Consider the following 53871-nt stretch of genomic DNA (forward strand, 5'->3'; position numbering starts at 1 on the left):
CATAGGCTTTGAAATCGCCGAAGTATTTCGTGATCGCAGCCGTCAACGTCGTCTTGCCGTGGTCAACGTGACCAATGGTGCCGATGTTTACGTGCGGTTTTGAGCGGTCAAACTTTGCCTTAGCCATATTTCAGGGCGCCTTGTCAGTTGGGGGGCCCATCGGCCCGGTTATCTACTCCGCGCGCCGTTTATTGGGTTGCGCGGGGAAAATCAAGCCCGACTTCGCCACCGAAGGCCCGGCCGGTCATCGCCTGAATGCTACTCGGCGGCAGCCAGTGATTTGCCGTCACTTGTCTCGGCTCCAGGCACCTCTTGCGCCGCGGCCGCGTCGGCCTCGGCAGGGGCAACCGGCGCGGGGCGGCTCTTGCCCTTGGCCGGCTTGCCGTCATCCTCAAACCAGCCTTTGTCGTTGTTCTGATTCTGAAGCCAGTTCTGAATCTGCTTGGCGGCATTCCGGCTCAGGTTGAGCATCTGCCTTTCCTTGCTCTGGGTCAGGCCCGAGCCAAGAAAGGTATTGCCGGAAATGCTTTCGACAACGGTCACCGTATGGGGCTTGGTGTTGAGCTTTTTGCCCGCCGCGTCATCCCAGGCCGTGACATTCAGGATCAGCGCGGATTTCGGCGAGGCCACGATCGGCACCCCCGGAATCGCCAGGACATAGCCCTCGACACTGACCCCGATATGGTAAAGCTTGCCGCCGTCATAGCGCCCGAAGCGATCCGACATCGCGGTGGTCATTGCCTCGATCCATTCCTCTTTGCTGGCCTCACGCGACGCGGGCCCCTTGGTCAGGTTCGGCGCGACCACCACGTTATGGCCAAGATGGAAATTCCCCAGATAGGCCGGCGCCTCATCCAGGTCATTGGCATTGGTGCAGGCGGTGATCAGAACAAGCCCCAGAAGGGCAAAAAGACGAGTCATCGGGCAATCCCCTGAAAATGGTGTTGCCGGTGGATACAGCAGCCGCCCGCCCTTCGCAATCATTTGCCCCAACGCCCCCCTGCCCCTATATCATGGGGACAAGCAGAAAGGTGCCCGATGCAACCCGCAGCCCCCTCGCCCGCGACCAACGGCCACGCTCACGCACCGCCTGTTAAGGTGCCGCTGGTGACCGAACCGATGAACATTTTCGCCAGCCTCAAGGCGGCGCGCGCTAATGTCTTGTCGATCATTCCCGCCATCGCCACCCGTCAGCCGATGGTATCGGGGCGCACCGGCAAACGCTGGCACATGGTGATGGACCCGGATGCGATCCGCAGCATGCTGTTGGAAAACCTTGAAAATTACCCAAAGTCGCTGGTCACCAAGAACCTGCTGCGCCCGGCCATCGGCGAATCGCTTTTCATCGCCGAGGGCGCGCATTGGCGCTGGCAGAGGCGCACGGCGGCGCCGGTGTTTTCGCATCGCAACGTGATGGCGCTCGCCCCGACCATGACGGCGGCCGCCGAGCGATCCTGTGCGCGCATCACCGAGGCCGGGCCGCGCGCGGTGGACATGGCCGCCGACATGGTGCGCACCACATTCGACATCATTGCCGATGTCACCTTTTCCGACGATGGCACCTTTGACGCTGATGTCGTGCATCGCGGGATCGACGCCTATATCTCGGATGCCGGCAAAATATCGCTGTTCGATATTCTCGGCCTGCCCGATTGGGTGCCGCGCCCGGGGCGGATCATGTCGGGGGGCAGTGTGTCGGCGATGAAGCGTGTCGCCGATGAGGCCGTCGAGGCGCGCCGCGCCCGTGGGCCAGAGGGCGTGCCCGACCTGCTCGACTTGTTGATCGCCGGCGAAGACCCCGAGACCAACCGCAAGATGGACACGGCCGAGCTGCGCGACAACCTGTTGACCTTTATCGTCGCGGGCCATGAAACCACCGCTTTGACGCTGGCCTGGTCGCTTTATCTTTGCGCCTATGATCAAGGCGTTCAGGACCGCGCCCGCGCCGAAGCGCAAAGCGTTTTGCAGGGTCGCGCCGCCACCGGCGAGGATGTGAGCAAGCTGCCTTATATCCGCCAGATCATCGACGAGGCCCTGCGGCTTTATCCGCCGGCCGGGATGATTTCACGCACCGCGCAGGTCGCCGATACCCTTTGTGGGCGCGAGGTGCGCCCCGGTGATACGGTGATCATCCCGATCTATGCGCTGCACCGCAATCACCTGCTCTGGGAGGACCCGGACAGCTTTCGCCCGGACCGTTTTGCCGATCGCAAGGCGGTGCCGCGCTATGCCTACCTGCCGTTCGGCGACGGGCCACGGATTTGCATCGGGGCAAGTTTTGCCCTGCAGGAGGCGGTGATCATTCTGGCGACGCTGTTGTCGCGCTTTCGGTTCACGCCGGTGGCCGGGCGCGACCCGGAGCCGGTGATGATCCTGACGCTGCGTCCCGAAGGCGGTGTCTGGCTTGAGGCCGAGCCGGTTTGACGCGCTCCGCGCGGGGAGTATTTATGGAACGATGAAAGCCAGCGGGGGCGCTAGCGTGTCGGCACCGGGGTTTCGCCGCGATAGTCATAAAAGCCGCGCCCGGTCTTGCGCCCAAGCCAGCCGGCCTCGACATATTTGGTGAGCAAGGGACAGGGCCGGTATTTGGTATCGGCGAGCCCGTCGTGCAGCACGTTCATGATCGCAAGGCAGGTGTCCAGACCGATGAAATCGGCCAGCTCCAGCGGGCCCATCGGATGGTTGGCGCCAAGCTTGAGCGACTCGTCGATGGATTTGACGTTTCCGACGCCTTCATAGAGCGTATAGACCGCCTCGTTGATCATCGGCATCAGGATGCGGTTGACGATAAAGGCCGGGAAATCCTCGGCCGAGGCGGCGGTTTTGCCAAGCTTTTCAACCACCGCAAGGCAGGAATCGTAGGTTTCGCGATCGGTGGCAATGCCGCGAATAAGCTCGACCAGTTGCATCACCGGGACCGGGTTCATGAAGTGGAAGCCCATGAATTTCTCGGGGCGGTCGGTGCGGCTTGCCAGCCGGGTGATCGAGATCGACGAGGTGTTCGAGGTCAGGATGGTATGGGGTTGAAGGTGGGGCAGCAACTCATCGAAAATCGCCTGCTTGACCGGCTCGCGTTCGGTCGCGGCCTCGATCACAAGATCGGTTGCCCCAAGATCGGTCAGCGTCTGGGTGGTGGTGATCCGGGCCATGGCCGCTTCCATGTCGTCCTGGCTGATCTTTTCGCGGCTGACCTGGCGCTCGAGGTTCTTGCGAACCAGTGCGACGGCGCTTTGCAAAGCCTCGCCGCTGATGTCGTTGAGCAGCACATCATAGCCCGCAAGCGCCATCACATGGGCGATGCCATTGCCCATCTGCCCCGCGCCAACCACGCCGATTTTCGCAATATCCATCTGCCTGCCCCTGCCGTTGTTCGCCCCTAGCATAGGCCCCGTCCGGGGCAGGCTGCAAGAGCCGGAAACCGCTAAAAACAGGGGTTAATTTTAGCTTTAGGGATTTCTCAACGGAAATGCGCGAATCCTGTTCCCGGGTGAGTTAAAAATGGGGGGCGTTATGGCCTTTGAACGGATGGGGCGGCAGCCCCTTGACTATATGCCTGTGCGCTATGGGACATCAAAACTGCTGTTTCGTGGGCCGCAACAGGTCTTGAGCGCCGAATACGTGGCCTGTCTTGGCGGCACGGAAACCTACGGCAAATTCATTGATCGGCCCTATCCCGATCTGCTGGAACGGCAATTGGGCATGGCCTGTGTCAACTTCGGCTGGGCCAATGCCGGGGTCGATGCGTTTTTAAAGGATGACGGGCTTATCGACCTGGCGCGGGATGCAGAGGCCGTGGTGCTTCAAATCCCCTGCGCAATGAACCTGACCAATCCGTTTTACCGGGTACATCCGCGCCGCAATGACCGGTTTTTACAGGCAACGGATCGCATGCGGCGGCTTTATCCCGAGGTGGATTTTACCGAATTCCACTTTACCCGCCACATGATGGCGCGGCTGAACCAGATTGCGCCGGAACGCTTTGCGGTGCTGCGCGAAGCGCTGCAAGACACCTGGGTCGAGCGCATGGAGCAGTTGTTGGAACGCATTGAGCGACCCGCTGTGTTGCTCTGGTTCTCTGGTCACAAACCCGGGCGTGGCGATGGCCCCGCCGATATCGCCAATGATCCGGCCTTTGTCAGCCGTGCCATGCTCAACAAGGTTGCCAAGCACGCCGCGCGTCTGGTTGAGGTGGTCATAAGTCGCGCCGCCCGCGAACAGGGCACGCGTGGCATGCGCTTTGCCGCGATGGAAGAAACCGTCGCCGCAGAGCTACCGGGTCTGCTGGCCCATGCCCAGGTCTCCAAGGCGCTTTTGCCGGTGCTGACCGAGGTTTTGACCGCCTAGGCGCAGACAGAAAAAAGGCCCGCGCACGACATTTGCGCGGGCCGTTCCAATTCAAACGGCGAGACCTCGATCAGAGCTTTTCAACAAGCTCCGGGACGGCAGTGAAGAGATCGGCGACAAGCCCGAAATCGGCAACCTGAAAGATCGGCGCCTCTTCGTCCTTGTTGATCGCAACGATGATCTTGCTGTCTTTCATGCCCGCCAGGTGCTGGATCGCGCCGGAGATGCCGACCGCGACATAGAGGTTCGGCGCGACGACCTTGCCGGTCTGACCAACCTGCCAATCGTTCGGCGCATAGCCCGAATCGACCGCGGCGCGGCTTGCGCCGACAGCGGCACCAAGCTTGTCCGCGAGGCTTTCGATCAGCGCGAAGTCGTCCTTGGAGCCGACACCACGACCGCCCGAAACCACGACACCCGCCGAGGTAAGCTCGGGGCGATCGGAGGCCGCGACCTTGTCCTCGACCCATTCCGAGAGGCCCGGATTGGCAGCCGCCGAAATGGTCTCGATCGGGGCAGCGCCCTGTTCGCCGGCGGCGTCAAAGGTCGATGTGCGAAACGAGATGACCTTCTTGGCATCGCGCGACTTCACGGTCTGGATGGCGTTACCGGCGTAAATCGGCCGCTCGAAGGTGTCGGCATCGACAACGCCAGAGGCATCCGAAATCACCATCACATCCAAAAGCGCCGCCACGCGCGGCAGCACGTTCTTGGCGTCGGTCGTGGCCGGGGCAACGATGTGGCTGTAATCGCCAGCAAGGCTGACGATAAGCGCCGCGGTGGGTTCCGCCAAACGGTGCCCAAGCGAGGCATCCTCGGCAACCAAAACCTTGGAAACGCCCGCGATTTTCGCCGCGCCTTCACCAGCAGCCGCAGCGGATGCACCGCAGCACAACACGGTGACATCGCCCAATTTCGCGGCCGCCGTCACGGCCTTGGCGGTGGCGTCGATCGACAGTTCACCATCGGTGACTTCTGCGAGAAGTAGAACAGACATTACACAGCCCCCGCTTCTTTGAGTTTGGCAACAAGCTCGTCCACCGAGCCGACGATGATCCCCGCCGCGCGGCTTTCGGGCTCTGACGTGCCGGTGATTTCAAGGCGCGGCGTGACATCGACGCCGTAATCGGCGGCGGTTTTCTCGTCCAGCGGCTTTTTCTTGGCCTTCATGATGTTGGGAAGGCTCGCATAGCGCGGCTCGTTGAGGCGCAGATCGACCGACACGATGGTCGGCATGGTGACCTTGATGGTCTGAAGACCGCCGTCAACTTCGCGGGTCACAACGGCGCTGTCACCGTCGATATCAAGCTTGGAGGCAAAGGTTGCCTGGCTCCAGCCCAGAAGCGCCGAGAGCATCTGGCCGGTGGCGTTCATGTCGTTATCGATCGCCTGCTTGCCGCAGAGCACGACGCCGGGCTGTTCCTCGTCGATCACCGCCTTGAGGATCTTGGCCACGGCCAAAGGCTCGATATCGGTGTGAACGTCATCCGCCGCAATCACCAGAATGGCGCGATCCGCGCCCATCGCCAGGGCGGTGCGCAGCGTTTCCTGGGCCTGCTTGACACCGATCGAAACGGCGATCACCTCATCGGCCTTGCCGGCCTCTTTCAGGCGGATGGCCTCTTCAACGGCGATCTCGTCAAACGGGTTCATCGACATTTTGACATTGGCTAGATCGACACCGCTGCCGTCCGCCTTGACGCGGACCTTAACGTTATAATCGATCACGCGTTTGACAGGTACGAGCACCTTCATTGGCATGGTCTCCCTCAGAATGATGAAGAGCCGACGACTCTTCGGTAAAGCTATCTTGCGCGTTGATACCGAGTCTGGCGCAGGTGAAACAGGGCAAAATCGTCACGTTAGCGTCTCGCGACGTCGCGTTTCCGGTTTTGAGCGCAAGAATCTTGCGAGAGTGTTTCAGAGCGCTGCCTTGGCGTGTTTATCGGTTCGCGCCCGGAATCCACAAAACATCGTCTTTGCCGCCGTCATTGGCCATGCGCGAGGCGACAAAGAACCAGTCGCTCAGGCGGTTGAGGTATTTCACCGCCGCCTCATTCACCTGTTCGATTGTGGCCAATTCCACCGTCAGACGCTCGGCCCGGCGCGACACGGTGCGACAGAGATGCAAATGCGCCGCAAGCGCCGATCCGCCCGGCAGAATGAAGCTGCGCAGCGGTTCAAGATGCTTGTTCATCGCGTCGATTTCGGCCTCAAGCCGGTCCACCTGGCTCGCCGCCATGCGCAGCGGCGGGTATTCTGATTCTGCGTCCTTTTCCATATCCGGGCGGCACAGATCGGCGCCGAGATCGAAAAGGTCGTTCTGAATGCGCGCAAGCGCCTCATCGGTCTCGCCCTCGGCGGCAAGCCGGGCAAGGCCCACGGTCGCGTTGACCTCATCCACAGTGCCATAGGCGGTGACGCGCGCCGAATGCTTGGCCACCCGCGAGCCATTGCCAAGCGCGGTTTCCCCGGCATCGCCGGTGCGCGTGTAAATTTTATTCAATACGACCATTAGGTTAGCCCCCCTGCCTGCGGAAATAGACGAAAATCAGGATAAGTACGATGGCAACGGCCTGCGCGATAAGGCGCCATTGCATGAATTTATTCGACCGTTTGGCGTTCTCGACCCCCTCTTTGCCAAAGGTGCTTATACCGCGGATCAGGATCACCGCGACGGCAATACAGGCAACAGCCACGAGGATAAAAAGCGGGTCTTGCAGCATGAGATCGTCCTTTCCGAGTCGGCCCTAAGGGCCACATGTAGGCGGGCCGGGGCAAAAAGCGAAAGGGAAAACATGACGCAGCCCCAATGCGCGACCGGCACGCAAGAGCCGGACAAGCCCCTAGCCCTTGCTTGTGACCCAATCAAGCGTCCGCGCGGACAGGATGCGACGCAGCGTGCCCATCAAATACGTCGGGGTGGTCACATAATAGCGCGGCTTCGGGCGCCGGGCCTCAAGCGCACGCACAAGCACCTTGGTCACCGCCGAGGCGGGCCATTGCGGCCCCTTGCTGCTGCCCTTGTAAAGCTGGTCCAGAAGGGTGGCGCGATATTCCTCGACCCTCGCGGAATTCTCCCAATCCACCCATTTCTCGAATTGCTTGATCGCATTGGCGCGAAACGGCGTGTCGATCGGGCCGGGATCAATGATCGAGACATGAATGCCCGTCCCCTGAAGCTCCATGCGCATCGCATCGCTCATCCCCTCAAGGGCAAACTTGGTCGCCACATAGGCCCCGCGCCATTTCATCGCCACAAGCCCCAGAACCGACGAGCATTGCACAATCCGCCCCGCCCCTTGGGCGCGCATCACCGGGATCACCCGACGTGTCAGATCATGCCAGCCGATGAAATTGGCCTGAAAGATCGCGCGCATCGCCGCAGTCGGGATATCCTCAACCGGTCCGGCAATCGCATAGGCACCGTTGTTGAACAGCGCATCAAGCCGCCCGCCGGTCGCCTCAAGCACCTCTGCAAGGCCCGCCTCGATGCTCGCCTCGTCCTCATAGTCGATCCTCGGGCTGTCGAATCCCTCATCGCGCAGGCGTGCGCAATCGGCCTCTTTGCGGCAAGAGGCAAACACCCGCCAGCCAAGCGCCCGAAGCGCGTGGGCCGCGTCATATCCGATGCCCGTCGAGCAGCCAGTGATCAAAATGGTTTTTTCAGTCATGGCGCCGTTCTGACCTGCGCCGCCAGTCGATGCAAGCCTAGTTTGCCGCCGTCAAAAGCCGATCCGCCATCCAGCCGATCCGCCCGGTCTCCGGCACCTTGAGCTTGATCCAGCCATCGCCGGAATCGCGCAACACGATCACCTCGGTGCCGCGTGTCAACTGTCCGACCCGGCCATAATTGGTGCCGGGGCCAGTGCGCATGTTCACCTTGGTTCCGGCCACTTCGCGGATATCGCGGCTTTGCGCCAGGCTGTCCTGCGCGGTCTCGACCTGCTCTGCAGCAGCGTCAAGCTCGGGGGTTTCCGGCACTGCGGCAGGCGCGGCCTTGACCGTCGGCACGTTGATCACGGCGGCGACCTGCGCCGTCGGCATGGCCTCGGCAGAGGCCAGCGTGACGGCGACGCGTTTGCCGACCGTCAGGCCAAGATCACTCAATGAGGTGATGGTTCGCGTCACGGATGTATCGGGCGCAACGGCACCATCTTGCGCCAGCTCGATCACATTGACGCGCAACGGGCGCGGCTTGGGCCGCTGATTGTCAAGAACCGCGCGCGCCTGAATAGAATTGGCGCTCGGGCGGTAATCACTCCCGCCGCTCAGCACGTAAAAAGACCAGCCGAGAAAAGCAAAACTCACAACAATTAGGCGCCACATCGCGCATCCCCCACATAACCCACAAAATTTATCTAAATGCTTGGCAGCTACGGATCATAATATACGATTCGCGCCTGCCGTTCAGGGGGAAATCCGAAAACTTTCGCGCGCTGTGGTTTCTATGTGCTTTACGCGGATTTGCACGGCGGTTATCACCGCATCTATGAGTGATTTAGTCGATGACCCCAAGATGCTGCCCGAGGCCGTGCCAGAGACGCTGCGCCGCGCAATTGGCGAGCGCTATCTGACCTATGCGCTCTCGACGATCATGCACCGCGCCCTTCCCGACGCGCGCGACGGTCTCAAGCCGGTGCACCGGCGCATCCTTTTCGCGATGCGCGAGCTTCGGCTAAGCTCGACCGGGGGCTTTCGCAAATCCGCCAAGATCAGCGGCGACGTGATGGGCAACTATCACCCGCATGGCGACGCCGCGATCTATGATGCCATGGCCCGCCTCGCCCAGGATTTCGCGGTGCGCTATCCGCTGGTCGATGGTCAGGGCAATTTCGGCAATATCGACGGCGATAACCCCGCCGCCAGCCGCTATACCGAGGCCCGGATGACCGCCGTCGCCGAGGCGCTTCTGGACGGGCTGAACGAAAACGCGGTTGATTTTCGCGACAATTACGACGGCACCCTGGCCGAGCCGGTCGTGCTTCCGGCGAGTTTCCCGAACCTTCTGGCCAATGGCTCAAGCGGGATCGCGGTGGGCATGGCCACCAACATCCCGCCCCATAACATCGCCGAGCTGGTCGATGCCTGCCTGCATCTGATCAAGACGCCGGATGCGCGCGACGACACGCTTCTCAACTATATCCCCGGCCCCGATTTCCCCACCGGCGGGGTGATTGTCGAGCCGCCGGAAAACATCGCTCAGGCCTATCGCACCGGGCGCGGCTCGTTCCGGCTGCGCTGTAAATACGAGGTCGAGGATCTTGGCCGCGGCCAATGGCAGATCGTGGTTACCGAGATCCCCTATCAGGTCCAGAAATCCAAGCTGATCGAAAAGATCGCCGAGCTGATCCAGACCCGCAAGGTGCCGATCCTCGCCGATGTGCGCGACGAAAGCGCCGATGATATCCGCCTTGTGCTTGAACCGCGCTCCAAGAATGTCGAGCCCGAGGTTCTGATGGGGATGATGTATCGCAACTCTGATCTAGAGCTGCGGTTTTCGCTCAACATGAACGTGCTGATCGACGGGGTCACGCCCAAGGTCTGTAGCCTCAAGGAGGTGCTGCGCGCCTTCCTCGATTTCCGCCAAGAGGTTCTGATCCGGCGGTCGCATCACCGGATGGAAAAGATCGACCACCGGCTTGAGGTGCTTGAAGGGCTGATCGTCGCCTTTCTCAATCTCGACCGGGTGATCGACATCATCCGCTATGACGATGATCCCAAGGCCGCCCTCAAGCGCGAGGATTGGGGCCGGACGTTCGTGCGCGCCACGTCCGAGGCCGATTATGTCTCGCCTCCCATGGGCGGCGAAGACGGGCTCACTGAAATTCAGACCGAAGCGATCCTCAACATGCGCCTGCGCAGCCTGCGTCGGCTCGAAGAGATGGAACTCAAGCGCGAGCGTGACGCGCTGATGGCCGAGCGCGCCGGGCTTGAAGACCTGCTTGACGACGCGGCCCTGCAATGGGCGGCGATTTCAGACCAGCTTCGCGAGGCCAAGAAAACCTTTGGCAAGGATCACGTCTGGGGCGCGCGCCGCACCCGCTTTGCCGAGGTCGGCGAAGTCGAAGAGGTGCCGCTTGAGGCGATGATCGACCGCGAGCCGATCACCGTGGTCTGTAGCGAAATGGGCTGGATCCGCGCGCTGACCGGCCATATCGACCTCAACCGCGAGCTCAAGTTCAAGGATGGCGACGCGCCGCGTTTCATGTTCCACGCCGAAACCACCGACCGGCTTTTGGTGTTCGGCTCGAACGGGCGGTTTTACACGCTGAGCGCCTCTAACCTGCCCGGCGGGCGCGGCATGGGCGAACCGCTTCGCCTGATCGTCGACCTGCCCAACGAGGCGGCGATTGTCGATCTGTTCATCCATAAACCGGGGCGCAAGATGCTTGTCGCGTCAAGCGCCGGCGATGGGTTTATCGTGCCCGAAGACGATGTCCTGGCCCAGACCCGCAGCGGCAAACAGGTGCTCAACGTGCGCGGCGATATCCGCGCGCAGGTCTGTCATCCCGTGACAGGTGATCACGTGGCCTGTGTTGGCGAAAACCGCAAGGTGCTGGTCTTTGCGCTTGATGAATTGCCCGAACTTGGCCGCGGCAAGGGCGTGCGCTTGCAGAAATACAAGGATGGCGGGCTTAGCGATGCCACCACCTTTACGCTGGCCGATGGGCTAAGCTGGCTTGATCCGGCCGGGCGCACCCGCACCGAAACCGATCTGACCGAATGGATGGGCAAGCGCGCCGGGTCTGGCCGCATGGCGCCGCGTGGCTTTCCGCGCGACAACCGCTTTACCTAAATCGAACGGGGCGCGGGTTTAGTCGCCCAGCGACAGGGTATGCTCGCGCAGCCATTCCATGAAACCGCGCGGATCGCTTTCAAGCATCTTCATGCGCTCATCGCTGATCGGGGCGCCGACAACCGGCTTTTGCGGCCGGTTACAGCTATGCACCACCTCATGCAGCAACAGCCCCTGGCGCAGGGTTGACGAAATCTGGTTCGCCATCTGATACCAGCGCGAGTTCGAGCCGGGAAAGAAGATCGGCACCACGGTCGCCCCCGACCGGCGGATCATCTGCGCGGTGAAAACGTTCCATTCCCGCTCGACGGCAGGGCCGAACATCGTGTCGCTAGAGGCCACGACGCCCGAAGGAAAGACGCTGATCAGCCCGCCCTCTTTCAGGTGGGCCATGGAATTGGCACGCATCTCGACCGATTTGCGCTGTGCGTCGGGTTCATGCGGGAAGGGCACCGAGATCATGTAAGAGGCCGCAACCTCGTCAATCCCGGTCAAGAGCGCGCGCGTCAGGATCTTGTAATCGCTGCGCCGCCGCCCGATCAGATCGGCCAGGATCATCCCGTCGACAAGACCATGCGGATGGTTTGCCACCACCACGACCGGCCCCTCAAGCGGGATATGCGCAATCTCTTCATCGGGGGTCAAAAGCGGGATGCCCATGGTATCCAGCGCCGCGCGCCAGAATGCCTGGCCGGTGGGCGCACCGCGCTTTTCGAATTTGCGGATCATGCCGACAATCGCCAGCTTGCCCGTCACCCACTCCATCGTGCGGATGATGGCAGAGGTCACCTTGCTGTCAAAACTATTGGCATAGGTCAGACTACGACGGTCATATTTGGTGAATAGGACCGTTTCGCCGGACTGATCGCCGGGCTCGTTCTGCGCCTTGATGCTCAAATGCTCCGTCCCTGTTTCGCTTCTGTCACCGGCATGGGTGTCCGCGCCGTCACATATCCTCGCCAAAGCGGTCTGCCACCAGTGCCGCCACCGCATCCGCAAGCGGCTCGGCATCCGGGCCCGCGATTTCGACGTCAATAGTGCTTCCTTTGGCTGCTGCCAACATCAAAAGCCCCATGATGCTATCGCCAGAGGCGGATTGACCGTTGTTCGAGACCTCTGCAACCGCATCAAACCCTTCAACCACCTCAACCAGCTTGGCCGCCGCGCGGGCATGAAGCCCCTTCTCGTTCACGATCTTAAGCTGCCGGGTTACCTTGTCTGTCATAATATTACTTTCTCAGTCAGCCGACACATTGTGGCTATCTATATACTTGCGCCCCGCTTCAAGCGCCGCGCGCACCGCGTCGGGTACACTCATCTGACGGCTTTTGGCCAGCTTGATCAACATTGGAAGATTGGCCCCGTAAAGAATACGGCGATTGTCCGGCTGGCACGCCCGAAGCGACAAATTCGACGGCGAGCCGCCAAAGATGTCGGTCACGATGACCACCCCGTCACCGCTATCGACCGCATCCGCCGCCGCACAGATTTCATCCTGTTTCAGCGCGCGGTCATGATCCCCCTCGATCATGATGGCCACAATACCGGTTTGGGCGCCCACCACGTGTTCGACCGCCTTGAGATATTCACGGGCAAGCCCGCCATGTGCCACGATCACGATGCCGATCAAGACAGCCCTACTCCTTCGATTGCCCGCCGGACTCGCCGGGAAGACCGCGACGTTCAAGCTCGCGATGCCTTATTGACACTTGCCAGCCGTCCTCTGCAAGGCTTTGCGCAAAAGTTTCTGCCATGCACACGCTTCGATGCTGTCCGCCGGTACAGCCAAACCCGATCGACAGATAGGCCTTGCCCTCGGCCTCATAGGCCGGAAGCAAGAGGTGCACCAGATCCCCTGTCCGGGCGCAAAACGCTTCAAACCGCTCGTCCTTGCGCACATATTCGGCCACCTTGTTCGAGCGGCCGTCAAGCCCGCGCAAGGTCGGCTCCCAATACGGGTTTTGCAAAAACCGGCAGTCAAGCACCATGTCAAGACCGCGCGGCAGGCCGCGTTTATAGGAAAACGAATGCACCGAAACCGCAAGCCGCGCCGCGCCCTTCGGGGCAAACCAGCGTTCAAGGTCGGCGCGCAGATCATGCGGTGACATCTCGGATGTATCGATCAGAATATCCGCCCGCGCCCGCACCGGCCCCAACAGGTCGAACTCGCGCGCGATTCCCATTCCGGGGCTCTCGGCTGGCGCAAGCGGATGGCGGCGCCGGGTCTCTGAAAACCTCCGGAACAGAACATCCGCGCTGCAATCAAGGTAGAGCACCCGCAAGGGCACGCCCGCGCGCCAGTCGCTTCGGTCAATCACCTCGATCAGGGCCGCCGTCGAGAAATCGCGATTGCGCACATCGACTCCAAGCGCCATCGGCTTTTCGGGCGCGCGCCCGTCAAGCAAGCGTGGCAAAAGCGACAGCGGCAGGTTATCAATCGCCTCATATCCCATATCTTCCAGCACACGGATCGCCGTCGTGCGCCCCGCGCCCGACGGGCCGGTGACCAGCACAAGCCGGTTGGCCGACATATCGGGAGTCGCAAGATCGGGCTCAATTGCGCCGCCGGGCATTCGCGTCTCCTTCAGGCCAAGTTACCGTGTTTCAGATAGAGAAGTAGTGCTGCGGGAAAGTGAGGAAAAGCGGATTTTCGCACAATGGGAATATCCAGACCCAAAATCACCTCCTGCCGCAGGGGCGGCAGTCGCTCGGCCTCATCGTGGTCCATGTCAACGATCACCGCCAGCGGCTGCGCCGTGACCGACGGCAGATGCAAGATACCCATGCCACGCGCCTCGATCTGGCCGACTATGGTTTCTGGTGAGGCGGCCAGAACCTGCGCGCCCTCGCGCCAAAGGCGGGTTTGGTCATCCGCGACAAGATCTGCGCCAAGCGCCAGAAGCTGCAGCGCAAGCCCGGATTTACCCCGTCCCGCCGCCCCCCGGATAAGGACCGCGCGGCCTGAATGGACCACGCAGGTGGCATGCACGATGATCTCGGAGGGGTCTGTCGTGTCGCTCACCGGATCAGACCGGCAAACCCACGACGAAACGTGCGCCAAGCGGCTCGGATGTGGCATCGGCATGGGTCGGGCGGATATTCTCGGCCCAGATCACACCATCATGCGCCTCGACGATCTGCTTGGAAATCGCAAGGCCGAGGCCGGAATTATTGCCGAAATCACCCTCGGGGCGTTCCGAATAGAACCTCTGAAACACCTTCTCAAGCGCCTGATCGGGGATGCCGGGGCCGGTGTCTTCAACCACCACAAGCACCCGGTTGGCCCGGCGCCGCGCCCAAAGCCGGATCGCATCGCCCTCTTCACAAAAGCTGATCGCGTTGGTGATCAGGTTGACAAAGACCTGTGCCAGACGCGCCTCAAGCCCGGTGATGACGATTGGCTGATTTGGGAAATCCGCTATGAACTCGATGCCCTTCTTGTCGGCCTCTTCGCCAAGATACTGGCCAAGATTTCGCAGCATATGCAGCAGATCGAAGGATTCCTGCTCTTCTTTCACCAGTTCGCTATCAAGCCGCGAGGCGTTGGAAATGTCGCTGACAAGGCGGTCAAGGCGGCGCACGTCATGTTCGATCACCTCCAAAAGGCGCTCGCGCTGATCGTCACGCTTGGCGATCCGCATCGTGCCCACGGCCGAGCGCAGGCTGGCCAGCGGGTTCTTGATCTCATGCGCCACATCGGCTGCGAATTGCTCGTTCCCGTCAATCCGGTGATAGAGCGCAGACACCATGCCGCGCAAAGCCCCGGACAGCCGCCCGATTTCATCCGGGCGGGCGGTCAGATCGGGGATGCGAATGCGCCCTTTGGGGCCATTGCCGCGGTTACGTTCGCGCCCGATTTCCGCCGCCATCGCCAGGTCGGCAAGCGGATTGGAAATGGTAGAGGCAAGGATAAGGCTAAGCCCGACCGACACCAGCGTCGCGATCAGGAACATCTGCAGCACGCGCTCGCGCTCGGCGCGCGCCAGTTTGTCAATCTCTCCGGTGGCATTGGCAAGCGCCACAACCGCAACCGGCTCCCCCAACTGCATCACGGGGGCCGCAACCGACAAGACCGTGCCAAGCACCGTCTCACCAGTTTGCACCTGCACGCCGCCATTCACCGCCAGATCGACCATGTCGCGCGCCAAATCTTCAACCGAGCGCTGACGACCGTCGCGCTCTGCGCCGGAAAACGGCGCCGAAAGACGATCCCAGACCCGGCTCAGAAAGTCGGTCATCGGCGTCGCGGGCAGATCGCGCGCCGCCCCGAGCCGCGCCGATGTACCAACCTTGTGACCCGCCAAAACGCCCGTGCGGTCAAAAATGTACACCTCGGTACCCGCATGAATGCTGAGCCGCGACAGCGTGTCTTCGATATCAAGACCGTCACCGCTCATCAGGCTCACAGGCGCACCGGCAGGCAGGCGCGCCTCGACCACATCGGCGATAAGGGCGGTCTGCCCGATCAGGCTATCGGCGCGTTGCAGCGCCAGATTGTCATGCGAAGAATTGAGATAGAGAATCCCGACCACCAGCACATTGAGGGCGATCAGGTTGAATGTGATAATCTTGCGCGTCAGCGAAGATTCACGAAACGAGAACCACCCCCGCTGCGCACGGCGCGCAGTGAGTTCGGTTTCGTCCACCCGATCGGGTGCAACGAAATCATCCCCAAGGACAACGTCGTTATCCTGACGCCGCGCCATATTGCGCATCTCTATCCCTTCGGCGAGAGCCATTATTCTTCGTTGTACCTGTACCCGATACCATAAAGCGTTTCGATCGCAGAGAATTCAGGATCGGCCATCCGCAATTTCTTGCGCAGACGCTTGATGTGGCTGTCGATGGTGCGGTCATCCACGTAGACCTGATCGTCATAGGCCACATCCATCAGCTGATCGCGGCTTTTGACAAAACCGGGGCGCTGCGCGAGCGCCTGCAACAGCAAGAATTCGGTCACGGTCAGCGACACGTCCTGGCCTTTCCAGCTGACCGAGTGGCGCAGCGGATCCATCCGCAGCTCGCCACGCTCGATCACCTTGGTTTCTTCGGTATCGGCAACCACGTCGCCATTGTTGGCATCCTGACGACGCAACAGCGCGCGAATGCGCTCGACCAAAAGACGCTGCGAGAACGGCTTTTTGACATAATCGTCCGCCCCCATGCGCAGTCCGAGCACCTCGTCGATTTCATCGTCTTTCGAGGTGAGAAAGATCACCGGCATCTGCGATTTCTGGCGCAGACGCTGCAACAGGTCCATGCCATCCATGCGCGGCATCTTGATGTCCAGCACCGCCATATCCGGCAATTTCTTGCTGAAGGCATCAAACGCCTGCTGGCCATCGTTATAGGTTTCAACCTCAAAGCCTTCGGCCTCGAGCGTCATTGATACGGATGTCAGAATATTCCTGTCATCGTCCACAAGGGCGATTTTCGACATAGATTTGTTCCTTATACTGCTCAGATTACCTGCTTTTTTCGGCTACTATGCTCTGGTTTGGCGCATCCAATCAATCCAAATCTGCGAATCAGCCCCTAAGCGACGCCCCATTGACGCAAATAAATCTTAGGAATGGCTAAATTGACTCACTTTTCCCGCTCACCGCGATTACCGTTTTCGCTAACAGCCGCTTGGTTGCGCTAACTTGCGCTTGGTTGCGCTAACTGCGCCAAAGCGTCCTGTTATTTTACAGAAGCGTCATGTTAAGAGGCGCTTAGCCGGGCACAGTGCCCGACCGGCGCCGCCAGCCGGCGCCCCAAAAGAGCCCGCATCGCGCGGACATGGCTAAACAGGAGCTTGGCAACATGACATTCGGACGGGTAAACCCGCAATTCCAGCTTGAAGATCAAGGGATCACAGGCTTGGGAAATGTCTACTACAACCTGATTGAACCCGCGCTGATCGAGGCCGCCCTGAAAAAGGGTGAGGGCACTTTGGGCAAGGGTGGCGCATTTTTGGTCACAACCGGAAAATTCACCGGCCGCTCGCCGAAAGACAAACACATCGTCAAAACCGATAGCGTTGCCGACACCATCTGGTGGGAAAACAACGCCGAAATGTCGCCCGAGGGCTTTGACGCCCTCTATACCGACATGCTGGCCTATATGAAGGGTGGCGATTACTACGTTCAGGATCTGGTTGGTGGCGCCGATCCGGCCCATGCGATCAACGTGCGCATGATCAGCGAGCTGGCCTGGCACAGCCTGTTCAACCGCACCATGCTGCGCCGCCCCGAGCGCGACATGCTGGATCATTTCACCGCTGATTTCACCCTGATCAACTGCCCCGGCTTCAAGGCAGAACCGGCCAAGCATGGCTGTCGGTCGGACACCGTGATCGCGATGAACTTCGATCGCAAGCTGATCCTGGTCGGCAATACTGAATATGCCGGTGAGAACAAGAAATCGATCTTCTCGCTGCTCAACTACCTGCTGCCGGAAAAAGGCATCATGCCGATGCATTGCTCGGCCAACCACGCCGAGGGCAACCCGGTCGACACGGCCGTATTCTTTGGCCTCTCGGGCACCGGCAAGACCACGCTTTCGGCCGATCCGGCGCGCACGCTTATCGGCGATGACGAGCATGGCTGGTCCGATCGCGGCACCTTCAACTTCGAGGGCGGGTGCTATGCCAAGACCATCAACCTCAACCCCGATGCAGAGCCGGAAATCTACGCGACGACCACCAAGTTCGGCACCGTCATCGAGAACATGGTGTTTGATCCGCAAACGCTTGATCTCGATTTCGAAGACGATTCCCTGACGGCGAACATGCGCTGCGCCTATCCGCTGCACTATATCTCGAACGCCTCCGAGACCGCGCTTGGCGGCCATCCCAAGAACATCATCATGCTGACCTGTGACGCCTTTGGCGTGCTGCCGCCGATCTCGCGGCTGACACCGGCGCAGGCGATGTATCACTTCCTGTCGGGCTTTACCTCGAAGGTGGCCGGAACCGAGCGCGGCGTGACCGAGCCGGAGCCGACCTTTTCGACCTGCTTTGGTGCGCCCTTCATGCCGCGCCGCCCCGAGGCCTATGGCAACCTGCTGAAAGCCAAGATCGCCAAGCATGGCGCGACCTGCTGGCTGGTCAACACCGGCTGGACCGGCGGCGCCTATGGCACCGGATCGCGGATGCCGATCAAGGCAACCCGCGCGCTTTTGACCGCCGCCCTCGATGGCTCGCTGAACGAGGTTGAATTCCGCAAGGATGAGAACTTTGGCTTTGACGTGCCCGTGGCCGTGCCAGGCGTCGCCGAGGTCCTGCTTGATCCGCGCCGCACCTGGTGCGACCCCGAGGCCTACGATGCGCAGGCGGCCAAGCTTGTCGAGATGTTCGCCGACAATTTCGCGCAGTACCTGCCCTACATCGACGACGACGTCAAAGCCGCCGCAATCGGCTAACCCGCGTCACGGGCGTGGGTTTCACCCACCCTACGCACCCAACAAGCGCCCCGGCCCGACGGCTGGGGCGTTTTGCGTTCTCGCGCCGCTAGAGGATCATGATGCCGCGCCGGATCAGGTTGAGTCCGGCGATCAAGAGCACCCAAAGCGTCATCCGGCGAAACGCCACCTGATCGAACCGATCCTGAAGCCGAAAGCCGATCCAGATCCCCAAAAGCGCCGGCGGCATCATCCCAAGCGACAGCGGCAGTGTCTCGGCCCGAAGCACACCCGAGCCGATATGTGCCCCCACAAGCGCCAGGGCGCCAAGGCCATAGATCACCCCCTGCACGCGCATCTGTTCGGTCTTTTCCGTGCCCCGCGCTGTCAGCATCGCAACCGTCGGCGGCCCCCACATGCCGGAAATGCCGCCAAACACCCCGGCGAGTGCGCCCATCGCCGCCTCGCCCTTTGGCCCCTGATCAGGCGAGACCCGCAATCCCCTGCCAAACAGCGTCGAGAGCGCATAAAGCGTGATCAGCGGTCCGATGAACAACAGCATGCCCGCCGGTGGCAAGACCGGCACCAGCTGCGCCGCCAGCACCATCACCACGCCGCCCACCATTAGGAACACCCGGAACCGGCGCACCGAGGCCAGGGCGGCGCGCGCGCCCTGGCGCAGGGCCTGCCAGAGATTGGTGGCCAGCGTCGGCAGGATCAGCGCCGCCAGCGCCAGATCAGGCGCCATGACCGAGCTAAGCCCGGCCATCATCACCGTCGGCATGGCAAAGCCGACCACGCCCTTGACCATGCCCGCACAGATCACCACGCCAAAGGCAAAGGCCCAGACCCAAAGCGGCCCGATATCAAAGAATGCTTCCATGACCCCCTCTTAACATGCCCGTTAGTGCGGCACTGCAGAAAATCAATGCGCAACTTTCAATCAAAAACATCATCCTTTTCGTAAAATAGTTGCGCTGCACCTGCGAAGTAGATAAAACAAGCCGCAACCACGAAAGGACGCGTTAAATGGCACATGACGGACAGGATATTGCAATGGCGAAACCAATCATTTTGGGCGACCTTCTGGCCCTGACAGGCGCGTCGATTGCCCCGGTTGAAACCCTCTTCGAGGCGGCAAAAGCCAATATTCGCCAAATGGTTAGCGTTGATGGCCGCGTGTCTGGCGCCGCGATCGAGGCGAACCAGAGCGCGGCCCATGGTCTGGCCTGGCTCGCGACCTATACGGAATCTTTGCGGCAGATGCAGCATTGGGCGACCCGGCTGAACGATTCCGGCACTTTTGGCGAGGTCGAACAGCTTTTGCTGCAGATCGGCTTTGGCGAATATCTTGGCCAGATTCAAGGCGGCATCCTGATGAATCAGGGCGAGATCATCCGCCCGCATGACATGGGCCTAAACGCCGCCGATATCGGCGCGCTTGTCACGCCTGCGGTCGCCACCCTGATCGCCGAAGGCAACAGTCAAGCCGCGCGCACCCGTCTTGTCGAGCTGATGCAGGAACGCTCTGCCGAGATCACCGTCGGGCGCACCGGGCTTGATGACGAACTTGAAATGATCCGCGAGCAATTCCGCCGCTTCTCGGTCGACAAGGTCGAACCCCACGCCCACGAATGGCACCTCAAGGACGAGCTTATCCCGATGGAGATCATCGAGGAACTCGCCGAAATGGGTGTCTTTGGCTTGACCATCCCCGAAGAATTCGGCGGCTTTGGCCTGTCCAAGGCCTCGATGGTGGTGGTCTCCGAGGAACTCAGCCGTGGCTATATCGGCGTCGGCAGCCTCGGCACCCGCTCCGAGATCGCCGCAGAGCTGATCCTGTGCGGCGGCACCGAGGCGCAAAAGGCGCAGTGGTTGCCGAAACTGGCCAGCGCCGAAATCCTGCCGACGGCGGTGTTTACCGAACCCAATACCGGCTCTGATCTTGGGTCGTTGCGCACCCGCGCCGTCAAGGACGAGAACGGCGACTGGAAGGTGACCGGCAACAAGACCTGGATCACCCACGCCGCGCGCACCCATGTGATGACCCTTTTGGCGCGCACCAAGCCCGACACCACCGATCACCGCGGCTTGTCGATGTTCCTGGCCGAGAAAACGCCCGGTACCGACGAGGCCCCCTTCCCCACGACAGGCATGAGTGGCGGCGAGATCGAGGTGCTCGGCTATCGCGGCATGAAGGAATACGAGCTTGGCTTTGACAACTTCCATGTGAAGGGTGAAAACCTTTTGGGGGGCGAAGAGGGCAAAGGCTTTAAACAGCTGATGGAAACCTTTGAATCGGCCCGCATCCAAACCGCCGCCCGCGCCATCGGCGTGGCGCAGTCGGCGCTTGATGTGGCGATGAAATACGCCATCGACCGCAAGCAGTTCGGCAAGAGCCTGATCGACTTTCCGCGCGTCTCGGGCAAGCTTGCGATGATGGCGGTCGAGATCATGATCGCCCGCCAGCTGACCTATTTCAGCGCCTGGGAAAAAGACAACGACCGGCGCTGTGATCTTGAGGCGGGCATGGCCAAACTGCTTGGCGCGCGCGTCGCCTGGGCGGCGGCCGACAACGGGCTTCAGATCCACGGCGGCAACGGCTTTGCCCTTGAATACACCATTAGCCGTATCCTCTGTGACGCGCGTATTCTCAACATCTTCGAAGGGGCCGCGGAAATTCAGGCCCAGGTCATCACCCGCCGCCTGCTCGATTAATCAGGCACGAAAACCTCGTTGTTTCGCATCGCTTTTGCGGTGCGGAACAGCAACCCCAGTATGATCACACAAAGCACCGCCAACAGGCCAAGCCCGATGATGCGATGCCCCGCCGATCCGGTGGCCTCTGCGTAGGTAAAGCTTGCGATCGTCACCCCCGCCATCGGAAAGCTGAGCGCCCAGAACGCCAGCGAAAACGACAGCCTCAGCAGCCTTGGCAATTGCACCGCCACGATCAGCGTGAACAAGTAAGCCACGTTCAAGAGCACATGGGCAAAGGGATCAATCCCGCCCACAAGCGCAACCCAGGCCAGAAACCCAACCGAGGGCGGCGCGATCAGGATGACCAGCGTCGGCTGAAGCCGCTGCGGCAAGGGATCGTGAAAAATAAGCCGGTTCATCACCAGAACCAGGAAAACGATCCAGAAAACAAGCCCGACCGAAGTGAAAAACCAACTGATCTCAAGATAGCCCAAAGGCACACCGGCAATCGCCACGATCACATTGCCCACCGCCGGAATGAACCAGGCCGGCGTCAGATGGCCATGCTGAAACGACCGCGCACTGATCCAGCCGCTGACCACCGAGATCGTCAGAACAAGCTGCATCGGCACCGCCACAAGCCACATGGCCCGCGCCAATCCCGGCGCCGGATCGAGCATCACCACCGACATCAGCACAAGCGCGATCGAGATCGCGGGAAAGAACGCAAGCTTGACCGGGTGCTGCCATTCGCCCACCACCGCGCCCGGATGGCGCAGGCCCTTGGCGATATACAAAACCGACACCGCCGCAAACACCAGCATGCTCAGAACATGCGCCGCGCCGGATGCGAAATGCCCTAGCCCAAGCGCCGCCTCGCCCGCCCGAAGCGCGAGCGTAAAGCCGCAAAGCCCCATCACGACGGTGAAAAGCGTGACCGGCACATGCGCAAGCCAGCCGCCCGGCTCAGGTTGCTTTCCATCTGACATGCCGCGCGCCTACTCGGGTGCGCCGATGTTCAGAAAAAGGTCGCTCAGCCCTTCGATCTGACCGTGCAGATCGCTGCCGGGTTTGACCGGCCCGACACCCGCCGGGGTGCCGGTATAAATAAGGTCGCCCGGCATCAGGTGATAGAATTGCGACAGATGCGCGATCACTTCGGGCACCGACCAGACCATATCGCTTAGCTGCGCCTCTTGCGCGACGACGCCGTCGAGCGTGAGGCGGATCGCTTGATCGGCGATCTCGCCAAACTCTGCTGCCGGGGTCAGCGGCGCGATGATCGCCGAGTCCTCAAAGTCCTTGCCCAAATCCCATGGCCGACGCTTGTCCTTGGCCTGCGTCTGTAGATCGCGGCGCGTCAGGTCGATGCCGCAGGCATAGCCGTAAACCGCCTGCATCGCATTAGCCTTGGTCGCCCGAAAGGCGGGCGCGCCGATCCCGACGACAAACTCCATCTCGTAATGACAATCCTGCGTGCCAAGCGGATAGGCGATGCTTGCCCCGCTGTAACAGATCGCATGCGCGGATTTGGTGAAATAGAACGGCGCCTCGCGATCAACCTCATTGCCCATCTCGGCGGCATGGGCGGCATAATTGCGCCCGACGCAGAAAATCCGGCGGACAGGAAAGGTGCCGCTCTGCCCCAGAACAGGAACTTGCGGCGCGGCGGGCACGTCAAAAAGCGGTGGTGTCATAAGGGGCTCCGAGGCTGACGGGTGTCTTTGTCGTCTGTTATGCGCCCGCCCCCCGGCCTTGTCAAAGCCTCGCGGCGCGTCCGGCATTGGCGCGGACCATGCCCTGTGTCATGAAGGTGCGACCCGATCCTGACAGATCATGACACGACCAAAAGGCCCAGGCATGGTTTTCAAAAGATACGCCGTTTACGTCACCCCAGAGCCCGGGCCGCTTGCCGATTTCGGCGCGGCCTGGCTTGGCTGGAATTGCTTGGCAGGCCGCAACGTCGATCACCCAGAGGTGCCGGGCCTACCGATGCCCTTGGCCGAGATCACCGAAACCCCGCGCAAATACGGCCTGCATGCGACGATGAAGCCGCCCTTTCGTCTGTGCGACGGCGCAAGCGAAGCCACATTGCTCGCCGCCTTTGAAGGCTTCTGCCGCACCGCAACGCCGGTATCGCTCGACGGGCTGACCCTCGCCCGCCTCGGCCGGTTTTTGGCACTTGTGCCGGAGGGCGATGACACCGCTCTTCGCGTCCTTGCCGCCAACACCCTACGCGCCTTCGAACCTTTTCGCGCGCCGCTCACCGAGGTCGAACTTGCCCGTCGCCGCGCCGGGGGGCTCAGCCCCGAACAAGACGCGCTTTTGTTGCAATGGGGCTACCCTCACGTGATGCAAGCGTTTCGCTTTCACATGACCCTGACTGGCAAACTTCCCCGAAAGCAGGCGATTGCGACGCAAACGGCACTCGCCCCGATAATAGACCCGCTCGTGCCACGCCCGTTTTTCATCACCTCGCTGTCCTTGATGGGTGAGGACGCCCTTGGCCGATTTCACCTGATTGAGCAGCGCGCCCTGTCCGGATAGACGAATCGCGAGGCGCTGAATGGCAGCCTGGGAAAAGAGTTTTTATGCCTTCGGCGAGGATATTTAGAGCAAGAAGAAACAGAAAGCGCCTGCTTTCACCGTTCCAGAAATACTCATAAATGCCGCCCACTCAACGGGTTCTACCCCATTCGTGCTGCGACGAAGCGTGACAGAAGGGCATCTTGCGGCACTGCAGCATGAAGCGTATGCCTGAGGGATGAACACACAACGCCGCCCTCGACTGACTCGTACCGACTGGCTTGTGGCCGGTCTCTCTGCGCTTTGCGAACAGGGGCCGGGGGCGCTTGGGGCCGAACCTCTGGCACGCCGTGTCGGAGCGACCAAGGGATCGTTCTATTGGCATTTCACCGACGTTCCGGCCTATAATCTTGCCCTTTTAGGCCTTTGGGAAAGCGCGGCGCGCCAGGCACTTGCGGCCTCCGCAGAGGCGGATGCGACCAATGCCACACGCCTGCGCACAACGGCCCAGATGATTGCCGCGACATCAACCAGCGACACCCCCGCCTTGCGCGCCGAGCCCGCGATCCGCGCATGGGCGCGCGACGACAGCAATTGCGCCAGCGTGGTGGCCGAGGTTGACGAGGCTCGGTTGCAACAGTTGCGCGGGCTTTTGTCGGCCTGTGGCATCGACAACGGGGAAATGGCGCGCATTCTTTACGCCAGTGCCATCGGCATGGAAGATTTGCACGACCGTGACGCGGCGCAAAATTCAGACGCGATCGGCTCTCTGGTCGATCTGGTTCTGGCGCTCCGGTAACCCGGATGCGGCTTGCTGTTCTCCTCTCGGTGCTCTCGCTGTTTGGCGCCTGCAAGGACGAAACCGTAACGGGCTATGGTGGGGATGCCGCAACCTGGACCTTGCAAAGTATCGACGGGCGACCTTTTGGCGCCCGTGCCACGCTGATCCTACCCGAAGAAGGCCAGATCGCCGGGCAAGCGCCCTGCAATAGCTATTCGGGCCAACAGACCGCGCCCTATCCGTGGTTTGCCCCCACCGCCATCGTGGCCACCAAACGCGCCTGTGGCGAACTTGACGCCGAAACCCGCTTTTTTCGCGCCTTGGCGGACATGACATTGGTGGAAGTGGTCGGGGATATCCTGATCCTGAGCAATGACGCCGGGCGCGAGATGATCTTTTCCGCCGCAAGGTAAACGCCGCCCACCCGCGAGGCAGCCTGTCAGGGCCGATGAGTGCGCTGCGCAAACCGATCAATAAACCTTTGACGCGCATCGGGCAGTGGCTTGTTGCCAAGCTCGGGGGCGAGATGATTGCGCAGGAAATGCCCCGTCAGATCGAACCCCTGCAAGATCTCGGCATCGGGCGCGGGCCCCTGACCGAGCATGCAGGGCGGCAGGGGCAACAACCGATCGGCCCATTCCCCCGCCCCCGCGCGCGACACGGCACGCCCGCTGCGCGGCGAGACGAACGACAGGTCGTTGGCCTCCGGCCCCATCACCGCACAGGCGCGCAGATCAAGGCCAAAGCCCATCTCTTCCAGCAAGGCCAATTCCCAGTTGAGATAGGCCAGCGGCCAAATTTCCGGCTGATCCAGCAGGTCAAGCAATGTCTCGGTGCGCCGGTAAAGCGACAGGCAGGCTTCGCGTTCAGGCAGGCAAAAGAGCAAGAGCGACGTCACCGCGTTCAGCCCCGCCAGCGCCAGCCTGTCGCCCATGGCCGTGCCAGCGCGTGAGCGCATCGGCTCGACCCGAAAGGTGCCGATGTGATCCTCAAGCCGCGCGCGCCATTCAAGATCAAGCTGAGCGCCAGGTTGCAGGATCGGGGAAAGCTTGCGCGATGCGCCACCGCGCACCACACCGGCATGACGCCCGCGCTCGGGCGTCAGAACCTCGATGATCGCGGCATTTTCGCCGTGCCTGCGGCTTGCCAGCAATATCCCCTGATCGCGCCAGTCCATCAGTTGTTCCCTAACCCTGTCCGCGCCATTGCACACCAGACGGCGCGCCCTGCCAAGCCCCTTGGCGTTTCAGTCGGACAGACCCGGCTCATCAAGCAGGTGGCGCCCGGCGCGATCTTCGACCTCGATCACCCAGACATCCGGGTCAAACCCGCGCTGGCGGGTGATAGCCGCGTCAACCTCGGCCTCGGCCCCCTCGGCCAGAACCACCCAGGCCCGCGCGCCAGTCATCAAATCAAACGACCGCTGATAGGCGTGCGCCTGACCGTCGAGCGTGTTGAGTTTGACCAGAACCGCGCCGCCGGTGTCATCGCCATGGGCCACGACAAAGGCGGGAATATCCGCAAGCCGAAGCCGCGCAAGATAGGCCTGCACCCAGAACGAGGCGGTCAGGCGCGCCATCAGGCGGGGGTGCCTGTCGCGCGCGCGGGCACCTCCGGCGGGAGTATTTTTGCCAAGAAGAAGCCCAAGAGCATGACCCTAGTTGCCGTCCTTGAAATTAAGCCCCATTTCTGAATAGCGCTCGGATTCCTCAAGCCAGTTGGGGCGCACCTTGACCTGAAGGAACAGGTGAATGCGCCGGTCGAGGAATTCCTCAAGCTCTTCGCGGGCCGCCTTGGAGACGGATTTGATCGTCTCGCCACGATTGCCGAGGATGATGCCCTTATGGCCATCGCGCATGACATAGACGACCTGATCAATCTTGGCGGAGCCGTCCTTGCGCTCTTCCCAGTTCTCGGTCTCGACCGTGAGTTGGTAGGGCAGTTCCTGATGCAGGCGCAGCGTCAGCTTTTCGCGGGTGATCTCGGAGGCGATCATCCGCATCGGCAAATCGGCGATCTGATCTTCGGGATAAAGCCAGGGGCCTTCGGGCATTTGTTCGGCCAGCCAGGCGCGCAGATGATCGACGCCGTGGCCTTTTTCAGCCGAGATCATGAAGGTCTCGACGAAGGGAAAGCGGGCGTTCATCTTTTGGGTCAGCGCCAGAAGAACCGGCGAATGCACCCGGTCGATCTTGTTGATGGCAAGCGCCACCTTGCGGCCCTTGGCAATATCGCCGAGGCCCTCAAGAATGCGCTCGACGCCTTCTGTGACGCCGCGATGCGCCTCGACCAAAAGAACTACCACATCGGCATCCGCCGCCCCGCCCCAGGCCGCCGCGACCATCGCGCGATCAAGGCGGCGGCGGGGTTTGAACAGGCCTGGCGTGTCGACAAAGACCAGCTGGCTTTCGCCCTCCATCGCCACGCCGCGAATGCGCGCCCGCGTGGTTTGCACCTTGTGGGTGACGATGCTGACCTTGGCCCCGACCATGCGGTTCAAGAGCGTGGATTTGCCTGCATTGGGTTCGCCAATCAAGGCGATGAATCCGGCGCGGGTCATGTGTTTTTATCCAATCTGTCCAAAAGGGCGCGGGCCGCCGCCTGTTCGGCGTGGCGCTTTGATCCGGCGGTCGCATCGGCGGTTTCGCCGGTTTTAAGCGTGGCTTTGATCGTGAATTGCGGGGCGTGATCGGGACCCGAGCGGTCCGTTTCGATATATTCGGGCGGTGGGAGGCCACGTGCCTGCGCCCATTCCTGAAGCGACGTCTTGGCATCACGCGCATCTTCCTTGACCGCGCCAACCCGCGCGCCCCAGAGCCGCAGCACCAGATCGCGCGCGCCCTCAAAGCCCGCATCGAGGTAAACGGCGGCAATCACCGCCTCCATCGCGTCGCCAAGCAGCGCCTCTTTGCGCCGCCCGCCCGACATCATCTCGGAGCGACCCAATTTCAAGACCACCCCAAGATCGACCTCGCGCGCCACATCGGCGCAGGCCTCTTTGCGCACCAGAGCGTTGAAGCGCGGCGCAAGCTGGCCCTCAGTCGCCCCAGGATCATGCGCCAAAAGTGCCTCGGCCATCACCAGCCCCAAGACCCGGTCTCCGAGAAATTCAAGCCGTTGGTTGTCGTCGCGCGTCGGTGATGACATCGAGGAATGCGTCAAAGCCCGCACCAGAAGTGCGGGCTTGGAAAACTGATAGCCCAGTCGCGCCTCTAGCGCTTTCATGTCGCTTGAAAGCTTCAATCGAGCCTCGTGAAAAAGCGGTCGCTGCGCCATGTCCAGAAGGCCAGCATCGACGAGCCCGCCGAGGAAAAGATCACCCGGTTGGCGCGGCCGATCAGGTTCTCGAAGGGCACATAGCCAACCCCGCCCACCGCCGCCGGAAACCGCGAGTCGGTCGAGTTGTCGCGATTGTCGCCCATGAAAAAGTAATGCCCCTCGGGCACGGTAAAGACGCCGGTGTGATCGGCGCGCTGATCACCGATATTTATAATGCTGTGCGACCGGCCATTCGGCAGGGTCTCGATCTGGCGCGACTTGATGCAAGCGCCGCCCTCACCGACAACGCCATTTTCACAGCGCGGGCGAATGCCCATCGGGCCCTGGCGGCTGAATTCCTCGACGAAATCCGGCGCGGGCTCAAGCTTGACGGCGACATCATTGATGTGCAGCACACCATCCTTCATCTGGATGCGATCGCCCGGCAGGCCGATCACCCGCTTGATGAAATCGGTGCCATCGGTGGGCTGGCGGAACACGATGATATCCCCGCGCTCAGGCTCGGAGCCGAAAATGCGGGTGTTGTCGCCATCCAGAAAGCCACAGATATCCTTGGCATCAATATCAAGCCCGGCAAAGCGGATCGACGGGCAGGACGCATAGGAATAGCCATAGGCCATCTTGTTGACGAAGAGGAAATCGCCGATCAGAAGCGTGTCTTTCATCGAGCCGGACGGGATCCAGAACGGTTGAAACAGCAGGGTGCGAAACAGCCCCGCGATCACAAGCGCCCAGAACACCGTCTTGATCGTCTCGACGATCGAATTTCCTTCTTTGGCCTCAGATGCCATAGGGCGTCTCCGGAATTAGCTGCAAAAAGTGGTCCCCGGCTACATGCGGCGCGCGCGGCGGGGTGTCAAGCCGGGGGGGTGGGCAATCGGGCGGGCCTCGATCACCACAAAGGCCTGTGCCCAGGGGTGATCATCGGTCAATGTCACATGAATGATCGCGGTATGATCCGGCGGTGTCATCTCGGCCAGACGTTCGGCGGCCCAACCGGTGACCTCCATCACGGGCTGGCCGGTTTCGAGGTTGCTGACGGCCATATCGCGCCAAGCGATGCCCATCCGCAACCCGGTGCCAAGCGCCTTGGAGCAGGCCTCTTTCGCGGCCCAGCGTTTGGCATAGGTGCCGACAACATCGCGGCGCCGCTCGGCCTTGGCCTGTTCGACGTCTGTAAAAACGCGGTTGCGAAACCGGTCGCCAAAACGCTCAAGCGTGCGCGCAATCCGCTCGATATTGGCAAGATCGGTGCCGATGCCAAGGATCATCGCGACGCCGCAATCACGGCTAAGGCGAGAGCGGCAGAGAAAAAGCCGATCCCGTCAACCATCGCGCGCTTCGTCCATCAACCGGCGCATTTCGCCGATCGCCGGGCCGAGGCCGCGAAAGATTGCCTCGCCAATGATGAAATGCCCGATATTAAGCTCGGCCACCTCGGGAAAGGCCGCGATCGGCTTGACCGTTTCATAGTTGAGACCGTGCCCGGCATGCACCTCAAGGCCTAGCGAATGGGCATAGGCTGACATCTCGCGCAGCGCGTCAAGCTCGGTATCGCGCTCTTTGAAGCGGCCCTCGGCATGGGCATCGCAATACGCCCCCGTATGCAGCTCGATCACCTGCGCGCCGATGCGCGCGGCGGCCTCGATCTGACGGCTGTCGGCGGCGATGAAGATCGACACCCGGCTGCCGGCCTCGATCAGCGGAGCGATGAAATGGGCAAGGCGGTTTTCCTCGCGCGCCACTTCAAGACCGCCCTCGGTGGTGCGCTCTTCGCGCTTTTCGGGCACGATGCAGACCGCATGCGGCTTGTGGCGCAGGGCAATCGCCTGCATCTCGGCGGTGGCCGCCATCTCAAAGTTGAGCGGCACGCCGAGGCCCGCCATCAGCCCGTCGATATCGGCATCCGAAATATGGCGGCGATCCTCGCGCAGATGCGCAGTGATGCCATCAGCGCCGGCCGCTTCGGCCACCTTGGCCGCGCGCAGCGGATCGGGATAGGCCCCGCCGCGGGCATTTCGCACCGTGGCAACATGGTCGATATTCACGCCAAGGCGCAGTTTGCCCTCAAACGACATCGGCTTTTCCTTTGTTGTAACGCGACTCGAGACGAACCTAGTCCTGTTTTGGCTTGGCGTCAGCCTTGAGCGCCTTCTTTTCCTTCAGCGCCGCCCATTTTGCCTTGAGCGCGCCCTTGCGGCGGTTCTGATAGGCCTGAATGACCGGCAGGCTGAGGTAATAGCAAATCAGCGCCGTGATGATGCCCGGAATGATCCCGCCGATCATGTAGGGGAAAAACACCTCATCATAAAACACATGCAGGCTGTGCCAGTCGGCCTCGCGCTCGGAAAACATTGCAATAAAATTGTTGCGCAGATCGTCACCCGCATCAATGAATTTACCGCCCAGCGAGCGGCGCACTTCGTCCTCGCCCGGGCCGGTGCCCCCCAAGAGAAAATGCCCGGTCTGCAACGAGACCACGCCAATCGGCACATAGGTGAGCGGATTGCCAAAGAACGTGCCCAAAAGCGCCGCCGGGATACTGCCGCGCAGCACCCATGCCAGAAACGCCGCCACCACGAAATGCAGCCCGTAAAATGGGGTGAAGGTGGTGAAAACACCGGCAAAAATCCCCCGCGCAATCCGATGCGGCGGATCCGGCAGGCGATGCAGACGGTGCTTGATATAGGTAAACGCCCGCGCCCAGCCACCACGGGGCCACAGAAAGTCAGAGATGACTTTCCAGAAGGGGCGTTTGTCTCGGCGTTTGAAAACCAACAGTCGGGCTCCTAGGGTTCATGGCTCTGCATAGCCCCGGACCGGGACGGATCACGATAGCGTTCAACAGCGGCAACGTCGGTTTCGGCATCAAGCGCGGACAACACACCATGCAGGTGTTCGGCGTCGCGCAATTCAACATCTATAAGCAATCTGTAAAAATCTGGTTTCCGGTCTACAAAGGTCAAGTCCGAGATATTGGCCTTCTGCTCTCCGATCAAGGTGCAAATCCGCCCCATCACGCCCGCGTCATTGCCAATCGTGACATCAAGCGTCACCGCATAAGCCGCAGGGTGTGTTCCGTTGTGCCAATGCAAGTCAAGCCAGCGCTGCGGCTGATCGTCATAGGCCGACAGGGCTTCGCAATCAATCGCGTGAATGACCACCCCACGCCCGCGATAGGTGATGCCGACGATGCGCTCGCCCGGCAGCGGCTGGCAACAGCGCGCGCGCTCAAAGCTCTGATCCGCCTCAAGGCCGATCACCGCAAGATCACGCGCTACCTCGTTGCCCGCATCGGGCACCAGATCGGGGTAAACCGCGTTCAGAACCTGATGCGCAGTCAACTCGGCACTGCCAAGGCGCGCGCGCACTTCCTCTGCGTTCTTGAGCCGCAGCGTACGCGCCGCCGCCTCAAGCGCCTTGTCGGTAGCCTTTTTGCCAACATGCTCGAACGCCGAGCGCGCCAATTCACGCCCCAGCTTGATAAAGCGGTCGCGATCAAGCTCGCGCAGGGCACGGCGAATGGCGGCGCGGGCCTTGCCGGTGGTGGCAATATCAAGCCATGTCGCCTGCGGCGTCTGGCCCTCGGCGGTGATCACCTCGACCGATTGTCCGTTCTTGATCCGGGTCCAGAGCGGCACCCGCATGCCGTCAATCTTGGCGCCGACGCACACATGCCCGATCCGGGTGTGAATGGCGTAGGCGAAATCAATCGGCGTCGCGCCGCGCGGAAGCTTGATCACATCGCCCTTGGGCGTGAAACAGAACACCTGGTCAGCGTACATCTCGAGCTTGACCGCTTCCATGAATTCGGTGTGGTCTTCTTCGGCGTCAAACTGTTCGGTGACCGACGAAATCCAGCGCGCGGGATCGACCGCAAAAGGGTTTTCGCTGCGCACCCCGTCACGATACGACCAATGCGCCGCAACCCCGGTTTCGGCGACGTCATGCATCTGGCGGGTTCTGATCTGAACCTCGACGCGCTTGCCATCGCGGCCCGACACGGTGGTGTGGATCGAGCGATAGCCGTTCGATTTCGGCTGGCTGATGTAATCCTTGAACCGCCCCGGCACCGCGCGCCAGCGTTGGTGGATCGCTCCGAGTGCCGCGTAGCAGTCATTCTCGCTCTGGGTCACGACGCGAAACCCGTAGATGTCAGAGAGGCGGGAAAAGCCCATCTCCTTTTCCTGCATCTTGCGCCAGATCGAATAGGGCTTTTTCGCGCGGCCGAACACCTCGGCGGTGATCCCGGCCTTGTCAAGCTCGTGACACATGTCATTTGTGATCCGCTCGATCACATCGCCAGTTTCTTTTTGCAGGGTGATAAAGCGGCGGATGATGCTGGCGCGGGCCTCTGGATTGAGCACGCGAAACGCCAGATCCTCAAGCTCTTCGCGCATCCACTGCATGCCCATGCGACCGGCCAGCGGCGCAAAGATGTCCATGGTCTCGCGCGCCTTTTGGGCCTGCTTGTCGGGGCGCATCGCCTTGATCGTGCGCATGTTGTGCAACCGGTCCGCCAGCTTGACCAGAATAACCCGCAGATCCTTGGACATCGCCATGAACAGCTTGCGAAAGTTTTCCGCCTGTTTGGTCTCGGAGCTGCTGAGTTGCAGATTGGTCAGCTTGGTGACCCCATCCACAAGATCGGCGACCTCGCGCCCGAACAGCTCTTCGACGGTCTGATACGAGGCTTTGGTATCCTCGATCGTGTCATGCAAAAGCGCGGTGATGATCGTGGCATCATCCAGCCGCTGTTCGGTCAGAATGGCGGCAACGGCAACGGGATGCGTGAAATACGGCTCGCCGGAATGGCGAAACTGGCCTTCGTGCATCGCACGGCCATAATCATAGGCCGTGCGAATCAACGCTTCGTTGGTTTTTGGATTATAGTGCCGAACAAGCGTGATCAGGTCGTCAACGGCGATCATCTGATCTGCGCCCCTGGCTTTGGGTGGGGCTAAGACCTAGCCCTGACCCTGTGCTTCCATAAGTGCCCGCAGAAGCTTTTCTTCGGACATGTCATCGGCCTCGGGCTTGTCTGCCTCGCCACCCATCAACAGAGCCATCGAATCTTCTTCGGGCTCGTCAACTTCGATCTGGCTCTGATTCGATTCGATCAGACGCTCGCGCAGATCATCCGCCGACTGGGTTTCTTCGGCGATCTCACGCAGGGCCACGACCGGGTTCTTGTCGTTGTCACGATCCACGGTCAGCGATGCGCCAGCGGCAATTTCACGCGCGCGATGCGCGGCAAGCATCACCAGATCAAACCGGTTCGGGACCTTATCAACGCAATCTTCTGTGGTAACGCGGGCCATTTGACCTCCGGATATTAGGGGCAGGTTTGCAAGAAGCCCTGTATTTAGGCTGTCAATACAGGATTTACAAGCAGAGAATCAGAGCGCGACAACGGCATTTCTATCGGCCTGCGGCAGGGCCTCAAGCATCTCCTGCACGGATTTGCCCAGCACCGGATGCACCCAGCCCGGCGCCACCTCTGCCAGAGGCACCAGCACAAAGGCGCGGTCCTGCATTCTGGGGTGCGGCAGGATAAGCTGATCGGGCGCGCGCAAGGTCTGCGCATCAGGCGCCAGATCACGCCAGGCCTCAAAACCGGCAACATCGGGCAAGACCTGAGCGCCGAGTGCAATCAGGTCAAGATCAAGCGTGCGTTGCCCCCAGCGGCGCACCCTTTCCCGCCCAAAGGCCGCCTCGACCCGGTGCAAAAGTGCCAAAATCTCTTGCGCGCCCCCGTCAAAGCGAAGCACCGCCGCGCCATTGACGTAATCCGGCCCCGCCCCGGCCGGAAAACAGGGCGTGCTGTAAAGCCCGCTTGACGCGACGAGATCTGCGCCCTCGTGACGCAGCATGTCCATCGCCGCGCGCAGCGTTTCAGCAGGCCCGCCAAGGCCGGACGGCATATTTCCACCCATAGCGATCAAGCATTGTTGATTGAATGTCATGAACGTCCTATCCTTTTGGGATGCATGATGCTCTTGTGTGTCGCGTACAAGACCTCTAATTTATTTATCTACGTCTGTCCTGCCTCACCACTCACACACGAACACCCCGGGCAAGACACTATACTTCGGAAGGACATTTGAAATGTTTTATAAGGATGAACGACTGGCTTTGTTCATCGATGGATCAAACCTCTATGCCGCCGGCAAGGCGCTTGGGTTTGATATCGACTACAAGCTATTGCGTACCGAGTTCATGCGTCGCGGCAAGTTGCTGCGTGCATTCTATTACACCGCCCTGCTTGAAAATGACGAGTATTCGCCAATCCGGCCTCTGGTCGATTGGCTGCATTACAACGGGTATTCGATGGTCACCAAACCGGCAAAAGAATACACCGACAGCCAGGGCCGTCGCAAGGTCAAGGGCAACATGGATATCGAGTTGACTGTGGATGCAATGGAACTTGCGCCGCATGTCGATCATATCGTTCTGTTCTCGGGCGACGGCGATTTCCGCCCTCTGGTGGAAAGCCTGCAACGTCAGGGCGTGCGTGTCTCGGTGGTTTCGACCATCCGAAGCCAGCCGCCGATGATCTCGGACGAGCTGCGCCGTCAGGCCGACAACTTTATCGAGTTGCAGGACCTCAAGGACGTGATCGGCCGCCCTCCGCGCGAGGTCAGCCCAGAGCGTGAAGAGGCCTACGCAGATCACGAGTGATCCGACCCTGCGCCGCACCAAAGTCAACGCCCGGACCCGTCGCCAATGATTGGCGCGGATCTGGGCGTTTTCGCGCAATTGGGCGGATTGTTTCTGGCGGCCTTCGGGGCCGCCACGATTTTCCCGTTTCAATCAGAGATCGTCTTTGTCGGCCTGCAACTGGGCGGCGCGGCGCCGCTTATGTGGCTGATCATCTTTGCCAGCATCGGCAACACCCTCGGGGCGGTGGTCAACTATGTGCTCGGCGTCTGGATCGAGAAGTTTCGCGACCGCCGCTGGTTTCCGTTCAATGCCGGGCAAATGGCGCGCGCCGAGGGCTGGTATTCCAAGTGGGGAGTCTGGACGCTGCTGCTAAGCTGGGCACCACTTGGCGACGCCTTTACGGTGATCGCGGGCGTGATGCGCACCCCGCCCTGGCTTTTCCTTGTGCTGGTCACCATCGCCAAGACCGGGCGTTATATCGTGCTGGCCTGGCTGACGGCGCAAACAACGGCCTGAGACGACCGTCAAGACTGGACGGCGCGCATCGCAGGCCTTACCTCTAGCCCTGACAGGAGGCGCGCATGACAAAACCACCCCTTACTCTTTACCTCGCGGCCCCGCGCGGGTTTTGCGCCGGCGTGGACCGCGCCATCAAGATCGTCGAAATGGCGCTCGGGAAATGGGGCGCGCCGGTCTATGTGCGCCACGAGATCGTGCACAACAAATACGTGGTCGATGATCTGCGCGCCAAGGGGGCGGTGTTTGTCGAGGAACTTGACGATTGCCCCGATGACCGCCCCGTGATCTTTTCCGCCCATGGCGTGCCTAAATCCGTGCCCGCAGAGGCGAGCGCGCGCCAGATGCTATACGTCGATGCCACCTGCCCGCTTGTCAGCAAGGTCCATATCGAGGCCGAACGCCACGCCGAGGCCGGATTGCAGATCATCATGATCGGCCACGCGGGCCACCCCGAAACCGTCGGCACCATGGGTCAGCTGCCCGAGGGCGAGGTTCTGCTTGTGGAAACCCCCGCCGATGTGCCCGGTCTTGTGGTGCGTGATGCGCAAAAGCTTGCCTTCGTGACCCAGACCACTCTCTCGGTCGATGACACCGCCGATATCGTCGCCGCCCTTCAGGCACAATTCCCCGCCATCAAGGGCCCGCACAAGGAAGACATCTGTTACGCCACCACCAACCGCCAGGAGGCGGTCAAGGCGATGGCGCAAAAGGCCGAGGCGATGCTTGTCGTCGGCGCGCCGAACTCGTCCAACTCGCGCCGTTTGGTCGAGGTGGGCGCGCGTGCGGGCTGTGGCTATGCCCAGCTTGTGCAACGTGCGACAGACATCGACTGGCGCGCGATCGAGGGCATCAAGAGCATCGGCATCACCGCCGGCGCCTCGGCCCCCGAGGTGCTTGTGAACGAGGTGATCACGGCGCTTGAGGCGCGCTATGATGTGACAATCGAAGAGGTGGAAACCGCCACCGAGAACGTCGAATTCAAAGTGCCCCGCGTGCTGCGCACCCCGGCCTAAGGTCGCGCGCGGGCGTCAATCCCCGCTTTGAGGTTTCGCCGGGCCATGCGACACTCCCTGTACCAAAGGGGAAAACCGCACCATGGCCACAACCCAGCAAGACTATTTCGGCACCGAGGCCCAGATCTCCGTTCTGCGGCGCGGTCGCGCGCTTTTCGATCTCACCGATACCGATCCGCGGATGACCTATTATGGCCGCAGCGTCGGATTGGCCGACGCCGATGCGCAGGCGATGGACCGGTTGGCGGCGCTGATTGCCCTGCAAGGCAATAGCGCGCTCGGTGCCGTCGAGGATGGCGATATCAGCCACTGGCAAGCCGAGGCCCAGCGCCGCAACCTCACGATAACGCATTACGCCCGCTGGCTTGGAACGCAGGAGGCCACCCAAACCGCCCGGACCCTGCTTGATCTCCATCCATTGCCGCAGGACCTGACGGTTATCCGGGTCGACAGGGACGCCCCCGCCGAGGCCATGGCGCAACTCGCAGATGTCTCGCTGGCCTGCGGCGTTCTCCCGCCGTCCGGCGCCGTCCTGCGCGGTGTCCGTAAACCCGGCATTGGCCTTGTGGCCCTTGATCAGACCGGCAAGGGCGTCGCCTGTGCCGGGGCGGCCAGCTATTGGCACCCGGACCACCCCAAGGGACAACGGCAATGTTGGTGGGGCATGCTTGCCACCCTGCCCGAGCGGCGCGGCCAGCGCCTTGCCCTGATCCTTGGCGCCATGGCCGTGATCGAGATGCAGGAGCGCTATGGTTTCACCGAAGTCTTTACCGGCGTCACACCGGGAAATGCCGCCTCCGAGGCGGTCTGCGCCCGGCTTGGCCTGCGCGCCGAAGGCACCAACGTGCTGGCCTTTACCGATCCGCACCAACTGCCCGGCGGACGGATGACAAAGTAGGCTTTCGCGCGCCTCGCGCTCTTGCCAAGTACGGATCACAAACTATGGTGCCGCCCATGCAAACGATCCCCCGCGCCCCGCTTCTCCTTGGCCTTGCCGGCCTTTTGCCCTTTCTCTGGGGGGCGGTGACCGTGGTCTTGCCCGATCTCGGGTTATGGACGGCCCAGACCATCGGCCCGCGCTTTGCCGGGCCCTACGTCATGCTGTTTTACGGCGCGGTGATCCTGTCGTTCATGTCCGGTGTCCTTTGGGGCTTTGCCGCGCAACTCAGCGGCGCGCGCGCCACCAGCGGTTATGTCCTCTCGGTGCTACCGGCGCTTTGGGCGTTCTTCATGACCGGCGGCGGGCCGACCAGCGCGGGCATCTCCCTGATCACCGGATTTGTCGGATTGCTTGGTCTCGACTGGCTTTTTTGGCATCACGGTGCCACCCCGCCATGGTGGATGCGCCTGCGCCTTCTGCTCACCACCGTGGTGGTGACCTGCCTTGCGATCGGAGTATTTGCGTGACCCCCGACAGCGAAACCCTGCGCGTTTATGATGCGATGGCGGATCAATATGCCACAGTTACCGCCGACGCGGCGTCGGACCCATTGCTTGCGGGTTTCATCGGCGCCCTGCCGCGCGGCGCGCAGGTGCTTGATCTCGGATGTGGCCCCGGCATCATCGCGGCGCACATGGCGCGCGCCGGCCTATCGGTGACCGCAACCGACGCCTCACGTGAAATGGTGGCGCTTACGGGCGGCTTTTCGGGCGTGACCGCCCGCCTCGCCACATTCGACGAGATCGCAGGCGAGGATATCTATGACGGCATCTGGGCCAACTTCTCGCTTTTGCACGCCGCGCGCGCCGACATGCCGCGCCACCTCAACGCACTTCATGTGGCCCTCAAACCCGGTGGGATCTTGCACATCGCGCTCAAATCCGGCACCGGTGCGAGTCGTGACAGCCTCGGTCGCCTTTACACTTATTACACCGCCGTCGAGCTTGAGACGCTCCTGATCGCCGCCGGTTTCACCCCGTTTTCCTCTGCCACCGGTCGCGACACCGGGCTGAGCGGGGAAATGGCCGATTGGATTGCGATTTCCGCCCATGGCTAAGCTTTATGCCTATACCGACGGCGCCTGTTCGGGCAATCCCGGCCCCGGCGGCTGGGGCGCATTGTTGCGCGCGACCGAGGGCGACAAGATCGTCAAGGAACGCGAATTGTCCGGCGGCGAGGCCCTGACCACCAACAACCGGATGGAACTTTTGGCCGCGATCCACGCGCTTGAAACGCTCGCCAAGCCGAGCCAGATCACCATCATAACCGATAGCGCCTATGTCAAAAACGGTGTCACCGGCTGGATCCATGGCTGGAAGCGCAACGGCTGGAAAACCGCCGCCCGCAAACCGGTCAAGAATGTCGAACTCTGGCAGCGCCTGGACGAGGCCCAGGCCCGCCACGACGTCACCTGGGAATGGGTCAAAGGCCACGCCGGGCACCCCGAGAACGAGCGCGCCGATGAATTGGCCCGCGCCGGAATGGAGCCGTTCAAACCCGGCAAACCCCGCGCATGAGCCCGATGATCCTGCTCGATTATGCCTCGGTGCTGATCTTTGCGCTGACCGGGGCCTTGATGGCCAGCCGCCAGCAACTCGATATCGTCGGCTTTGCCTTTATCGCCTGTCTGACGGCAGTGGGTGGCGGCACGCTGCGCGATGTGCTGCTGGATCGCAACCCGGTGTTCTGGCTTGGCAATCCCAACTATATCCTGATCGCCTGCGGCGCGGCGCTTGTGGTGTTTTTCACCGCCCATCTGGTCGAAAGCCGCTATCGTCTGCTGCTCTGGCTCGACAGCTTTGCGCTTGCGGTCGCCGTGCCCGCCGGGGTGGCGGCCGCGATGAGCATGCTGCAACCCGGCGCGATCGTGGTGATCATGGGCGTGGTCACCGGCTGTATGGGCGGGCTGTTGCGCGATGTGGTCTGCAACGAGGTGCCGCTCGTGCTCAAGCAAGGCGAGCTTTACGTGAGCGCCGCCTTCGGGGGGGCCCTTACCGCCGTCACGCTAAGCCAGTTTAGCGGCGAGGTGCTCGTTATCCTTGGCGGCTGCGCCCTTGTCACATGGGCCCTGCGTGCAGGCTCTCTTACCTTTGGCTGGCGCCTGCCCGTCTATCGCAGCCGTCCGCCGCGCGTGTGAAGCTGCCGTCGACATCTGCTCGCGGTTCTCAGGGCCATTAACTTGTCAATCTTGAGCGTCATGTCGCAAGATCACTGACAAGTCGAAAACCCACGGAAGGGCCGATCCGCACCAGACCTGAACTTTTGGCTTCAATTGGGCCCGTTGTCGTATCGTGCCCACACGCAAACCAAAAAATGCTGTGGGGTCGCCTTTTGTGCGGGCATGGATTCTGGTACCGCAGTCCGGGCAGAAGCTCAGGTGACGTATACGCCCGCTCTCTGCCATTTTCTCGTATTCTTTGAGCGTCCCGGTCATAAGTCGAAACTGCCCGTCAGTTACGCTCGCGACCACCCCATAGGCAGAGCCCGAATTAACCTGGCAGTCGGCACAATGACAGAGTGCCACTCTATCGGGGTCGATTTCCGCCTCGTATGTGACCTGCCCACAAAGACAAGCGCCATCAACCTTCATTCTGAACCTCGCAGGACCACGCATTGGGCGAAGAGTTTTCACTCTTACACCGATGCAAAAAACCAGGCAATCCAATGGGCCAATCCGGGCTCAGTCACACCGCCCAGCCAGAGCCCCAAAACCCTCAGATGAGCCCCTACTTCCGCCCCAGATAGGTCTGATAAAGCCAGATCAGCAACATCGCGCCAAGCACCGCCCCGATCAAACCGCCCAGCAAGCCTGTCACCGTCAGCAGCACCCGGATCACAAGCCCGCCGATAAGCGCGCCCGCGATCCCAATCAGAACGGTCGGCACGATGCCGGCCTCGACCTTCATCATCCTTGTCGCCAGAAACCCCGCCGCGGCCCCGATGATAATGAGATAGATAACCCCCATGTCGCCCTACTTTCTGCCACGCCAATGCGTCGGCACGATGATCAGCGCGCCGATCGAGGAAATGATCGCATCAACCCCCGGCGCGCCAAAACGGAACCCGAACATGATCCGCATGAAATAGAACAAGAACGCCCCGCCGACGCAAATGATGATCGACGGCAAATACCCATTGCGCGTAAAGCCGCTTTTCTCGGACACATAGCCAACGATGCCCGCGATCACCACCGTGCCGAAAAGTTGCAGAAACATCTATGCCCCCTAGCCCAGCACCGTGCCGACAGGCAGGGCCATTCCACGCAAAAACTCGCCCCTATCCTGCGCGCCCTTGCCCGCCCGTTGCAAGCGCAAAAGCCGCACTGCACCCGTGCCACAGGCCACCGTAAGCTCGCTATCCAGCACTTCACCGGGCGCGCCCTGTCCCGTCGCCAGCACCGAGCCGAGCAGTTTCACCCGCACGCCGTTCACCTCGATCCAGGCGCCGGGAAAGGGCGAAAGCCCCCGGATAAGCCGGTCAACCTCCGGCGCGGGGCGGCTCCAATCGACCTGCGCCTCGGCCTTGTCGATCTTGGCGGCATAGGTAACGCCCGTCTCGGGTTGCGGCTCGGGCACCAGCGCATCAAGCCGCTTTAGCGCCTCGACAATCAGCCGCGCGCTCATGGCGGAAAGACGATCGTGCAATGCGCCGGTGGTCTCCTGCGTGCCGATCCCTGTCGCCTCGCACAGCAGCACCGGCCCGGTATCAAGCCCGGCCTCCATCTGCATGATGCAGACACCGGTCTGCGCATCACCAGCCATGATCGCGCGATGAATGGGCGCCGCCCCGCGCCAGCGTGGCAAAAGGCTGGCGTGAATGTTGAGACATCCGCGCGCGGGCGCAGCCAAAATCGCTTGCGGCAAGATAAGACCATAGGCCACAACCACCGCCACATCGGCATTGAGCGCCGCAAACGCCTCTGCCTCGCTCTTGAGGCTCACAGGATGGCGCACCTCAAGCCCAAGCGCCTCCGCGCGCGCCTGCACCGGCGAGGGGCGCTCTTTCTTGCCGCGACCGGCAGGGCGGGGCGGCTGGCAATAAACCGCGACAACCTCATGCCCCGCCGCCACCAATGCCTCTAGCACCGGCACCGAAAACTCGGGCGTTCCCATGAAGATCACACGCATTCCCGCCCCTTTCATCGTTCAAAAAGTACTCAAACACCAAGAAAATTCGCCGAATTTTCTTGGTCCGCCCCAGCTGCACGCGGCGTGGCTAGCCCTGCTTCCGCGCCTTGCGCAAAAGCATGTCACGTTTGACCTTGCTCAGCCGATCGAAATACATCCGCCCCGCCAGATGGTCGATCTGATGCTGCACGCTGGTCGCCCAAAGCCCGACAAAATCGCGCTCTTCAATCTCGCCTGCCTCGTTAAGAAACTCCACGGTCACCGCACGGGGCCGCGCGATCAGGGCCGATTGCCCCGGCAGGTTCGGGCTTGCCTCAGCATGCGGGCGCAACTGCACGCTGGCGTGAAGCGCCTTGGGGTTGGCCATGCGCACCGCCTTGCCGCGGCTTTCGCTGGCATCGACAACGGCAAGGGCACGCATTACGCCGATCTGCACCGCCGCAAGACCGACGCCTGGCATCGCCTCCATCGTGTCGATCATATCGGCCCAAATCGCGCGCACCTCGTCGTCGATCACCTCGACCGGCGTCGCGACACTGCGCAAGCGCTTGTCGGGCCAAGGCAGACAGGGGCGCACCGCCACCGCGCTAGCCCCGCGCCATTTCGCGTTTCAACTTTTGCATCCGGCGGGTGATCATCTGACGCTTCATCGCGCCGAGGTAATCAATGAACAACTTGCCATCGAGGTGGTCGATCTCATGCTGCACGCAGGTCGCCCAGAGCCCGTCAAAGCCCTCTTTGTGTTCTTTGCCGTTAATATCCACCCAGCGCACCTCGACCTCTTTGGGCCGTGTCACCTCGGCATATTGATCCGGAATCGACAAACAGCCCTCTTCATAGACATTGGTCTCGTCCGACACGGCGACAACCTCGGGGTTGATCATCACCATCGGGCGCGGGGTTTCATTCTCGCCCTTGACACAATCCAGCACGATCACCCGCTCAAGCACGCCAACCTGCGGCGCGGCCAGACCGATGCCCGGCGCGTCATACATCGTCTCAAGCATGTCTCGTGACAGCTCACGCAACGCGTCCGTCACATTGGCAACGGGCGTGCATACCTTTTTAAGGCGCGGGTCGGGGTGGATCAGGATCGGCCGTTTCATATGGGTCATTTAGGATATGAAGACCGGTTCTGCAACGCCTCTTGCGCCCAACGCCATTTCGGCTAGCTTGCCGTCGCAGCCTATAGGAGAGCACCAATGAATTTCGACGAGATCATCGACCGGCGCGGCCACCTGTCCAGCAAATGGGACATGATGGAGAACATTTATGGCGTTCCGGCCGATGACGGGCTGGCGATGTGGGTGGCCGACATGGACTTTCGCTCGCCCGATTGCGTGCAAGACGCGGTGCGCGCCAAGCTTGAGCATGGCATTTACGGCTATCTCGGCGACTACACCCCTTACACCTCGGCCATTCAATGGTGGATGAAGACCCGCCACGGCTGGGAGATCGAGCACGACTGGATCATGACCACCACCGGGCTTTGCAACGGCGTCGGCATTGCTGTCGACACGCTGACCAATCCGGGCGACGCGGTGGTGCTGTTCACGCCGGTCTATCACGCCTTTGCGCGGGTCATCCGGTCGGCCAACCGCACTGTGCTCGAATGCCCGCTGGTCAACACTGCCGGGCGCTACGAGATGGATTTCGACAGGTACGAAACCATGATGACCGGCAAGGAAACGATGCTGATCCTCTGCTCGCCGCACAATCCCGGCGGTCGGGTCTGGAGCAAGGACGAATTGCGCGCCGTCGCTGATTTCGCCCGCCGCCACGATCTGTTGATCATTTCGGACGAAGTGCATCACGATCTGGTCTTTCCCGGTCATAAACACACGGCCATGCCGCTGGCCGATCCGGGCATCGCCGACCGGCTGATCATGCTCACTGCGCCGTCGAAAACCTTCAACATTGCAGGTACGCATTGCGGCCAGATGATCGTGCCGAGCGATACGCTGCGCGGCCAGCTCAAGGCGCGCATGTCGGCCCTGTCCTTGGCCAGCCACGATTTCGGCGTGGCGATGACCACCGGCGCCTATAGCCCCGAGGGCGCCGCCTGGGTGGACGAGCTCGTCACCTATCTCGACGGCAATCGCAAAATCTTTGACGACGGCCTTAACGCCATTCCCGGCATTTCCTCGATGGCGCTTGAATCCACCTACCTGTCGTGGGTCGATTTCTCGGGCACCGGCATGACCCGCGAGGAATACAAGAAGCGCGTCAACAAGGATGCCCGCATCGCGGTCAACTATGGCTCGACCTTCGGCACCGGCGGCGAAACCTTCCTGCGCTTCAACATCGGCATGCCCCGCTCCCAGATTGTCGAGGCCGTCGAACGTCTGCAAGCCGCCTTCGGCGATCTGCAATAGGGCCGCGAATGACACCTCCCGGCGTGTTCACCGGGCTCTCGGCCTTTCCGCTGACCCCGGCGACTGCTTCGGGCGAGGTTGAGACCGATGCGCTTCGCGCGCTCGTCGCGCGCGGCGTTGCGGCGGGGGTTGATGCGATCTGTGTGCTGGGCAGCACCGGCATCTATGCCTATCTGAGCCGTGCCGAGCGCCGCCGTGCGATTGACGCGCCGTTTCCGTGGCGGGTTCAACCCCCATTCTGGCCGGTATCGGCGCTCTGCGCACAGATGAGGCCATCGCCCTTGCCCGCGACGCACAAGAGGCCGGGGCCGATGGGCTGTTGCTGGCGGCGATGTCCTATACGCCCCTCACCCAGGATGAGGCCTTTGAACATTTCCAGAGCGTCGCGGCGGCCACCAACCTGCCGCTTTGCATCTACAACAACCCCTCTACGACGCATTTCCAATTTTCCCTGCCCTTGCTGGCGCGCTTGGCGGATATCCCCATGATCGTCGCGCTGAAGAACCCCGAACCGGCGCAAGGCACCCTCGCCGAGGAACTGACCGTGCTGCGTGCAAACCTCGCGGCGCCTTTCACGCTTGGTTATAGCGGCGACTGGTGTGCGGCACGCGCGCTTTTGGCCGGGGCCGATAGCTGGTTCAGCGTTGTCGCGGGTCTGTTTCCGGTTCCGGCACTGGCTATGGCCCGCGCGGCGCAAGCCGGTGAGACCGAAAAGGCGATGCAGATCGACGCCGCCTTCGCGCCGCTTTGGGCGCTGTTCAAGGAGTTCGGAAGCATCCGGGTGACCTATGCCGCCGCCAACCTTCTGGCGCTCACAGACGCGCAGCCACCGCGCCCGATCCTGCCCCTGCCCGAGGCCGATATCGCGCGCCTCAAGGCCGCGATTGCGCCGCTTGCCGACTGGCCAAGCACCTAAAAAACCGCGTGATCGCCGCGCTCGACCTCGGCCCTGCCGCCGATCACCTCGGCGTAATAGTCAAACAGCCGGTCCTGCCCGGTTTCGGGCGTCGCCTCGGCATCGTACTGGCCGCTTGAGGCATCCAGCACCAACATCGACTCGGTCGCGTAATACCGCCCGATCCGCGCCAGCTCTGCTTTGTCGCGCAAGCCCGGCGACAGCCGCCCCAAGGTGCCAAGCACCGCGATGATCGCATCCATCATACCCGCCGGAACCCTGCGGAATTTCGGCGCCCGCCCCAACAGGCGAAAGACCTCTTCGCCCTGCTCGCGCGGGGTGATCGCCGGGCTCGGCCCGCCAATCGGCAAAATCCGGTTGTGGGGGCTTGCATCGCTTGGACAACCGGCAAAATAGGCCCCGAGAACGGCGTCACTTATCGGCTTGCAGGCGGTCAGGCGACCATCGCCAAACAAGAGATAAGGCTTGCCCTGCTGCACACGCGCGATCTGGCTCGAGAGGGATTTGAAAAACGCCGTGGGGCGCAGGATGGAGTAGGTCATGCCCGAGGCCTGCAACGCCGCCTCGAAGGCAAGCCTGGCGTGCTGAAACCCCAAACGCGGCTTTTGAACACAGATCGCGGACAAGAGCACGAATTGCCCCACGCCCGCCACCTTTGCCGCCGCGAGCACGCCCATATGCGCGCCGTGATCCACTGCCCAGGCATCCTTGGGCGTGCCGGTGCGCGAGGCCATGCAAGACACCCCCGCATCAAACCGACCGGCGCCAAAAATCCGGGCAAGCGCGCCCGGATCGCTGACATCAGCGATTTCAGACGTCGCCTCGGAAGGAAGGTCCCCGATCACCGCCCTTGCGCAACAGGCACACCACCGCGTGCCCGTGCGCCAACAGCGCCGCCAGCGTGGCGCGGCCAATCGTGGCGGTTGCTCCTAAAAGCAGAACGCGTTTGGGGGCCGAGAGATTGCTTGGGCTGGGGCCAACATCTTGCATGCCCCCAACCCTAGAGCGCGAACCCGCGCCTTAGAAGCCGAATAATCCTGCGCGCGTTACGCCGATACCTTGGCGCTCGCCTTGGGGCGCAGAACATGCGGCACCGCCGGGTCATAAAGCGCGCTTTCGGTGAAATCGCTGATCTCGCCCAACACCTTGCCGACCATGATCAAGGCCGTGCGGGTGATCTTTTCGGCCCGCACCTTGGCATGGATATCCGCCAGCGTGCCGCGAATGAACATCTGATCCGGCCAGCCGACGCGATAGGCGACAACCACCGGGCAATCCTCGCCATAGTACGGCGCCAGAACCCGGTGAATTTCGCGCAGGTTGCGCACCCCAAGATGGATCGCCAGCGTCGCGCCGGTGCGTGCGAAATTCTCAAGCGTTTCACCCTCGGGCATCGAGGTGGATTTCATCGACACCCGCGTCAGCACGATGGATTGCGCCACTTCCGGCACAGTGAGTTCCTGGCCCAAAGCCGCCGCCGCCGCCGCATAGGCGGGCACGCCGGGAATGATCTGATAGTCGATGCCGTCGGCGCGCAAGCGGCGGATCTGTTCGGCAATCGCGCCGTAAAGCGAGGGATCACCCGAATGCACCCGCGCCACATCCTGCCCCTTGGCATGGGCCTCCTTGATCACGCCGTGGGTGTCATCAAGCGTCATTGGCGCCGTGTCCATCACCAGCGCGCCCTCGGGCGCACACTCAACCACCTGCGGCGGCACCAGGCTTCCGGCATAAAGACAGACCGGGCACGCGCCGATCACCCGCGCGGCCTTGAGGGTCAGAAGTTCCGGATCACCCGGCCCTGCGCCAATAAAATAAACCGTCATCTTTATGCGTTCCCTGTGTTTTCGACCGCGCGTGCCTGCGCCAGATCGCCGTCAATCTTGCGGGCATAGCCGCGCGGCGTGAACATGCGCGGGCCCTCGCCCAACTGTGCCAGACGCGAATTGCTCGACCCGATCAGAACCACGGTCAGCATGTCAACCTCGTCAACCTCAAGCTCGTCAAGGCGGCGATAGCGGATGTATTCCTCGGGCCGCCCGAGCGAACTTGCCAGCATCACCGGCGTATCCGCCGGGCGATGCTCAAGCAGGATATCGCGCGCTTCGGCCAGAAGGGTGCGGCGGGTTTTCGACACCGGGTTGTAAAAGGCGATCACGAAATCGCCCTCGGCAGCGGCATGAAGACGGCGGATGATATCGTCCCGCGGCGTCAGAAGGTCACTGAGGCTAATGGTGCAGAAATCATGCCCCAAAGGCGCCCCGGCCCGCGCCGCCGCACCCTGAAGCGCCGAGACACCGGGCGAACAGACCACCTCGATACGCCGCGCCGCGTCGCTGACGCCATGCTCGTCCGGGCCACGATCCAACAGCTCGAACACAAGCGCGCCCATGGCGTAAATCCCGGCATCCCCGGAACAGACGAGCGCCACGTTCTTGCCAAGCGCCGCCTGCTCAAGCGCATAGCGACAGCGCGCCTCTTCCCCGCCAAGCGGAAAATCCGAGCGCGCCTTGCCGGCCGCAAGCGGGCCCAGCAGGTCGATATAAAGGCCATAGCCCACAAGCTCTTCGGCCTCGGCCACAAGGCGGCTAACCTCGGGCGTGCGCCAGGTCGCCTGACCGGGGCCGATGCCCACAACCGAAAGCCGCCCGCGCGCCCGCCCGGGCATCTCGGTGATCGGTTCCGCGCTTCGGGTCAGGGCGCAGGTGGCATTGGCGGTCTTGCGCTTGGGCACGATCAAATCGCCGCCAACGGCCAGGGCCGCACCTTCACAAACCCCGTGACAGCCGACCTCGGCAAAGACCACCTCGGACGGGTTAGCCAACTGCGCCGCCTGTTCTTCAAGCTCGGCAGCGGTGAACAGGCGAAACGGCACACCGAGGCGGCGCGCCACCTCGTTCATCGCGCCTTCATCGGCCTTGAGGTCAATCGAAGCGACGCAGGCGACAGCACCGGGCGCGATACCGGCCTCTGCGAGCGTGTCAGAGACAAGCGCCCACATTTCCTCGATGTCACAGCCCCGCGCACAGCCAAGCCCAAGCGCAAAGCGCTGCGGATGATAAACCAGCCGCTCTTCGCCCCCTTGCTGGGGCGCCTCGCTTACGATTACCTCGACCGCGCCGCCGGTATTCTCGACGTCAAAAATCGCCTCGCCCGTCAGGCGAAGCCCCTTGCCCGCCAGCATCAGCGCCATCGCCGGTTTGGCATCCTCAGGATTGGCCAGCCGATACCCCAAGGGCGGCGCATCAAGCGCCACGCCCATGGCCACATCGCCCGCCGTCGTGACCGCCGCCACCGCGCCAAGACCTGTCGCGATCTCGGCCGCAAGGCGGTTGGCCCCGCGGTGCCCGCCCAGAAGCGGCACCACGACCGAGCCATCGTCAGAGACCGACAGCACCGGCGGCTCGGCCCGTTTATCCGACAACATCGGCGCCACCGCACGGATGAGGATGCCACTGGCGCAAACCCCCACAACCGGCACCCCGGCGGCAAAGAGATCGCGCGCATGGTCAAGAGCATTGGCAAAGAACGCATCGGCCCGCGCCACGCGCCCCTCGCGGCCATGCACCTGCGCGCCGATCATTTCGGCCACGCGATGCGCGGTGTCCTCGCCCGACCGGCTCAGCGCCAAGACAACAGGTTTCACAGCCATGGATCGGCCCCTTTCGTGAGCAGTATCATTGAAAAATAAGGTGCCGTTTCCGGCGCCTCCGCGAGTGGGCAGACCACCTCCTGAGGCAGACTTGCGCGTTCCACGTAAACCGCCCGCGACGTCAGGCCAAGACCGTCAATCACGCCGCGGATCTTGGCCATATGCCGCCCCACCTTCATGATGACAACGCTTTCCGCGCCCTCAATCCGGGCGCGCAATTCATCCTCGGGCAAGGGCCCCGGCAGCACGGTCAGACGCTCATTTCGCGCCGCCAACGGCAGGCCCGCACGCGCCGCACAGGTGGTGATCGAGGTGACACCGGGCACGACCTCGACCTCGAACCTCGTGCTGAGACGCGCGAAAAGATACATGAACGAGCCATAAAAGAACGGATCGCCCTCACAGAGACACACCACGTCCTCACCCGCTTCAAGCGCCGCCGCGATCTCGGCGGCCCCTTTGTCATAGGCCGCCTGCGCCGGTTCTCGCGCGGTGCTCATCGGCACATCCATCACGATTTCCCGCGCCCTGTCCGCAATCACATCCGCCGCAATCGCGCGCGCAAAACTATCGCCGCCCGCAAGCGTCGGATAGGCCACGACCTTCGCCTCTGAAATCAGACGATGCGCCCGCAGCGTCATCAACTCCGGGTCGCCCGGCCCAAGGCCCACGCCATATAGCTTACCGACCATGCTCAGACCCGTCTTTCACCATTCCAAAAATACTCAAATCCGACCCCTGCCAAGATGGACCAGTCATCGCTTGATCAGGCTCCATTGCGTGACCGGCATAAGCGGGCGCCAGCCGGTCAGCCCTCCCACCGGCTCGGCGCGATGCACCTGAAGCTTGACCAATTGCCCGCCATGGCGCTTGTGCAACTCCAAGAGCAAAGCCTCGCTTTCAAGCGTCACTGCATTGCACACCAGTCGCCCAAGCGGGCGCAAAGCGGCCCAGGCGGCCTCAAAGACTGCGCCGGACAGGCCACCGCCGATAAACACGGCATCGGGTGCTTCAAGCCCCGCAAGCGCCTCGGGCACACGGCCCTCGATCAGCTCAAGCTTGGGCACCCCAAGCGCCAGCGCATTCGCCGCCGCCATCGCACGCCGATCTGCGCGCGGCTCAATGCCGATGGCCCGCGCATAGCGCGCACCGCGCATCCATTCGACCGCGACCGAGCCGCAACCCGTGCCGACATCCCACAAAAGTGCGCCCCGCATCGGCATCAGCTTGGCCAGGGTTGCGGCACGCACCTCTTGCTTGGTCATCGTGCCGTCATGCTGAAACAGGTCATCCGCCAGCCCCGGCACACGCGGCAAGAGAGCCGCATCCGGCGCGGCCAGACATTCGACCGCCAGCGTGTTGAACGGCGGCACCACGTGATCCCAGCTTTCGGCCACCCCGTCAAAGCGCGCCTCATTCTTGCCACCCATATTGGCCAGCACGCTCATCCGCGACTGACCAAAACCGCGCTCGCTCAGAAACCGCGCGATCTGCGCCGGGGTATCGGCGCCAGTGGTCAGGATCAAGAGCCGCACATCGGGCTGGATAAAGGCGATCATCTGCTCGACAGGGCGACCATGCACCGTCAGCGTCTCGACATCCGGCAAGCTCCAGCCCATGCGCGCGGCGGCCAGCTGGAACGCGGACAATTGCGGATGATAGACGATTTCGCCGGGCTCCATCGCCCGGCCAATCCGGGCCCCAACCGAAAACCACAAGGGATCGCCGGTGGCCAGAACCACCACCCGACGCCCCTTGTGGGCAAGCAAAAGGTCAATGAGCGCGTCAAACGGCGATGGCCAGGAGACGCGCTCGGCGCTGATCCCCTCAGCGAGCTGATGATGCCGTTCGCCACCGACAATCACTTCGGCCGCCTCGACAATGGCGCGGGTGGCCGGCAAAAGGCCGTCCATTCCGTCTTCGCCGATCCCAACGATATGCAACCATGGATTAGACATGCCCAACCTCTCCACACAGAGATTTTTCGACGAAAAATCTCATGCCCGCACCTCCGGCAATCCCGCCGCGAGGGCATTGACGGCCGCCGAGGCTATCGCAGAGCCGCCGCGCCGCCCGCGCAGGGCCACGTAATCACAGCCGCGCGGGTTGGCGGCCAGTTCGGCCTTGCTCTCGGCCGCGCCGACAAACCCAACAGGGAAGCCAAGGATCACGGCCGGCTTTGGCGCGCCCTCATCCAGCAGTTCCAGCAGGTGAAACAGGGCCGTCGGCGCATTGCCGATGGCAACGACCGCGCCTTCAAGCCGCTCGGCCCAAAGCTCGACCGCCGCAGCGGAGCGGGTGTTACCAATGCCGCCTGCAATGCCCGGAACGCGCGCGTCGTTCAGCGTGACGATCACCTCGTTCTCGCAGGGCAGATAGCGGCGAATGATCCCGGCCCCGACCATTTCACAATCGCACAGCACCGGCGCCCCGGCGCGCAGCGCCGCCTGTCCGGCCGCGAAAGCGGGTGCCGAAAAATCAAGCCGGTCCGCCACCTCGACCATGCCGCAGGCATGAATAAGCCGGATCGCCAAGTCTTCCATGCCCGGCCCGAACCGGTCAAGCCGCGCTTCGCGGCGCACGGTGGCAAAGCTCATTTCATAGATCGCCGAAGGGCTTTTCTCATAGGGGCGCACAGCTCAGACCTTGCGTTTCGCGGCGGCGGCGGATGCCTCCGGCGGGAGTAATTATGGAACGATGAAAGCCCGGGTCAGGCTTTGGTTTTACGCGCGCTTTCCGGGCCATGCGGGTGATCGGCATGGGGATAGGGCGCATGATGGTGGTCATGGTCGTGATGATGATCGTGGTGATGGTCATGATCGTGACCGTGGTGGTGGTGATGATCGTGATCATGGTGGTGGTGCGCGTGGGAGGCCTCAAGACGGCAGAGACCGGTGCAGAAGGTGTCACAAAGCGCGCAATCGGCAACGTTTGAGCCCGGAGCCGAGGCGCCCTGACCTTCGACGTGGTGGTGATGGCTTTCCTGCACGGCGCCCACTTCGGATTCAAACCCCAGAACTTGTGTGCGGTACTTGCACATCACGCAGGTCGGCGGCGGCACATCGCTGAAGGCCGGGTGACCAGCGCCCTTTTCGGCGGCAAGTGCGGCTCGCTCGGCCGGGGTAATCTCGCGCACCTCTTCGCCCTCGATTGCCAGGACCTGGGTGCGGTACTGGCAGGTGCCGCAATTGGGCGGCGGCGTTGCGCCAACCTGTTCCATGATCCGCTCGGCGAAGGTTTCAAGCACCTTGGGGTGATCGCCAAGATAGCCCGCCTTGACGAATTCGATCTGCGGATGCTCGGCGGCCACCTGATCGGTGAAACCATAAATCCGGTCGATCAGAATACCCGAAAACAGGAAATACGGGAACACGACGACCCGCTTGTAGCCAAGCCGCGTCACATGTTGCAGGCAAGGCTCGACCAGCGGGAAAGTCACCCCGGAATAGCCCACCTCGCACCAGCCAAAGCCCATGCCCTCCTGAAGCATCCGGGCGATCTTGGCCACGTTGCCATTGGCATCCGGATCAGACGCCCCGCGCCCGATCACCACAAGACAGGTGTCATGCAACGAGACCTCGCCCAAATCGGCATTGGCGCGATCAAGCGCCTCGCGGATACGCGCACCGGCGGCGGCGATCATCTTGGGGTCAACCCCAAGCTCGCGGCCGTAATGAACGTCGATGTCATGTTTGGCCGCATAGGTATTGAGAACCGTGGGGATGTCATTCTTGGAATGCATCGCCGCAAAGAGCATCCCCGGCACCGCCAGAATACGCGCGCAACCGGCCTCGCGCAGCCGGTCAAGACCGTCGCGGATCACCGGGTTGGCGAATTCAAGATAGCCATATTCGGTCATCCAGTCGGCGGGCAGATAGGCAGGCAGTTTTTCCGCCAACACGCTGAATTCGTCCACCGCCGCCTGGCTGCGAGAGCCATGGCCACAGATCATCACACCGGTTTTCGTCATGGGCATTACGCCTCCTGCAATTCGTCGTCTGCGGTCTCGTCTTCGGCCTCGTCGCGCGAAGACGCCGCATCTTTGCGCGCCTTGAGCCCGGCCCAGAGACCAATCGCAATCGCCGCCCCAAGGGCCGCCGCGCCAAGCCAATGCCCATGACCCGCAACCTCGGCCATATGACCGGGATGAGCCTGGGCAGCTGTGGCCGCCAGTAGGGTGATCAGAATCGTGGCAAACTTCATGCGGGGGTCCCCTTTTTGGTCAGGCGCGCGATGCCGAAAAAGGGTGAGCCGGGCCTTTGCCCCAGACGATGCGACAGCGGCCCCCGACATGGGTCAGCCAATGATCGCACACCTTTCCGGCCCATCGACGGGCTTCGTCTTGCCCCGCTTATAGGCGGGCGGGCCGAGGCGTGCAAACGAAGAAACGCCGCGCCTGCCCTTGATTGCGACATGTGCAGCCCTGCACGTCCTCTGCGCGGAACAGGGCCTTATCGGGGGGGCGCCCCCGGCATAGGTTGCGATCAAACAAGGAGATCGAAAAATGGGCCAACTGGTAAACGGCGTCTGGAAAGACGAATGGTACGACACCGAATCGACGGGCGGCAAATTTGTCCGCTCGACGGCCGGCTTTCGCAACTGGATCACCGCCGATGGCGGCCCCGGCCCATCGGGTACGGGCGGGTTCAAGGCGGAATCCGGGCGCTATCATCTTTACGTATCGCTGGCCTGCCCCTGGGCGCATCGCACCCTGATCTTTCGCGCCCTCAAAGACCTTACTGACCATATCGGCGTCTCGGTGGTGCATCCCGACATGATGTCCGAAGGCTGGGAGTTTCGCGCCGATTTCGAGGGCGCGACCGGCGACACGCTCTATGATCTGCCATTTGCGCGCGACATCTACCTCAAGGCCGACCCAGAGATTTCGGGGCGCGTGACGGTGCCGATCCTCTGGGACAAGGAGCGCCAAACCATCGTCTCGAACGAATCGTCCGAGATCATCCGCATGTTCAACAGCGCCTTTGACGGGCTGACCGGCAATCGCGACGATTACTGGCCCGAGGACCTGCGCGAGGCGATCGAGCCTGTGAACGCGCGGGTTTATGACACCGTCAACAACGGCGTCTACAAATCCGGCTTTGCCACCAGCCAAGAGGCCTATGACGCCGCCGTTCATCCGCTGTTTGACAGCCTTGAGTGGCTTGAAGAGCGCCTTGGCGCGCATCGCTACCTGATGGGGGATCGCGTGACCGAGGCCGACTGGCGGCTGTTCACCACGCTGATCCGCTTCGATCTGGTCTATCACCTGCACTTCAAATGCAATCGCAAGCGGATCGTCGATTATCCCAATCTATGGGGCTATCTTCGCGAGCTTTACCAATGGCCCGGCGTGGCCGAGACGGTGAATTTCGAGCATATCGTGCGCCACTATCACTATAGCCACGACACGATTAACCCGAGCCGGATCATCCCGATCAATCCGCAGCCCGATTTTCACGCGCCGCACGGGCGGGGCTAGCGCTGCGCGGCCCCCATAGCATGTTGCTCAAAAGTGGGACCCGGTTTTGAGCTTCTCTAACATGCGACACGCTAGACGGGGGGGCGCGCGAAGTCTTCGTCGCTGACGTGCTCAAGCCACTCGGCCACCGAACCATCAAGCGATTCCTGAATCGCCAGATGGCACATCATGGTGTCGGCCGTGGCGCCATGCCAATGCTCTTCGCCGGGCGGGATCCAGACCGTATACCCGGCGCGGAGCACCCGTGGCGCGGCCCCGCGCAGCCCGACAAGCCCGACCCCCGACAGCACATGAAGCGTTTGACCCAGCGGATGGGTGTGCCATGCGGTGCGTGCGCCCGGCTCAAACGTGACGCGCAGCGCGCGCACCCGCGCA

The 53871-nt window shown here is 62.0% G+C and carries 63 protein-coding genes and 2 pseudogenes (1 of these 65 only partly in view); 20 read left to right on the forward strand and 45 right to left on the reverse strand.

What is annotated here, in order from left to right; translation table 11 throughout:
• A partial coding sequence (locus tag ROG8370_RS05690; protein ID WP_245827227.1) for a GTP-binding protein occupies nucleotides 1-127 on the reverse strand: 127 nt, incomplete at its 3' end.
• A gap of 131 nt (nucleotides 128-258) precedes the next feature.
• On the reverse strand, nucleotides 259-921 hold the full coding sequence (locus ROG8370_RS05695; RefSeq protein ID WP_085826120.1) for a hypothetical protein: 663 nt from the start codon (nucleotides 919-921) through the stop codon (nucleotides 259-261).
• Nucleotides 922-1038: 117 nt separating this feature from the next.
• Here ROG8370_RS05695 and ROG8370_RS05700 point away from each other — a divergent pair, with 117 nt between their 5' ends.
• Entirely contained in the window at nucleotides 1039-2424 is a 1386-nt protein-coding gene (locus tag ROG8370_RS05700) for a cytochrome P450 (protein ID WP_085826121.1), read from the forward strand.
• Nucleotides 2425-2474: 50 nt separating this feature from the next.
• On the opposite strand, the gene ROG8370_RS05705 is transcribed toward ROG8370_RS05700, so the two are convergent.
• Nucleotides 2475-3350, reverse strand: a complete 876-nt coding sequence (locus ROG8370_RS05705) for a 3-hydroxybutyryl-CoA dehydrogenase (protein WP_085826122.1) — start codon at nucleotides 3348-3350, stop codon at nucleotides 2475-2477.
• Nucleotides 3351-3510: 160 nt separating this feature from the next.
• Here ROG8370_RS05705 and ROG8370_RS05710 point away from each other — a divergent pair, with 160 nt between their 5' ends.
• Entirely contained in the window at nucleotides 3511-4344 is an 834-nt protein-coding gene (locus ROG8370_RS05710) for a DUF6473 family protein (protein ID WP_085826233.1), read from the forward strand.
• A 70-nt stretch (nucleotides 4345-4414) separates the two neighbouring features.
• On the opposite strand, the gene ROG8370_RS05715 is transcribed toward ROG8370_RS05710, so the two are convergent.
• From ROG8370_RS05715 to ROG8370_RS05740, 6 genes are all read right to left on the reverse strand, one after another.
• Nucleotides 4415-5341 (reverse strand): electron transfer flavoprotein subunit alpha/FixB family protein, encoded by a 927-nt coding sequence (locus ROG8370_RS05715; protein ID WP_085826123.1) that lies wholly within the window; start codon nucleotides 5339-5341, stop codon nucleotides 4415-4417.
• Nucleotides 5341-6099: an electron transfer flavoprotein subunit beta/FixA family protein gene (locus ROG8370_RS05720; protein WP_085826124.1), complete on the reverse strand. Its 759-nt coding sequence runs from the start codon at nucleotides 6097-6099 to the stop codon at nucleotides 5341-5343. Before ROG8370_RS05720 ends, ROG8370_RS05715 begins: the two co-directional genes overlap by 1 nt.
• A 187-nt stretch (nucleotides 6100-6286) precedes the next feature.
• The gene (locus ROG8370_RS05725) at nucleotides 6287-6859 is read right to left on the reverse strand and encodes a cob(I)yrinic acid a,c-diamide adenosyltransferase (protein WP_085826125.1); all 573 of its coding nucleotides are present in this window, start codon (nucleotides 6857-6859) and stop codon (nucleotides 6287-6289) included.
• A 4-nt stretch (nucleotides 6860-6863) separates the two neighbouring features.
• The gene (locus ROG8370_RS05730) at nucleotides 6864-7070 is read right to left on the reverse strand and encodes a twin transmembrane helix small protein (protein ID WP_085826126.1); all 207 of its coding nucleotides are present in this window, start codon (nucleotides 7068-7070) and stop codon (nucleotides 6864-6866) included.
• A gap of 120 nt (nucleotides 7071-7190) precedes the next feature.
• Complete coding sequence (locus ROG8370_RS05735; protein ID WP_085826127.1) at nucleotides 7191-8018, reverse strand: SDR family NAD(P)-dependent oxidoreductase; 828 nt, start codon at nucleotides 8016-8018, stop codon at nucleotides 7191-7193.
• 37 nt (nucleotides 8019-8055) lie between these two features.
• Nucleotides 8056-8673 (reverse strand): SH3 domain-containing protein, encoded by a 618-nt coding sequence (locus ROG8370_RS05740; protein ID WP_085826128.1) that lies wholly within the window; start codon nucleotides 8671-8673, stop codon nucleotides 8056-8058.
• A gap of 163 nt (nucleotides 8674-8836) precedes the next feature.
• Here ROG8370_RS05740 and parC point away from each other — a divergent pair, with 163 nt between their 5' ends.
• A complete protein-coding gene (gene parC, locus ROG8370_RS05745; protein ID WP_085826129.1) occupies nucleotides 8837-11143 on the forward strand; it encodes a DNA topoisomerase IV subunit A in 2307 nt (768 codons plus the stop codon).
• Nucleotides 11144-11161: 18 nt separating this feature from the next.
• Here the strand turns inward: parC and ROG8370_RS05750 are convergent, their stop codons facing one another.
• The 7 genes from ROG8370_RS05750 to ROG8370_RS05780 are packed head-to-tail and all read right to left on the reverse strand — an operon-like array spanning nucleotide 11162 to nucleotide 16583.
• Nucleotides 11162-12040, reverse strand: a complete 879-nt coding sequence (locus ROG8370_RS05750; protein ID WP_370738326.1) for a lysophospholipid acyltransferase family protein — start codon at nucleotides 12038-12040, stop codon at nucleotides 11162-11164.
• Between the two features lie 49 nt (nucleotides 12041-12089).
• Nucleotides 12090-12368: an HPr family phosphocarrier protein gene (locus tag ROG8370_RS05755; protein ID WP_085826131.1), complete on the reverse strand. Its 279-nt coding sequence runs from the start codon at nucleotides 12366-12368 to the stop codon at nucleotides 12090-12092.
• A 12-nt stretch (nucleotides 12369-12380) separates the two neighbouring features.
• On the reverse strand, nucleotides 12381-12773 hold the full coding sequence (locus ROG8370_RS05760) for a PTS sugar transporter subunit IIA (RefSeq protein ID WP_085826132.1): 393 nt from the start codon (nucleotides 12771-12773) through the stop codon (nucleotides 12381-12383).
• 7 nt (nucleotides 12774-12780) lie between these two features.
• Nucleotides 12781-13674, reverse strand: a complete 894-nt coding sequence (gene rapZ / locus ROG8370_RS05765) for an RNase adapter RapZ (protein ID WP_085826234.1) — start codon at nucleotides 13672-13674, stop codon at nucleotides 12781-12783.
• 53 nt (nucleotides 13675-13727) lie between these two features.
• A complete protein-coding gene (locus tag ROG8370_RS05770; protein WP_085826133.1) occupies nucleotides 13728-14165 on the reverse strand; it encodes an HPr kinase/phosphorylase in 438 nt (145 codons plus the stop codon).
• Between the two features lie 4 nt (nucleotides 14166-14169).
• Nucleotides 14170-15882, reverse strand: a complete 1713-nt coding sequence (locus tag ROG8370_RS05775) for a sensor histidine kinase (RefSeq protein ID WP_085826134.1) — start codon at nucleotides 15880-15882, stop codon at nucleotides 14170-14172.
• Complete coding sequence (locus tag ROG8370_RS05780) at nucleotides 15882-16583, reverse strand: response regulator transcription factor (RefSeq protein WP_085826135.1); 702 nt, start codon at nucleotides 16581-16583, stop codon at nucleotides 15882-15884. The genes ROG8370_RS05775 and ROG8370_RS05780 overlap by 1 nt, the downstream gene beginning before the upstream one ends.
• Nucleotides 16584-16948: 365 nt before the next feature.
• On the opposite strand from ROG8370_RS05780, the gene ROG8370_RS05785 reads away from it, so the two are divergent.
• On the forward strand, nucleotides 16949-18547 hold the full coding sequence (locus ROG8370_RS05785; RefSeq protein WP_085826235.1) for a phosphoenolpyruvate carboxykinase: 1599 nt from the start codon (nucleotides 16949-16951) through the stop codon (nucleotides 18545-18547).
• Between the two features lie 88 nt (nucleotides 18548-18635).
• Here ROG8370_RS05785 and ROG8370_RS05790 read toward each other — a convergent pair whose 3' ends face one another.
• Nucleotides 18636-19409 (reverse strand): sulfite exporter TauE/SafE family protein, encoded by a 774-nt coding sequence (locus ROG8370_RS05790; protein ID WP_085826136.1) that lies wholly within the window; start codon nucleotides 19407-19409, stop codon nucleotides 18636-18638.
• A 146-nt stretch (nucleotides 19410-19555) separates the two neighbouring features.
• Between ROG8370_RS05790 and ROG8370_RS05795 the strand changes: the two genes are divergently transcribed.
• Complete coding sequence (locus ROG8370_RS05795; protein ID WP_085826137.1) at nucleotides 19556-21244, forward strand: acyl-CoA dehydrogenase family protein; 1689 nt, start codon at nucleotides 19556-19558, stop codon at nucleotides 21242-21244.
• On the opposite strand, the gene ROG8370_RS05800 is transcribed toward ROG8370_RS05795, so the two are convergent.
• On the reverse strand, nucleotides 21241-22215 hold the full coding sequence (locus tag ROG8370_RS05800; RefSeq protein WP_085826138.1) for an SLAC1 anion channel family protein: 975 nt from the start codon (nucleotides 22213-22215) through the stop codon (nucleotides 21241-21243). The genes ROG8370_RS05795 and ROG8370_RS05800 overlap by 4 nt on opposite strands.
• 9 nt (nucleotides 22216-22224) lie before the next feature.
• Entirely contained in the window at nucleotides 22225-22923 is a 699-nt protein-coding gene (locus ROG8370_RS05805; RefSeq protein ID WP_085826139.1) for a fumarylacetoacetate hydrolase family protein, read from the reverse strand.
• A 163-nt stretch (nucleotides 22924-23086) separates the two neighbouring features.
• Here ROG8370_RS05805 and ROG8370_RS05810 point away from each other — a divergent pair, with 163 nt between their 5' ends.
• The 3 genes from ROG8370_RS05810 to ROG8370_RS05820 all read left to right on the forward strand — a co-directional run bounded on the left by ROG8370_RS05810 (nucleotide 23087) and on the right by ROG8370_RS05820 (nucleotide 24946).
• The gene (locus ROG8370_RS05810; RefSeq protein ID WP_085826140.1) at nucleotides 23087-23773 is read left to right on the forward strand and encodes a DUF1045 domain-containing protein; all 687 of its coding nucleotides are present in this window, start codon (nucleotides 23087-23089) and stop codon (nucleotides 23771-23773) included.
• Between the two features lie 217 nt (nucleotides 23774-23990).
• Nucleotides 23991-24551, forward strand: a complete 561-nt coding sequence (locus tag ROG8370_RS05815; RefSeq protein ID WP_085826141.1) for a TetR/AcrR family transcriptional regulator — start codon at nucleotides 23991-23993, stop codon at nucleotides 24549-24551.
• 5 nt (nucleotides 24552-24556) lie between these two features.
• Nucleotides 24557-24946, forward strand: a complete 390-nt coding sequence (locus tag ROG8370_RS05820) for an META domain-containing protein (protein WP_085826142.1) — start codon at nucleotides 24557-24559, stop codon at nucleotides 24944-24946.
• Nucleotides 24947-24972: 26 nt separating this feature from the next.
• On the opposite strand, the gene recO is transcribed toward ROG8370_RS05820, so the two are convergent.
• The 11 genes from recO to folK form a co-directional block, all read right to left on the reverse strand.
• Nucleotides 24973-25710: a DNA repair protein RecO gene (recO, locus tag ROG8370_RS05825; protein WP_085826143.1), complete on the reverse strand. Its 738-nt coding sequence runs from the start codon at nucleotides 25708-25710 to the stop codon at nucleotides 24973-24975.
• A 69-nt stretch (nucleotides 25711-25779) separates the two neighbouring features.
• Nucleotides 25780-26112, reverse strand: coding sequence for a DUF1491 family protein (locus tag ROG8370_RS05830; RefSeq protein ID WP_085826144.1), 333 nt, complete (start codon nucleotides 26110-26112; stop codon nucleotides 25780-25782).
• Nucleotides 26113-26190: 78 nt separating this feature from the next.
• Nucleotides 26191-27093, reverse strand: a complete 903-nt coding sequence (gene era / locus ROG8370_RS05835) for a GTPase Era (RefSeq protein ID WP_085826145.1) — start codon at nucleotides 27091-27093, stop codon at nucleotides 26191-26193.
• A complete protein-coding gene (gene rnc, locus ROG8370_RS05840) occupies nucleotides 27090-27776 on the reverse strand; it encodes a ribonuclease III (protein ID WP_085826146.1) in 687 nt (228 codons plus the stop codon). The genes era and rnc overlap by 4 nt, the downstream gene beginning before the upstream one ends.
• Nucleotides 27773-28603 (reverse strand): signal peptidase I, encoded by an 831-nt coding sequence (gene lepB, locus ROG8370_RS05845; RefSeq protein ID WP_085826147.1) that lies wholly within the window; start codon nucleotides 28601-28603, stop codon nucleotides 27773-27775. Before lepB ends, rnc begins: the two co-directional genes overlap by 4 nt.
• 39 nt (nucleotides 28604-28642) lie before the next feature.
• Nucleotides 28643-29083 (reverse strand): holo-ACP synthase, encoded by a 441-nt coding sequence (gene acpS / locus ROG8370_RS05850; protein ID WP_085826148.1) that lies wholly within the window; start codon nucleotides 29081-29083, stop codon nucleotides 28643-28645.
• A gap of 54 nt (nucleotides 29084-29137) precedes the next feature.
• A complete protein-coding gene (locus ROG8370_RS05855) occupies nucleotides 29138-29890 on the reverse strand; it encodes a pyridoxine 5'-phosphate synthase (RefSeq protein WP_085826149.1) in 753 nt (250 codons plus the stop codon).
• Between the two features lie 37 nt (nucleotides 29891-29927).
• Nucleotides 29928-30590, reverse strand: a complete 663-nt coding sequence (locus ROG8370_RS05860) for a DUF2062 domain-containing protein (RefSeq protein WP_085826150.1) — start codon at nucleotides 30588-30590, stop codon at nucleotides 29928-29930.
• 11 nt (nucleotides 30591-30601) lie between these two features.
• Nucleotides 30602-32743 carry a RelA/SpoT family protein gene (locus ROG8370_RS05865; protein WP_085826151.1) on the reverse strand — a complete coding sequence of 714 codons (2142 nt, stop codon included), beginning with the start codon at nucleotides 32741-32743 and terminating at the stop codon, nucleotides 30602-30604.
• Between the two features lie 36 nt (nucleotides 32744-32779).
• Nucleotides 32780-33133 (reverse strand): DNA-directed RNA polymerase subunit omega, encoded by a 354-nt coding sequence (gene rpoZ, locus ROG8370_RS05870; protein ID WP_085826152.1) that lies wholly within the window; start codon nucleotides 33131-33133, stop codon nucleotides 32780-32782.
• Between the two features lie 78 nt (nucleotides 33134-33211).
• Complete coding sequence (gene folK / locus ROG8370_RS05875; protein WP_085826153.1) at nucleotides 33212-33778, reverse strand: 2-amino-4-hydroxy-6-hydroxymethyldihydropteridine diphosphokinase; 567 nt, start codon at nucleotides 33776-33778, stop codon at nucleotides 33212-33214.
• 142 nt (nucleotides 33779-33920) lie between these two features.
• On the opposite strand from folK, the gene ROG8370_RS05880 reads away from it, so the two are divergent.
• The 8 genes from ROG8370_RS05880 (at nucleotide 33921) to ROG8370_RS05915 (ending at nucleotide 39084) form a co-directional block, all read left to right on the forward strand.
• Nucleotides 33921-34493 carry a LabA-like NYN domain-containing protein gene (locus tag ROG8370_RS05880; protein ID WP_085826154.1) on the forward strand — a complete coding sequence of 191 codons (573 nt, stop codon included), beginning with the start codon at nucleotides 33921-33923 and terminating at the stop codon, nucleotides 34491-34493.
• 45 nt (nucleotides 34494-34538) lie between these two features.
• Nucleotides 34539-34991, forward strand: coding sequence for a YqaA family protein (locus ROG8370_RS05885; protein WP_085826155.1), 453 nt, complete (start codon nucleotides 34539-34541; stop codon nucleotides 34989-34991).
• Nucleotides 34992-35056: 65 nt separating this feature from the next.
• Nucleotides 35057-36007, forward strand: coding sequence for a 4-hydroxy-3-methylbut-2-enyl diphosphate reductase (gene ispH, locus ROG8370_RS05890; RefSeq protein ID WP_085826156.1), 951 nt, complete (start codon nucleotides 35057-35059; stop codon nucleotides 36005-36007).
• Between the two features lie 82 nt (nucleotides 36008-36089).
• Nucleotides 36090-36905 carry a GNAT family N-acetyltransferase gene (locus ROG8370_RS05895; RefSeq protein WP_085826157.1) on the forward strand — a complete coding sequence of 272 codons (816 nt, stop codon included), beginning with the start codon at nucleotides 36090-36092 and terminating at the stop codon, nucleotides 36903-36905.
• A 56-nt stretch (nucleotides 36906-36961) separates the two neighbouring features.
• Nucleotides 36962-37414: a DUF3429 domain-containing protein gene (locus ROG8370_RS05900; RefSeq protein ID WP_085826236.1), complete on the forward strand. Its 453-nt coding sequence runs from the start codon at nucleotides 36962-36964 to the stop codon at nucleotides 37412-37414.
• Nucleotides 37411-38004, forward strand: a complete 594-nt coding sequence (locus ROG8370_RS05905; RefSeq protein ID WP_306372363.1) for a class I SAM-dependent DNA methyltransferase — start codon at nucleotides 37411-37413, stop codon at nucleotides 38002-38004. Before ROG8370_RS05900 ends, ROG8370_RS05905 begins: the two co-directional genes overlap by 4 nt.
• Nucleotides 37997-38464, forward strand: a complete 468-nt coding sequence (rnhA, locus tag ROG8370_RS05910) for a ribonuclease HI (protein WP_085826159.1) — start codon at nucleotides 37997-37999, stop codon at nucleotides 38462-38464. The genes ROG8370_RS05905 and rnhA overlap by 8 nt, the downstream gene beginning before the upstream one ends.
• A complete protein-coding gene (locus ROG8370_RS05915; protein WP_085826160.1) occupies nucleotides 38461-39084 on the forward strand; it encodes a trimeric intracellular cation channel family protein in 624 nt (207 codons plus the stop codon). Before rnhA ends, ROG8370_RS05915 begins: the two co-directional genes overlap by 4 nt.
• Before the next feature lie 45 nt (nucleotides 39085-39129).
• Here the strand turns inward: ROG8370_RS05915 and ROG8370_RS05920 are convergent, their stop codons facing one another.
• The 6 genes from ROG8370_RS05920 to def (ROG8370_RS05945) all read right to left on the reverse strand — a co-directional run bounded on the left by ROG8370_RS05920 (nucleotide 39130) and on the right by def (ROG8370_RS05945) (nucleotide 42180).
• Nucleotides 39130-39561 (reverse strand): GFA family protein, encoded by a 432-nt coding sequence (locus ROG8370_RS05920; protein ID WP_306372364.1) that lies wholly within the window; start codon nucleotides 39559-39561, stop codon nucleotides 39130-39132.
• 112 nt (nucleotides 39562-39673) lie between these two features.
• A complete protein-coding gene (locus ROG8370_RS05925; protein ID WP_073199813.1) occupies nucleotides 39674-39913 on the reverse strand; it encodes a GlsB/YeaQ/YmgE family stress response membrane protein in 240 nt (79 codons plus the stop codon).
• A gap of 6 nt (nucleotides 39914-39919) precedes the next feature.
• Nucleotides 39920-40162 carry a hypothetical protein gene (locus tag ROG8370_RS05930; RefSeq protein WP_085826161.1) on the reverse strand — a complete coding sequence of 81 codons (243 nt, stop codon included), beginning with the start codon at nucleotides 40160-40162 and terminating at the stop codon, nucleotides 39920-39922.
• A 9-nt stretch (nucleotides 40163-40171) separates the two neighbouring features.
• Nucleotides 40172-41074, reverse strand: coding sequence for a methionyl-tRNA formyltransferase (fmt, locus tag ROG8370_RS05935; protein WP_085826238.1), 903 nt, complete (start codon nucleotides 41072-41074; stop codon nucleotides 40172-40174).
• A gap of 88 nt (nucleotides 41075-41162) precedes the next feature.
• On the reverse strand, nucleotides 41163-41657 hold the full coding sequence (def, locus tag ROG8370_RS05940; protein WP_085826162.1) for a peptide deformylase: 495 nt from the start codon (nucleotides 41655-41657) through the stop codon (nucleotides 41163-41165).
• Between the two features lie 4 nt (nucleotides 41658-41661).
• Nucleotides 41662-42180, reverse strand: coding sequence for a peptide deformylase (gene def, locus ROG8370_RS05945; RefSeq protein ID WP_085826239.1), 519 nt, complete (start codon nucleotides 42178-42180; stop codon nucleotides 41662-41664).
• A gap of 96 nt (nucleotides 42181-42276) precedes the next feature.
• Between def (ROG8370_RS05945) and ROG8370_RS05950 the strand changes: the two genes are divergently transcribed.
• The 3 genes and pseudogenes from ROG8370_RS05950 (at nucleotide 42277) to ROG8370_RS05955 (ending at nucleotide 44365) form a co-directional block, all read left to right on the forward strand.
• On the forward strand, nucleotides 42277-43449 hold the full coding sequence (locus ROG8370_RS05950; RefSeq protein ID WP_085826163.1) for a MalY/PatB family protein: 1173 nt from the start codon (nucleotides 42277-42279) through the stop codon (nucleotides 43447-43449).
• Between the two features lie 8 nt (nucleotides 43450-43457).
• Nucleotides 43458-43586: pseudogene (locus tag ROG8370_RS21255) on the forward strand (hypothetical protein); the annotation flags it as partial.
• Between the two features lie 80 nt (nucleotides 43587-43666).
• Entirely contained in the window at nucleotides 43667-44365 is a 699-nt protein-coding gene (locus ROG8370_RS05955; protein WP_281252696.1) for a dihydrodipicolinate synthase family protein, read from the forward strand.
• Here the strand turns inward: ROG8370_RS05955 and ROG8370_RS05960 are convergent.
• The 8 genes and pseudogenes from ROG8370_RS05960 to ROG8370_RS05995 all read right to left on the reverse strand — a co-directional run bounded on the left by ROG8370_RS05960 (nucleotide 44362) and on the right by ROG8370_RS05995 (nucleotide 52220).
• Nucleotides 44362-45355, reverse strand: a pseudogene (locus tag ROG8370_RS05960) (NAD(P)H-binding protein). The gene ROG8370_RS05955 and the pseudogene ROG8370_RS05960 overlap by 4 nt on opposite strands.
• A 56-nt stretch (nucleotides 45356-45411) precedes the next feature.
• Nucleotides 45412-46191 carry a precorrin-4 C(11)-methyltransferase gene (gene cobM, locus ROG8370_RS05965; protein ID WP_085826164.1) on the reverse strand — a complete coding sequence of 260 codons (780 nt, stop codon included), beginning with the start codon at nucleotides 46189-46191 and terminating at the stop codon, nucleotides 45412-45414.
• A 2-nt stretch (nucleotides 46192-46193) separates the two neighbouring features.
• Nucleotides 46194-48017, reverse strand: a complete 1824-nt coding sequence (gene cobJ / locus ROG8370_RS05970) for a precorrin-3B C(17)-methyltransferase (protein WP_085826165.1) — start codon at nucleotides 48015-48017, stop codon at nucleotides 46194-46196.
• Nucleotides 48008-48709 (reverse strand): precorrin-2 C(20)-methyltransferase, encoded by a 702-nt coding sequence (cobI, locus tag ROG8370_RS05975; protein ID WP_085826166.1) that lies wholly within the window; start codon nucleotides 48707-48709, stop codon nucleotides 48008-48010. The genes cobJ and cobI overlap by 10 nt, the downstream gene beginning before the upstream one ends.
• Before the next feature lie 63 nt (nucleotides 48710-48772).
• Complete coding sequence (gene cbiE / locus ROG8370_RS05980; RefSeq protein ID WP_085826167.1) at nucleotides 48773-49975, reverse strand: precorrin-6y C5,15-methyltransferase (decarboxylating) subunit CbiE; 1203 nt, start codon at nucleotides 49973-49975, stop codon at nucleotides 48773-48775.
• Nucleotides 49976-50014: 39 nt separating this feature from the next.
• Nucleotides 50015-50653, reverse strand: a complete 639-nt coding sequence (locus ROG8370_RS05985) for a precorrin-8X methylmutase (RefSeq protein WP_085826168.1) — start codon at nucleotides 50651-50653, stop codon at nucleotides 50015-50017.
• A gap of 74 nt (nucleotides 50654-50727) precedes the next feature.
• Nucleotides 50728-51993, reverse strand: a complete 1266-nt coding sequence (locus tag ROG8370_RS05990) for a sirohydrochlorin chelatase (RefSeq protein WP_085826169.1) — start codon at nucleotides 51991-51993, stop codon at nucleotides 50728-50730.
• Nucleotides 51993-52220, reverse strand: coding sequence for a DUF6732 family protein (locus tag ROG8370_RS05995; protein ID WP_085826240.1), 228 nt, complete (start codon nucleotides 52218-52220; stop codon nucleotides 51993-51995). Before ROG8370_RS05995 ends, ROG8370_RS05990 begins: the two co-directional genes overlap by 1 nt.
• 301 nt (nucleotides 52221-52521) lie before the next feature.
• Between ROG8370_RS05995 and ROG8370_RS06000 the strand changes: the two genes are divergently transcribed.
• Nucleotides 52522-53496, forward strand: coding sequence for a glutathione S-transferase family protein (locus ROG8370_RS06000; RefSeq protein ID WP_085826170.1), 975 nt, complete (start codon nucleotides 52522-52524; stop codon nucleotides 53494-53496).
• Nucleotides 53497-53567: 71 nt separating this feature from the next.
• Here ROG8370_RS06000 and ROG8370_RS06005 read toward each other — a convergent pair whose 3' ends face one another.
• Nucleotides 53568-53871, reverse strand: the 3' portion of a protein-coding gene (locus tag ROG8370_RS06005; RefSeq protein WP_085826171.1) for a (R)-mandelonitrile lyase. Its footprint extends 98 nt past the window's final position; the window shows 304 of its 402 coding nt (coding positions 99-402); its start codon lies off the right edge, out of view; it ends in the stop codon at nucleotides 53568-53570.

The organism is Roseovarius gaetbuli, from assembly GCF_900172365.1.
GTDB classification, from domain to species: Bacteria; Pseudomonadota; Alphaproteobacteria; order Rhodobacterales; family Rhodobacteraceae; genus Roseovarius; species Roseovarius gaetbuli.

Excerpts from the sequence above, each read along its gene's own strand:
- ROG8370_RS05695 (WP_085826120.1), bottom strand. The coding sequence starts at position 921 with ATGACTCGTCTTTTTGCCCTTCTGGGGCTTGTTCTGATCACCGCCTGC.
- ROG8370_RS05700 (WP_085826121.1), top strand. The coding sequence starts at position 1,039 with ATGCAACCCGCAGCCCCCTCGCCCGCGACCAACGGCCACGCTCACGCA.
- ROG8370_RS05705 (WP_085826122.1), bottom strand. The coding sequence starts at position 3,350 with ATGGATATTGCGAAAATCGGCGTGGTTGGCGCGGGGCAGATGGGCAAT.
- ROG8370_RS05710 (WP_085826233.1), top strand. The coding sequence starts at position 3,511 with ATGGCCTTTGAACGGATGGGGCGGCAGCCCCTTGACTATATGCCTGTG.
- ROG8370_RS05715 (WP_085826123.1), bottom strand. The coding sequence starts at position 5,341 with ATGTCTGTTCTACTTCTCGCAGAAGTCACCGATGGTGAACTGTCGATC.
- ROG8370_RS05720 (WP_085826124.1), bottom strand. The coding sequence starts at position 6,099 with ATGAAGGTGCTCGTACCTGTCAAACGCGTGATCGATTATAACGTTAAG.
- ROG8370_RS05725 (WP_085826125.1), bottom strand. The coding sequence starts at position 6,859 with ATGGTCGTATTGAATAAAATTTACACGCGCACCGGCGATGCCGGGGAA.
- ROG8370_RS05730 (WP_085826126.1), bottom strand. The coding sequence starts at position 7,070 with ATGCTGCAAGACCCGCTTTTTATCCTCGTGGCTGTTGCCTGTATTGCC.
- ROG8370_RS05735 (WP_085826127.1), bottom strand. The coding sequence starts at position 8,018 with ATGACTGAAAAAACCATTTTGATCACTGGCTGCTCGACGGGCATCGGA.
- ROG8370_RS05740 (WP_085826128.1), bottom strand. The coding sequence starts at position 8,673 with ATGTGGCGCCTAATTGTTGTGAGTTTTGCTTTTCTCGGCTGGTCTTTT.
- parC (WP_085826129.1), top strand. The coding sequence starts at position 8,837 with ATGAGTGATTTAGTCGATGACCCCAAGATGCTGCCCGAGGCCGTGCCA.
- ROG8370_RS05755 (WP_085826131.1), bottom strand. The coding sequence starts at position 12,368 with ATGACAGACAAGGTAACCCGGCAGCTTAAGATCGTGAACGAGAAGGGG.
- rapZ (WP_085826234.1), bottom strand. The coding sequence starts at position 13,674 with ATGTCGGCCAACCGGCTTGTGCTGGTCACCGGCCCGTCGGGCGCGGGG.
- ROG8370_RS05775 (WP_085826134.1), bottom strand. The coding sequence starts at position 15,882 with ATGGCTCTCGCCGAAGGGATAGAGATGCGCAATATGGCGCGGCGTCAG.
- ROG8370_RS05780 (WP_085826135.1), bottom strand. The coding sequence starts at position 16,583 with ATGTCGAAAATCGCCCTTGTGGACGATGACAGGAATATTCTGACATCC.
- ROG8370_RS05785 (WP_085826235.1), top strand. The coding sequence starts at position 16,949 with ATGACATTCGGACGGGTAAACCCGCAATTCCAGCTTGAAGATCAAGGG.
- ROG8370_RS05790 (WP_085826136.1), bottom strand. The coding sequence starts at position 19,409 with ATGGAAGCATTCTTTGATATCGGGCCGCTTTGGGTCTGGGCCTTTGCC.
- ROG8370_RS05795 (WP_085826137.1), top strand. The coding sequence starts at position 19,556 with ATGGCACATGACGGACAGGATATTGCAATGGCGAAACCAATCATTTTG.
- ROG8370_RS05800 (WP_085826138.1), bottom strand. The coding sequence starts at position 22,215 with ATGTCAGATGGAAAGCAACCTGAGCCGGGCGGCTGGCTTGCGCATGTG.
- ROG8370_RS05805 (WP_085826139.1), bottom strand. The coding sequence starts at position 22,923 with ATGACACCACCGCTTTTTGACGTGCCCGCCGCGCCGCAAGTTCCTGTT.
- ROG8370_RS05810 (WP_085826140.1), top strand. The coding sequence starts at position 23,087 with ATGGTTTTCAAAAGATACGCCGTTTACGTCACCCCAGAGCCCGGGCCG.
- ROG8370_RS05815 (WP_085826141.1), top strand. The coding sequence starts at position 23,991 with ATGAACACACAACGCCGCCCTCGACTGACTCGTACCGACTGGCTTGTG.
- ROG8370_RS05820 (WP_085826142.1), top strand. The coding sequence starts at position 24,557 with ATGCGGCTTGCTGTTCTCCTCTCGGTGCTCTCGCTGTTTGGCGCCTGC.
- recO (WP_085826143.1), bottom strand. The coding sequence starts at position 25,710 with ATGGACTGGCGCGATCAGGGGATATTGCTGGCAAGCCGCAGGCACGGC.
- ROG8370_RS05830 (WP_085826144.1), bottom strand. The coding sequence starts at position 26,112 with ATGGCGCGCCTGACCGCCTCGTTCTGGGTGCAGGCCTATCTTGCGCGG.
- era (WP_085826145.1), bottom strand. The coding sequence starts at position 27,093 with ATGACCCGCGCCGGATTCATCGCCTTGATTGGCGAACCCAATGCAGGC.
- lepB (WP_085826147.1), bottom strand. The coding sequence starts at position 28,603 with ATGGCATCTGAGGCCAAAGAAGGAAATTCGATCGTCGAGACGATCAAG.
- acpS (WP_085826148.1), bottom strand. The coding sequence starts at position 29,083 with ATGATCCTTGGCATCGGCACCGATCTTGCCAATATCGAGCGGATTGCG.
- ROG8370_RS05855 (WP_085826149.1), bottom strand. The coding sequence starts at position 29,890 with ATGTCGTTTGAGGGCAAACTGCGCCTTGGCGTGAATATCGACCATGTT.
- ROG8370_RS05865 (WP_085826151.1), bottom strand. The coding sequence starts at position 32,743 with ATGATCGCCGTTGACGACCTGATCACGCTTGTTCGGCACTATAATCCA.
- rpoZ (WP_085826152.1), bottom strand. The coding sequence starts at position 33,133 with ATGGCCCGCGTTACCACAGAAGATTGCGTTGATAAGGTCCCGAACCGG.
- folK (WP_085826153.1), bottom strand. The coding sequence starts at position 33,778 with ATGACATTCAATCAACAATGCTTGATCGCTATGGGTGGAAATATGCCG.
- ROG8370_RS05880 (WP_085826154.1), top strand. The coding sequence starts at position 33,921 with ATGTTTTATAAGGATGAACGACTGGCTTTGTTCATCGATGGATCAAAC.
- ROG8370_RS05885 (WP_085826155.1), top strand. The coding sequence starts at position 34,539 with ATGATTGGCGCGGATCTGGGCGTTTTCGCGCAATTGGGCGGATTGTTT.
- ispH (WP_085826156.1), top strand. The coding sequence starts at position 35,057 with ATGACAAAACCACCCCTTACTCTTTACCTCGCGGCCCCGCGCGGGTTT.
- ROG8370_RS05895 (WP_085826157.1), top strand. The coding sequence starts at position 36,090 with ATGGCCACAACCCAGCAAGACTATTTCGGCACCGAGGCCCAGATCTCC.
- ROG8370_RS05900 (WP_085826236.1), top strand. The coding sequence starts at position 36,962 with ATGCAAACGATCCCCCGCGCCCCGCTTCTCCTTGGCCTTGCCGGCCTT.
- rnhA (WP_085826159.1), top strand. The coding sequence starts at position 37,997 with ATGGCTAAGCTTTATGCCTATACCGACGGCGCCTGTTCGGGCAATCCC.
- ROG8370_RS05915 (WP_085826160.1), top strand. The coding sequence starts at position 38,461 with ATGAGCCCGATGATCCTGCTCGATTATGCCTCGGTGCTGATCTTTGCG.
- ROG8370_RS05920 (WP_306372364.1), bottom strand. The coding sequence starts at position 39,561 with ATGCGTGGTCCTGCGAGGTTCAGAATGAAGGTTGATGGCGCTTGTCTT.
- ROG8370_RS05925 (WP_073199813.1), bottom strand. The coding sequence starts at position 39,913 with ATGGGGGTTATCTATCTCATTATCATCGGGGCCGCGGCGGGGTTTCTG.
- ROG8370_RS05930 (WP_085826161.1), bottom strand. The coding sequence starts at position 40,162 with ATGTTTCTGCAACTTTTCGGCACGGTGGTGATCGCGGGCATCGTTGGC.
- fmt (WP_085826238.1), bottom strand. The coding sequence starts at position 41,074 with ATGCGTGTGATCTTCATGGGAACGCCCGAGTTTTCGGTGCCGGTGCTA.
- def (WP_085826239.1), bottom strand. The coding sequence starts at position 42,180 with ATGAAACGGCCGATCCTGATCCACCCCGACCCGCGCCTTAAAAAGGTA.
- ROG8370_RS05950 (WP_085826163.1), top strand. The coding sequence starts at position 42,277 with ATGAATTTCGACGAGATCATCGACCGGCGCGGCCACCTGTCCAGCAAA.
- cobM (WP_085826164.1), bottom strand. The coding sequence starts at position 46,191 with ATGACGGTTTATTTTATTGGCGCAGGGCCGGGTGATCCGGAACTTCTG.
- cobJ (WP_085826165.1), bottom strand. The coding sequence starts at position 48,017 with ATGGCTGTGAAACCTGTTGTCTTGGCGCTGAGCCGGTCGGGCGAGGAC.
- cobI (WP_085826166.1), bottom strand. The coding sequence starts at position 48,709 with ATGGTCGGTAAGCTATATGGCGTGGGCCTTGGGCCGGGCGACCCGGAG.
- cbiE (WP_085826167.1), bottom strand. The coding sequence starts at position 49,975 with ATGTCTAATCCATGGTTGCATATCGTTGGGATCGGCGAAGACGGAATG.
- ROG8370_RS05990 (WP_085826169.1), bottom strand. The coding sequence starts at position 51,993 with ATGCCCATGACGAAAACCGGTGTGATGATCTGTGGCCATGGCTCTCGC.
- ROG8370_RS05995 (WP_085826240.1), bottom strand. The coding sequence starts at position 52,220 with ATGAAGTTTGCCACGATTCTGATCACCCTACTGGCGGCCACAGCTGCC.
- ROG8370_RS06000 (WP_085826170.1), top strand. The coding sequence starts at position 52,522 with ATGGGCCAACTGGTAAACGGCGTCTGGAAAGACGAATGGTACGACACC.